54 protein-coding genes and 4 pseudogenes (1 of these 58 running past the window's edge) are annotated in these 57,671 nt (G+C 59.8%); 37 read left to right on the forward strand and 21 right to left on the reverse strand.

Annotated elements, in window-relative coordinates; translation table 11 throughout:
* The 9 genes and pseudogenes from K289_RS45410 to K289_RS0128575 form a co-directional block, all read left to right on the forward strand.
* Positions 1-245, forward strand: a pseudogene (locus K289_RS45410) (IS256 family transposase); the annotation flags it as partial.
* A gap of 56 nt (positions 246-301) precedes the next feature.
* A pseudogene (locus K289_RS45415) lies at positions 302-3,805 on the forward strand (strawberry notch family protein); the annotation flags it as partial.
* Positions 3,805-4,866, forward strand: coding sequence for a toprim domain-containing protein (locus tag K289_RS0128550; RefSeq protein WP_027554633.1), 1,062 nt, complete (start codon positions 3,805-3,807; stop codon positions 4,864-4,866). The pseudogene K289_RS45415 and the gene K289_RS0128550, both read left to right, overlap by 1 nt.
* Before the next feature lie 335 nt (positions 4,867-5,201).
* The gene (locus K289_RS0128555; protein WP_027554634.1) at positions 5,202-6,125 is read left to right on the forward strand and encodes a DUF2493 domain-containing protein; all 924 of its coding nucleotides are present in this window, start codon (positions 5,202-5,204) and stop codon (positions 6,123-6,125) included.
* 139 nt (positions 6,126-6,264) lie between these two features.
* On the forward strand, positions 6,265-6,741 hold the full coding sequence (locus K289_RS45420) for a hypothetical protein (RefSeq protein WP_063614209.1): 477 nt from the start codon (positions 6,265-6,267) through the stop codon (positions 6,739-6,741).
* 545 nt (positions 6,742-7,286) lie between these two features.
* Positions 7,287-7,607, forward strand: coding sequence for a DUF736 domain-containing protein (locus tag K289_RS0128565; protein WP_027554635.1), 321 nt, complete (start codon positions 7,287-7,289; stop codon positions 7,605-7,607).
* 121 nt (positions 7,608-7,728) lie between these two features.
* A pseudogene (locus K289_RS52860) lies at positions 7,729-8,010 on the forward strand (amidase family protein); the annotation flags it as partial.
* Between the two features lie 64 nt (positions 8,011-8,074).
* Positions 8,075-9,007, forward strand: a complete 933-nt coding sequence (locus K289_RS45425; RefSeq protein ID WP_256380019.1) for an amidase family protein — start codon at positions 8,075-8,077, stop codon at positions 9,005-9,007.
* A 602-nt stretch (positions 9,008-9,609) separates the two neighbouring features.
* The gene (locus tag K289_RS0128575; RefSeq protein WP_027554636.1) at positions 9,610-11,850 is read left to right on the forward strand and encodes a hypothetical protein; all 2,241 of its coding nucleotides are present in this window, start codon (positions 9,610-9,612) and stop codon (positions 11,848-11,850) included.
* Positions 11,851-12,247: 397 nt separating this feature from the next.
* Here K289_RS0128575 and K289_RS45430 read toward each other — a convergent pair.
* Positions 12,248-12,809, reverse strand: a pseudogene (locus K289_RS45430) (integrase core domain-containing protein); the annotation flags it as partial.
* A gap of 407 nt (positions 12,810-13,216) precedes the next feature.
* Here K289_RS45430 and K289_RS52460 point away from each other — a divergent pair.
* Positions 13,217-14,014: an effector protein NopP gene (locus K289_RS52460; RefSeq protein ID WP_305728252.1), complete on the forward strand. Its 798-nt coding sequence runs from the start codon at positions 13,217-13,219 to the stop codon at positions 14,012-14,014.
* A 1,226-nt stretch (positions 14,015-15,240) separates the two neighbouring features.
* Here the strand turns inward: K289_RS52460 and K289_RS0128590 are convergent.
* From K289_RS0128590 to K289_RS0128640, 8 genes are all read right to left on the reverse strand, one after another.
* Positions 15,241-15,750 carry a hypothetical protein gene (locus K289_RS0128590; RefSeq protein ID WP_245284023.1) on the reverse strand — a complete coding sequence of 170 codons (510 nt, stop codon included), beginning with the start codon at positions 15,748-15,750 and terminating at the stop codon, positions 15,241-15,243.
* A gap of 62 nt (positions 15,751-15,812) precedes the next feature.
* Positions 15,813-17,975: a type III secretion system export apparatus subunit SctV gene (gene sctV, locus K289_RS45435; RefSeq protein WP_051310895.1), complete on the reverse strand. Its 2,163-nt coding sequence runs from the start codon at positions 17,973-17,975 to the stop codon at positions 15,813-15,815.
* A 7-nt stretch (positions 17,976-17,982) separates the two neighbouring features.
* A complete protein-coding gene (locus tag K289_RS49075) occupies positions 17,983-18,411 on the reverse strand; it encodes a tetratricopeptide repeat protein (RefSeq protein ID WP_084788745.1) in 429 nt (142 codons plus the stop codon).
* Between the two features lie 2 nt (positions 18,412-18,413).
* Complete coding sequence (locus tag K289_RS0128605; protein WP_027554639.1) at positions 18,414-18,950, reverse strand: hypothetical protein; 537 nt, start codon at positions 18,948-18,950, stop codon at positions 18,414-18,416.
* Positions 18,951-18,982: 32 nt separating this feature from the next.
* The gene (locus tag K289_RS0128610; protein ID WP_027554640.1) at positions 18,983-19,876 is read right to left on the reverse strand and encodes a hypothetical protein; all 894 of its coding nucleotides are present in this window, start codon (positions 19,874-19,876) and stop codon (positions 18,983-18,985) included.
* 419 nt (positions 19,877-20,295) lie between these two features.
* Positions 20,296-20,580 carry a hypothetical protein gene (locus tag K289_RS50745; protein ID WP_156918233.1) on the reverse strand — a complete coding sequence of 95 codons (285 nt, stop codon included), beginning with the start codon at positions 20,578-20,580 and terminating at the stop codon, positions 20,296-20,298.
* Positions 20,581-21,318: 738 nt separating this feature from the next.
* A complete protein-coding gene (locus tag K289_RS0128635; RefSeq protein ID WP_027554641.1) occupies positions 21,319-23,097 on the reverse strand; it encodes an HrpF/NolX family T3SS translocon protein in 1,779 nt (592 codons plus the stop codon).
* A gap of 627 nt (positions 23,098-23,724) precedes the next feature.
* Positions 23,725-24,408: a secretin N-terminal domain-containing protein gene (locus K289_RS0128640; protein WP_156918234.1), complete on the reverse strand. Its 684-nt coding sequence runs from the start codon at positions 24,406-24,408 to the stop codon at positions 23,725-23,727.
* Between the two features lie 209 nt (positions 24,409-24,617).
* On the opposite strand from K289_RS0128640, the gene K289_RS50750 reads away from it, so the two are divergent.
* The 11 genes from K289_RS50750 to K289_RS0128695 all read left to right on the forward strand — a co-directional run bounded on the left by K289_RS50750 (position 24,618) and on the right by K289_RS0128695 (position 33,235).
* On the forward strand, positions 24,618-25,091 hold the full coding sequence (locus K289_RS50750; protein ID WP_156918235.1) for a nodulation protein NolB: 474 nt from the start codon (positions 24,618-24,620) through the stop codon (positions 25,089-25,091).
* Between the two features lie 10 nt (positions 25,092-25,101).
* On the forward strand, positions 25,102-25,971 hold the full coding sequence (gene sctJ / locus K289_RS0128650; RefSeq protein ID WP_035686113.1) for a type III secretion system inner membrane ring lipoprotein SctJ: 870 nt from the start codon (positions 25,102-25,104) through the stop codon (positions 25,969-25,971).
* Positions 25,971-26,603, forward strand: a complete 633-nt coding sequence (locus K289_RS0128655) for a hypothetical protein (protein WP_027554645.1) — start codon at positions 25,971-25,973, stop codon at positions 26,601-26,603. Before sctJ ends, K289_RS0128655 begins: the two co-directional genes overlap by 1 nt.
* Entirely contained in the window at positions 26,600-27,223 is a 624-nt protein-coding gene (gene sctL / locus K289_RS0128660; RefSeq protein ID WP_027554646.1) for a type III secretion system stator protein SctL, read from the forward strand. The genes K289_RS0128655 and sctL overlap by 4 nt, the downstream gene beginning before the upstream one ends.
* Positions 27,220-28,575 carry a type III secretion system ATPase SctN gene (sctN, locus tag K289_RS0128665; protein WP_027554647.1) on the forward strand — a complete coding sequence of 452 codons (1,356 nt, stop codon included), beginning with the start codon at positions 27,220-27,222 and terminating at the stop codon, positions 28,573-28,575. The genes sctL and sctN overlap by 4 nt, the downstream gene beginning before the upstream one ends.
* Before the next feature lie 74 nt (positions 28,576-28,649).
* Complete coding sequence (locus K289_RS0128670; RefSeq protein ID WP_371260862.1) at positions 28,650-29,087, forward strand: hypothetical protein; 438 nt, start codon at positions 28,650-28,652, stop codon at positions 29,085-29,087.
* 28 nt (positions 29,088-29,115) lie between these two features.
* Positions 29,116-30,189, forward strand: coding sequence for a type III secretion system cytoplasmic ring protein SctQ (gene sctQ / locus K289_RS0128675; protein ID WP_035686118.1), 1,074 nt, complete (start codon positions 29,116-29,118; stop codon positions 30,187-30,189).
* Complete coding sequence (gene sctR / locus K289_RS0128680; protein WP_027554650.1) at positions 30,182-30,847, forward strand: type III secretion system export apparatus subunit SctR; 666 nt, start codon at positions 30,182-30,184, stop codon at positions 30,845-30,847. Before sctQ ends, sctR begins: the two co-directional genes overlap by 8 nt.
* A gap of 1 nt (position 30,848) precedes the next feature.
* On the forward strand, positions 30,849-31,121 hold the full coding sequence (locus K289_RS0128685; protein WP_027554651.1) for an EscS/YscS/HrcS family type III secretion system export apparatus protein: 273 nt from the start codon (positions 30,849-30,851) through the stop codon (positions 31,119-31,121).
* 264 nt (positions 31,122-31,385) lie between these two features.
* Positions 31,386-32,201 carry a type III secretion system export apparatus subunit SctT gene (gene sctT / locus K289_RS0128690; RefSeq protein WP_027554652.1) on the forward strand — a complete coding sequence of 272 codons (816 nt, stop codon included), beginning with the start codon at positions 31,386-31,388 and terminating at the stop codon, positions 32,199-32,201.
* A complete protein-coding gene (locus K289_RS0128695) occupies positions 32,198-33,235 on the forward strand; it encodes an EscU/YscU/HrcU family type III secretion system export apparatus switch protein (protein ID WP_027554653.1) in 1,038 nt (345 codons plus the stop codon). Before sctT ends, K289_RS0128695 begins: the two co-directional genes overlap by 4 nt.
* Positions 33,236-33,421: 186 nt before the next feature.
* Here the strand turns inward: K289_RS0128695 and K289_RS49085 are convergent, their stop codons facing one another.
* The 3 genes from K289_RS49085 to K289_RS0128710 are packed head-to-tail and all read right to left on the reverse strand — an operon-like array spanning position 33,422 to position 36,226.
* Entirely contained in the window at positions 33,422-34,045 is a 624-nt protein-coding gene (locus K289_RS49085) for a CpaD family pilus assembly lipoprotein (RefSeq protein ID WP_084788747.1), read from the reverse strand.
* 9 nt (positions 34,046-34,054) lie between these two features.
* Positions 34,055-35,482: a type II and III secretion system protein family protein gene (locus tag K289_RS0128705; RefSeq protein ID WP_245284030.1), complete on the reverse strand. Its 1,428-nt coding sequence runs from the start codon at positions 35,480-35,482 to the stop codon at positions 34,055-34,057.
* Positions 35,483-35,536: 54 nt separating this feature from the next.
* Positions 35,537-36,226, reverse strand: coding sequence for a response regulator transcription factor (locus K289_RS0128710; protein WP_027554656.1), 690 nt, complete (start codon positions 36,224-36,226; stop codon positions 35,537-35,539).
* 807 nt (positions 36,227-37,033) lie between these two features.
* Between K289_RS0128710 and K289_RS0128715 the strand changes: the two genes are divergently transcribed.
* On the forward strand, positions 37,034-37,354 hold the full coding sequence (locus K289_RS0128715) for a DUF736 domain-containing protein (RefSeq protein WP_027554635.1): 321 nt from the start codon (positions 37,034-37,036) through the stop codon (positions 37,352-37,354).
* A gap of 274 nt (positions 37,355-37,628) precedes the next feature.
* Here the strand turns inward: K289_RS0128715 and K289_RS45440 are convergent, their stop codons facing one another.
* Entirely contained in the window at positions 37,629-38,924 is a 1,296-nt protein-coding gene (locus K289_RS45440) for a LysR family transcriptional regulator (protein WP_245284024.1), read from the reverse strand.
* Here K289_RS45440 and K289_RS0128725 point away from each other — a divergent pair.
* Together K289_RS0128725 and K289_RS45445 are read left to right on the forward strand one after the other, a co-directional pair.
* Positions 38,823-39,836, forward strand: a complete 1,014-nt coding sequence (locus K289_RS0128725; protein WP_245284031.1) for an aromatic ring-hydroxylating dioxygenase subunit alpha — start codon at positions 38,823-38,825, stop codon at positions 39,834-39,836. The two genes, K289_RS45440 and K289_RS0128725, sit on opposite strands and share 102 nt — an antisense overlap.
* A 9-nt stretch (positions 39,837-39,845) precedes the next feature.
* Positions 39,846-40,853: a PDR/VanB family oxidoreductase gene (locus K289_RS45445; protein ID WP_051310903.1), complete on the forward strand. Its 1,008-nt coding sequence runs from the start codon at positions 39,846-39,848 to the stop codon at positions 40,851-40,853.
* Between the two features lie 87 nt (positions 40,854-40,940).
* Here K289_RS45445 and K289_RS49095 read toward each other — a convergent pair whose 3' ends face one another.
* Entirely contained in the window at positions 40,941-41,222 is a 282-nt protein-coding gene (locus K289_RS49095; RefSeq protein WP_084788749.1) for a helix-turn-helix domain-containing protein, read from the reverse strand.
* 104 nt (positions 41,223-41,326) lie between these two features.
* Between K289_RS49095 and K289_RS49100 the strand changes: the two genes are divergently transcribed.
* The 10 genes from K289_RS49100 to K289_RS53130 all read left to right on the forward strand — a co-directional run bounded on the left by K289_RS49100 (position 41,327) and on the right by K289_RS53130 (position 46,517).
* Positions 41,327-41,605: a DNA -binding domain-containing protein gene (locus K289_RS49100; RefSeq protein ID WP_084788750.1), complete on the forward strand. Its 279-nt coding sequence runs from the start codon at positions 41,327-41,329 to the stop codon at positions 41,603-41,605.
* Between the two features lie 162 nt (positions 41,606-41,767).
* Positions 41,768-41,956 carry a transcriptional regulator domain-containing protein gene (locus K289_RS52465; protein ID WP_084788762.1) on the forward strand — a complete coding sequence of 63 codons (189 nt, stop codon included), beginning with the start codon at positions 41,768-41,770 and terminating at the stop codon, positions 41,954-41,956.
* Positions 41,886-42,533 carry a DUF2285 domain-containing protein gene (locus K289_RS0128740; RefSeq protein WP_084788751.1) on the forward strand — a complete coding sequence of 216 codons (648 nt, stop codon included), beginning with the start codon at positions 41,886-41,888 and terminating at the stop codon, positions 42,531-42,533. The genes K289_RS52465 and K289_RS0128740 overlap by 71 nt, the downstream gene beginning before the upstream one ends.
* A 124-nt stretch (positions 42,534-42,657) precedes the next feature.
* Complete coding sequence (locus K289_RS0128745; protein WP_027554660.1) at positions 42,658-42,936, forward strand: AlpA family transcriptional regulator; 279 nt, start codon at positions 42,658-42,660, stop codon at positions 42,934-42,936.
* A gap of 137 nt (positions 42,937-43,073) precedes the next feature.
* Positions 43,074-43,538 carry a DUF2840 domain-containing protein gene (locus K289_RS0128750; protein ID WP_027554661.1) on the forward strand — a complete coding sequence of 155 codons (465 nt, stop codon included), beginning with the start codon at positions 43,074-43,076 and terminating at the stop codon, positions 43,536-43,538.
* Positions 43,538-44,044, forward strand: a complete 507-nt coding sequence (locus K289_RS0128755) for a S26 family signal peptidase (RefSeq protein ID WP_035686121.1) — start codon at positions 43,538-43,540, stop codon at positions 44,042-44,044. Before K289_RS0128750 ends, K289_RS0128755 begins: the two co-directional genes overlap by 1 nt.
* A 450-nt stretch (positions 44,045-44,494) precedes the next feature.
* A complete protein-coding gene (locus K289_RS0128760) occupies positions 44,495-45,154 on the forward strand; it encodes a hypothetical protein (RefSeq protein WP_027554663.1) in 660 nt (219 codons plus the stop codon).
* An 84-nt stretch (positions 45,155-45,238) separates the two neighbouring features.
* Positions 45,239-45,754 carry a hypothetical protein gene (locus K289_RS0128765; RefSeq protein WP_027554664.1) on the forward strand — a complete coding sequence of 172 codons (516 nt, stop codon included), beginning with the start codon at positions 45,239-45,241 and terminating at the stop codon, positions 45,752-45,754.
* Between the two features lie 194 nt (positions 45,755-45,948).
* Entirely contained in the window at positions 45,949-46,245 is a 297-nt protein-coding gene (locus tag K289_RS45450; RefSeq protein WP_245284025.1) for a hypothetical protein, read from the forward strand.
* Positions 46,246-46,361: 116 nt separating this feature from the next.
* Positions 46,362-46,517, forward strand: coding sequence for a S26 family signal peptidase (locus tag K289_RS53130; protein WP_371260864.1), 156 nt, complete (start codon positions 46,362-46,364; stop codon positions 46,515-46,517).
* Between the two features lie 288 nt (positions 46,518-46,805).
* Here the strand turns inward: K289_RS53130 and K289_RS47875 are convergent, their stop codons facing one another.
* Positions 46,806-47,207, reverse strand: a complete 402-nt coding sequence (locus K289_RS47875; RefSeq protein WP_051310905.1) for a hypothetical protein — start codon at positions 47,205-47,207, stop codon at positions 46,806-46,808.
* A gap of 149 nt (positions 47,208-47,356) precedes the next feature.
* On the reverse strand, positions 47,357-48,142 hold the full coding sequence (locus K289_RS47880) for an outer membrane protein (protein ID WP_051310907.1): 786 nt from the start codon (positions 48,140-48,142) through the stop codon (positions 47,357-47,359).
* 1,232 nt (positions 48,143-49,374) lie between these two features.
* On the opposite strand from K289_RS47880, the gene K289_RS0128780 reads away from it, so the two are divergent.
* The 3 genes from K289_RS0128780 to K289_RS0128790 all read left to right on the forward strand — a co-directional run bounded on the left by K289_RS0128780 (position 49,375) and on the right by K289_RS0128790 (position 53,629).
* Positions 49,375-51,102 carry a DUF3363 domain-containing protein gene (locus K289_RS0128780; protein ID WP_027554665.1) on the forward strand — a complete coding sequence of 576 codons (1,728 nt, stop codon included), beginning with the start codon at positions 49,375-49,377 and terminating at the stop codon, positions 51,100-51,102.
* Between the two features lie 90 nt (positions 51,103-51,192).
* On the forward strand, positions 51,193-53,169 hold the full coding sequence (locus K289_RS0128785; RefSeq protein WP_027554666.1) for a conjugal transfer protein TraG: 1,977 nt from the start codon (positions 51,193-51,195) through the stop codon (positions 53,167-53,169).
* A 10-nt stretch (positions 53,170-53,179) separates the two neighbouring features.
* A complete protein-coding gene (locus K289_RS0128790) occupies positions 53,180-53,629 on the forward strand; it encodes a hypothetical protein (protein ID WP_027554667.1) in 450 nt (149 codons plus the stop codon).
* A 190-nt stretch (positions 53,630-53,819) separates the two neighbouring features.
* On the opposite strand, the gene K289_RS47885 is transcribed toward K289_RS0128790, so the two are convergent.
* From K289_RS47885 to K289_RS0128810, 5 genes are all read right to left on the reverse strand, one after another.
* Positions 53,820-54,434, reverse strand: a complete 615-nt coding sequence (locus K289_RS47885; RefSeq protein ID WP_051310909.1) for an SGNH/GDSL hydrolase family protein — start codon at positions 54,432-54,434, stop codon at positions 53,820-53,822.
* A gap of 24 nt (positions 54,435-54,458) precedes the next feature.
* On the reverse strand, positions 54,459-55,487 hold the full coding sequence (locus tag K289_RS0128800; RefSeq protein WP_027554668.1) for a TauD/TfdA family dioxygenase: 1,029 nt from the start codon (positions 55,485-55,487) through the stop codon (positions 54,459-54,461).
* A gap of 16 nt (positions 55,488-55,503) precedes the next feature.
* Positions 55,504-56,280 carry a class II aldolase/adducin family protein gene (locus K289_RS0128805; protein ID WP_245284026.1) on the reverse strand — a complete coding sequence of 259 codons (777 nt, stop codon included), beginning with the start codon at positions 56,278-56,280 and terminating at the stop codon, positions 55,504-55,506.
* 503 nt (positions 56,281-56,783) lie between these two features.
* Positions 56,784-56,993, reverse strand: coding sequence for a hypothetical protein (locus K289_RS50755; protein ID WP_156918237.1), 210 nt, complete (start codon positions 56,991-56,993; stop codon positions 56,784-56,786).
* A 629-nt stretch (positions 56,994-57,622) separates the two neighbouring features.
* On the reverse strand, positions 57,623-57,671 hold the 3' portion of the coding sequence (locus K289_RS0128810; protein ID WP_198024788.1) for a phytanoyl-CoA dioxygenase family protein. 725 nt of this gene lie beyond the right edge of the window; 49 of the gene's 774 nt are visible here — the last part of the coding sequence; the start codon falls outside the window, past its right edge — the gene reads right to left on this strand; it ends in the stop codon at positions 57,623-57,625.

Genomic DNA, 57,671 nt, shown 5'->3' on the forward strand with positions numbered 1-57,671 from the left:
CGCTCGCCTGTACCAACATCGCCGAGAACATGATGGGCACCATTCGCCGCGTCACGCGCAACGTCAAACGCTGGCGGGATGCCGGTATGGCCTTGCGATGGGTCGCGGCCGGCATGATCGAGGCCAACAAGGGCTTCCGACGATTGAAGGCGCATAAGCAATTGTCGGTTCTGCGTGCGGCTCTTCAAGCTCGCCACAATCGCATGACGATCAACCCCGTTGCCCACGTCACGAGGGCCGCGTAACATTCATTCCGGCAACGTCGGCCCGACCTAGTTCAACAGCGATCGGGACATCCCCGCGCGGGCGGGTGGTGTTTTCTGCCGCCATCGACGGCGCGGTCTACGCGAAGCACGGAACGCAAATCGACACAAGGCTGCTTGTGATCGACAAGCTGCCCGCCGCAGATCCGAAAGTCTTTGCCGCTTCGCCGGGCATGGCGGGCGATGTCGTCACCTTGCTTGACTGGGTGAGCCAGCATGTGCCTCCGAGGTTGCCCATTACGGCCCAGGCCGTGGTCGACGTCGTCAGGCGCCCTGCGATGTCACGATCGCTCGGCACCTTTGCACCACGCCTATCGTCCACTTTAGGAACCGCAGCACCAGAAGGTGCAGCACTTACGTATGAGACGGTCGAATGGTCGCCGCCGGAAGGCGCCCGACTCTCCGATGCGCTTTACGAGGAATACGGATTGCAGTCGATCCGTATTCCTGGATCGTGCGCACATCCGACCAAGCTCGTGCAGTCCGCGGCGATGGCCTCCGTTGCGCCACCGAAGCCGTCCTATCAGCCGCAGCTTCCTTCCAGTCTGGTGGCAGATGGAGTTCTATCGGACGCCCAGCTCGAGAGCATCATCTACGCCGGCGAGGCGCATGCGGAATTCCTCGCAGGCTCATGGAGGGTCGATGCGACCTTTGATGTCGTGGCGGCCGCGCGCGAGGAAGCAGAAAACGCCGTCCGCTTTCGCCGCGGCTGGTTCTTGGGTGATGGCACCGGCGCGGGCAAGGGACGGCAGGTCGCAGGCATCCTGCTCGACAACTGGCAGAAAGGCCGCCGTCGTGCGGTTTGGATCAGCAAGTCCGACAAGCTGATCGAGGATGCGCAGCGCGACTGGTCCGCGCTCGGCATGGAGCGGCTGCTTGTAACGCCGCTGTCTCGGTTTCGCCAGGGCACGCCGATCCGGCTTTCGGAAGGCGTCCTATTTACCACCTACGCCACGCTGCGCACCGATGAGCGCGGCGAAAAGCTTTCGCGCGTTCGGCAGATCGCCGAATGGTTGGGCTCGGATTTCGACGGAGTGATCGTCTTCGACGAGAGCCACGCCATGCAGAACGCGGTCGGGGCTAAGGGCGAGCGCGGCGACCAGGCCGCGTCCCAGCAGGGGCGTGCGGGGCTACGGCTCCAGCACGCCTTGCCGAATGCCCGCGTCGTCTATGTGTCGGCGACTGGTGCCACGACGGTGCACAATCTCGCTTATGCACAACGGCTGGGATTGTGGGGCGGTGACGATTTCCCGTTCGCCACCCGGGCCGAGTTCGTCGAGGCGATCGAGGAGGGCGGCGTCGCCGCGATGGAGGTGCTGGCGCGCGACCTCAAGGCGCTCGGCCTCTACGCGGCCCGCTCGCTCTCTTACGAGGGCGTTGCCTACGAGCTCGTTGAGCACCAGCTCACGCCGGAGCAGGTTCGCATCTATGACGCCTATGCCGACGCGTTCAGCATCATTCACAACAACCTCGACGCCGCGATGCGGGCCGCCAACATCACCGGCGAGACCGGAACGCTGAACGGACAGGCAAAATCTGCGGCGCGATCGGCTTTCGAAAGCGCCAAGCAGCGCTTCTTCGGCCATCTGCTGACTTCGATGAAGACCCCGTCGCTGATCGGATCGATCGAGCGCGATCTTAAGGCCGGCCACGCCGCCGTCATCCAGATCGTTTCGACAGGCGAGGCGCTGATGGAGCGCCGGCTCGCCGAAATCCCGACCGAGGAGTGGGGCGACGTCCGGGTCGATATCACCCCTCGCGAGTACGTGCTCGACTATCTCGCCCATTCCTTCCCGGTCCAGCTCTACGAGCCCTTCACCGATCAGGAAGGCAACCTCTGCTCCCGGCCTGTCCATCGCGACGGCCAGCCGGTCGAGAGCCGGGAGGCCGTCGCGCGCCGCTACCGCCTCATCGAGAAACTCGCGTCGCTCCCGCCGGTCCCCGGCGCGCTGGACCAGGTTGTCCAGCGCTTCGGCACGGACATGGTCGCCGAGGTGACCGGCCGCTCGCGGCGCATCGTTCGCAAGGCCGACCGGTTGGTGGTCGAAAACCGGGCCGGTTCGGCCAACCTTGCCGAGACCTCGGCTTTCATGGATGACGTCAAGCGAATCCTCGTGTTCTCCGACGCGGGCGGCACGGGCAGGAGCTACCATGCCGAACTGTCGGCGCGGAATCGCCGGCTGCGCGTCCATTATCTGTTCGAGCCCGGCTGGAAGGCGGACGCCGCGATCCAGGGCCTCGGCCGGACCAACCGCACCAACCAGGCGCAGCCGCCGCTCTTTCGTCCCATTGCGACTGATGTGAAGGCCGAAAAGCGGTTCTTAAGCACCATTGCCCGCCGCCTCGACACCTTGGGAGCGATTACGCGCGGCCAGCGCCAGACCGGAGGGCAGGGCCTGTTCCGGCCCGAAGACAATCTCGAAAGCCACTACGGCCGTGATGCGCTGCGTCAGCTCTATACGTTGCTGGCGCGCGGCAAGGTCGAGGGTTGTTCGCTCGAGCGGTTCGAGGAGGCGACCGGCCTAAAGCTCACCGACGCCAACGGGCTCGGGGATGACCTGCCGCCGATCACGACCTTTCTGAACCGGCTGTTGGCACTCACGATCGAGCTTCAGAACATCCTGTTCACTGTCTTCGAGCAGCTCTTGACCGTCCGGATCGAGGGAGCGGTTGCGTCCGGCACCTACGATCTCGGACTGGAGACGCTCCGCGCCGAGAGCTTTGTCGTCACCGACCGGCGGACGATTTACGTCCATCCGGGCACGGGCGCCGAGACCCGGCTGCTCACGATTACCCAGCGCGAGCGCAATCATCCCGTGAGGCTGGATGAGGTTCGCGCTCGTCTGTCCGATCCTTGTGCGGTGATGCTGATCAATGAGCGCTCGGGACGAGCCGCCGTGCAGGTTCCAGCTCCGAGCTTCATGCTTGATGATGGCGAGATTGAGCGCCGCGTCCGCCTGATCCGGCCGATGGAGCAGCACAGCGTTCCCTCAAAAATGATGGCGGAGAGCCATTGGATCGAAGCGGACCGCGAACGCTTTGGCGCCGCCTGGTTGGCGGAGCTTGCCGAGATCCCCGCATTCACGGAAAGCACGATCCAAATTGTGGCAGGCCTACTCCTGCCGATCTGGAAGCGGCTGCCGAACGAGTCGACCCGGGTCTACCGGCTTCAGACCGATGCGGGCGAGCGGATCGTCGGCCGCAAGGTCTCGGCGAGCTGGGTCGCGAATATCCTTTCGGAGGACGCGCCGGCGCTGACGGCGGATGCTGCCTTCGCCGCACTGGTGGAGGGACGGACCGTCCTTGAGCTTGCGGAAGGGCTCCAGCTCCGCCGTGCCCGGGTCATGGGCGCATACCGCATCGAACTGGCGGGCTTTAGCGACACGATGCGCGACCGGCTGCGCACCTACGGCCTCTTTGCGGAGATCATCTCCTGGAAGCTGCGCATGTTCGTGCCCACGGACGCAAGCGGCGTTGCGATCCTGTCGAAGGTGCTCGACTGTTATCCGATCGAGCGCATCAGCGGGCGAGAGGCCGCCTGATGCGCCGCGATGCTTTCGAACTGGCATGCCGTCTCGCGCGCGAGGCCGAGGCGGTGTGCCGCCACTATCTCTCCAATGGCAAGCGGGAGGGGCGGTATTGGCTGGTCGGCGACGTCCATAACACACCGGGGCGTTCGCTGTTCGTGCGGCTCGAGGAATCGCCGCAGAGGCCCGCGGGCAAGTGGACTGATGCGGCGACCGGCCAGCATGGCGATCTCCTCGACATCATCCGGGAATGTCGGGGTTTGCGCGACTTTCGCGAGGTTGCCGAGGAGGCGAGGCGTTTTCTGAAGCTACCTCATGTCGAGCCGGACTTCGTCTCGAAACCCGAGCGTCGAGCCGTGCCAGCCAGATCGCAAGAGGCCGCCCGTCGGCTCTTTGCGATATCCAGCCCAATCGAGGGGACGGTGGTCGAGAACTATCTGCAGCGTCGCGGGATAGCCCTTGTGCACCATGGTGGCAGCCTGCGCTTCCATCCACGCTGCTACTATCGGCCGGACGAGCACCTGCCGACCGAGACCTGGCCCGCGATGATCGCTGGCGTCACGGATCTCGATGGCAGGATCACCGGCGTGCACCGTACCTGGCTCGACCCGAACGGCTTTGATCGCCTTCGTCGCGGCAAGGCACCGATTGATACGCCAAGACGGGCCATGGGCGACCTCCTCGGCAACGCGGTTCGTTTCGGCATGGTGGACGACGTGCTTGCGGCCGGCGAGGGCATCGAGACCATGCTGTCGCTGCGCTACGTGCTGCCGATGATGCCGATGGCCGCTGCACTTTCGGCCAATCACCTTTCGGCGATGCTGCTGCCGTCGGGCCTTCGTCGGCTCTACATCGCCCGCGACGCCGACGCCGCCGGAGATGCGGTCCAGGCCATTCTCACCCAGCGCGCAGAAGACTCCGGCATTGAAGCGATCGCACTGTCGCCTCGGCTCGGCGATTTCAACGAGGATCTGCACATTTTCGGTGGCGATGCCCTGCGGGCAGCCTTGCGGTTTCAGCTCGCACCCGAGGATATCGCCCGTTTCCTGCATGCGTCGACCTCGGCCACGGAGTAAGTCGCAGTCGTTCGATTGCGGCGACAGGTCGATCATAGAAAAGGCGCCAATACCGGACGAGGCCACGACCACGGCCTTCTAAAGGGCGATCGGACGGCAAGCGGAGCGGGCCGGCAATGGCTGCGTCCGGCTATTTTCCGCCGCGCGCCGGTCATGCGAGACACATTGTCGATGTCCGAATGGCGCGCTTTGCATCGCGAAACAAAATAGCCGGCCTTCGCCATCCTCCGCTGCCGCTTCGGCCCGTTCGGGTTCTGGCCCGCTCCGCCCGCCGCCTGAGTGATCGCCACGAAGGCCGCGATGGGCGCGGCCGATCCGGCAAAGGACCTCTTCCCATGACCGACCATGACGACATCGAGCCGCCGCACGCCTCATCTCCGACCGAGCACATCCTCACCGAACTGCAACTCTTCGGCTACCGTCCGTTCGACGACCAGCCCGATGCCAGGCCCCTTCCCGAGAGCAAAATGATCACCGGCGCCGTGGCCGACATCTTCGACGCCCTCGTTGCGACGTTGGGCGACACCCGGCTAGAACCGGATCTTAACGATCTGCTTTGGTCGACCGTCAACCTGTTCCATCGTGCTGTCGGCCGCATTGAACGCCAGCTCGACGATAACGAACAGGCACAGCAGAAGAGCCAGCGTGAGCAGAACGGCTCGGAGGTGCGAACGGTTGAACTGGAGCGCCTGACCGCCGAGGGCATCACGCTCCTCGAGCGTCGCAACTGCCTGGAGCTCTTCCGAGATCTGGCCATCGAGCGCTTTGAGGTCCACAGTAACGCGCCCTGGCGACCCCGGTCGGGATCATTGGTCAATCACCGCACACTGACCGCAGCGATGATCGACTCCCGCGACTTCATCGCCGCCAAGCGCCGCGCCGAGACCGAGGTCATGTTGCCGAAAGGACCGAAGGTCGCGCTCACCGGTGGGCTCGACTTCAACGACCATCAGCTCATCTGGGATCGTCTCGACAAGGTTCATGCCAAGCACCCCGACATGGTCCTGCTCCATGGCGGCTCGCCAAAGGGCGCCGAATTGATCGCCTCCAAATGGGCAAACAATCGCAAGGTGCCACAGATCGCCTTTAAGCCCGATTGGGCGAAACACGTCAAGGCAGCGCCCTTCAAGCGCAACGACGCCATGCTCGAACTTCTGCCGATCGGCGTCATGCACTTCCCCGGCACGGGAATCCAGGACAACCTCGCCGACAAGGCGAAACGGCTCGGCATTCCCGTCTGGAAGTTCGGCGGCGCGTGAGCGCCGTCCTCTCGCTTCAAACGAACGAGGCGGAGTTGCAGGTGCCGCAACTCCGCCCCGTTTCGATATTACGTCAAAGCTGCGCCGCGGTGGTGGTGGAAGGCGCGACCCGTACACCTTTGCACCGGGAGCCACCACCATGCTCACCCTTGGGCTTGTCCTCAACACCGTTGGCATCGGCTTGCTCTGCTGGCTGATCGTTGCGCTGGCGATCTACGCTTTGCCGTTTTTTGTCGCGCTGAACATCGGAGTCTTGGCGCTTCATGGCGGTGCAGGCATCGCCGGCGCCGTTCTTGCCGCAGTGGCCTCTGGCGCGCTGACGCTTGCCGCCGCTCAGTTTGCGCTCGCCTTCAGTCGGTCCCCGACCCTGCGCATCGCGATCGCAACAGCATTCGCCGTTCCGGCCACCGTTGCTGGTTATCATGTGGCGCTCGCCCTGTCGCAGATCGGGGGGCCTTCGCCGGTTTGGCGCGAGGTTTTCGCTTGCCTGGGCGCGGTTTGCATTGGCGGATCGGCTTGGACGCGATTGACGGTTTTCGCAGAGACACGCCGATTGGAGCCGGTCGGGGGTGGCGGAGACTATGTCTCGACGGGTTCTGACCGCCGCATCGCATGAGAGCGAGGCTTCGTCGTCACCATCTGCCGAACAAGCTCGTATTGAGCGCCACCTTGAACCGGGGATCGCCACGATCAGAAGGGGGCGGGACGCGGCCCCTCATCGTGCTTTGACCAAGCCGCGTCACCCACATAGCTGCATGGTAACGCGCGATGCTCTGGATCGTGCTTTTGCCGACGATACCGCCCCTTGCCGCCGATTGTTTCTGTTTCTGCGCCGTACCATTTCAGCCTCTTGTGCAGACCATTCGAGAGACGCCAACTTCTCCCAGAGATTGCGGTTCAGCACGCGGACGCACGTGGCCTCTTTGATGGCTCGATCTGGCCGAAGACCGGCTGCGCCTCGATCGTCTGAGCCGCAACGCCGTTGATGCGACTTTCTTCCCCTGGGCTTACGCCCATTCCTCGCGAGGCAAGAAAGTCGCTTCAACGGCGTCCTCCGCTGCGCTCCGGCCCGAGCCGGGTGCGTCGCCGATCGTCCTCGGCCTTCAGGTCGCCATCGAGGCCGCGGTGGTCGCGGGCTCGAAACACAACAGGAGAAGTGACATGGCTAACATCGGTTCTTTCAAGAAGGTCGGAAGCGATTTCCAGGGCGAGATCATCACCCTGAGCCTGCAAGCCAGGGGCGTCCGCATCGTCGCCGAGACCAACCGCACCAGCGACAACGCTCCGAGCTACCGCGTCTATGTGGGCCGGGCCGAGATCGGTGCGGCCTGGTCGAAGCGCTCGGAAGAGGGCCGCGATTACCTCTCGCTCAAGCTCGACGATCCCTCCTTCACCGCGCCGATCTACGCCAACCTGTTCGACGATGAAGGCGGCGAGGGCTACACCTTGCTCTGGTCGCGGCCGCGCAGGAACGGCGAGTAAGATCGCTCTACCATTACCCCGCTCGCAGAAGCGGGCGGGGTAATGGCATCATATCGAGGAGCTCGCCGCGCTCGGAATCCCGCGCCCGTCGACGACGCCCGACCAATCTCAACTCACCGCCGTGGCACGATTGGAAGCCGCGCTGACGCGCGCGCGATCATCTGACGCAGCGAATACTTTCACCGCCCTGTTCGAGGAGAGCGCCCGATGCGAGGCCGAAGCCGCCGATCGGCGAGCCGCCGCCGGGACGACGCGCGGCCCGCTCGACGGTCGCATTGTCTCGGTCAAGGCTCTCTTCGATGTTGCCGGCACCGTGACGAGCTCGGGTTCCGCCGTCCTGCGCGCTTTGTCTCCCGCCGCTGAAGACTCGCTGGCTGTGAAGCGTTTGCGCGCGGCAGGAGCCGTGATCATCGGCAAGACGCAGATGACCGAATTTGCCTTTTCGGCGCTCGGCACCAACCCGAACGATGGGTGCCAGGCAACCCAGGGACCGCCGGCGCGCTCCGGGAGGATCCTCGTCAGGGGCCGTCGTCTCGGTCGTCGACGGTATGGCCGACATCGCCATCGGCAGCGACACCGGAGGATCGATCCGAATTCCGGCGGCGCTGTCGGGTGCAACTGGCTTCAAGCCGAAAAGCGGCTTCGTGCCGACTGCCGGCGTGTTCTCGCTGTCGTCGAGCCTCGATACCATCGGTCCGATTGCCTCGAGCGTCGCGGACTGCTTCGTGGCTGATCAGGTGCTTTCGGGCGGAGACGTGGCGTCGCGGCCGCAGCTCGCCTCTCCCTACACCTTTCGTCTCACGGTCGCTCGCGGTCGCCTGTTTCACGGTTGCGAGCCGGAGGTGCTTAGCGCGTTTGAGAGTGCCGGCGAGCGGCTTCGATCATGTGGCTTGCAGATCGCGGATGGATCGATCGAGGGGGCCATCGACCATGTCGCTGAGATCGACAAGATCGGCACGTTTCCGTCAATCGAGGTCGGCGCAACGTTGCGCAGTCTCGGCCTATCGAACCTGGACGGGGTCGATCCGAAAACTCGCATTCGTATCGAGGCGGGGGCCGGCATCCTCGGTATCGACTATGTGCGCATGGCGCGGCTCCGGCAAGCCGCCATCCGGTCCTTCGAGCAGTCGTTCGGCAATGATGAGGTCTTCATCCTGCCGACGACGCCGATCCGTGCGCCGCTGCTGTCGTCGGTTGAGGAGGACGCTGCGTTCCATCGGGCCAATGGTCTCGTGCTTCGCAATCCACGGGTCGCCAATTTGCTCGATTGTCCGTCGATCTCGTTGCCGATACCGCTCGACGGTCTTCCCGTCGGCCTGATGCTGATCGGCCGCAGGAATGCCGACCGGCGCTTGCTGGAGATAGCGTCCAGCGTGGAAACGTTGCTGCGAGGGTCTTAGCACGCTACTTAGCTTTCGCCCTGAGGGGCGCCCCGACCTGCGCTCGGGAAATCCGCTCGACATCACTGCCTCGACCCGGTTATCCACGTGCTGGTACTATCGGGCCAACTCACGTTAAGCAGTCACCTTCGAGCAGCCCAATATGATGAAGGATAGACCCAGCCGGTATCGTCGCAAAGGATGCATGCTCGCTCAGTCATCGCATCAACTCAAACAGCTCATTCACCTCGCTCAGCCGCAGCTTGGTGCCGCCTGGCAAGTGCTGCGACAATATGTGTCGCGTGCCGACCGCGATCCGATCACGCTGGTTATCGTCCCGCTCAGCGTGAACGCGCGTACGTCCCGCGCAAACTGGCGGGCGAGGATAGCGGTCCGCGTACGCCGGGCTCCGGCGTGAGCCGGTCGATCGTGGCGATCAGTTCATTACGCCCGAACTGATCGCCTGCTCGCGGAAGGCGCGTCTCTGCAGAGGAAAAACTTACTTGAAGAAACCCCAATGATACGGGTTCTTTGTGCATCCGGGCGAATGCCCCTCGTCAGTTAGTTGTCAGCTGGGCGGTCTATCTCGAAATGCTGCGCCATTGTCGTATCGGAGGTGGATTATGACGGCCATTGGCCGACCTGGTAGATCGCACGGGGCTGCTGGAGCCGAGAGCCCGTGCGGATCGAGCAGTTCAAGTCTTTTCTCTGACGAAGGCAGGCTATCGTTCGATTCCGCCGTGGAACGGATCCGCTCTGGGCGTCAAGATAGAACGGCGACGGTCGCCAGCCAGTCGCCAACTTCGAGTATGGTAGTCACCATTCCCTCGACAGGCGACGAGATCAACGCGGCAAAGCGGCAAATCGACAGCCTGCTTGAGGAGCTTGACGGCTGCCGTAATGCGGCCATGCGAGCGCAGAGCCCGTCGGAGGCGCAAGAGCTGATCGATAAGCTCATCAACGCAGGTTCAAAAGTTCTGAACTACCGCGCTAGCCTGCCTCCGCATCTGGCGCACAGCATTCTGTCCGACGATCACGCTCGCCGACTCCGCGACGAGATGCTCCATGCAGGGGACCAATGCAACACACTGGCCACCCGGACAATCTACGACATGGAGGAGGGCAAGAGGAGTGCGGCCGCCGTGCTCGAACGGATGATCGAATCCAAGGCTCTGCACGACCAGCTGAGCCGAGCGGTTTCCAGTGTGACAAAACGCTATGCGGCCTGTATGGATTGGTGGGGAAAGAAGGCATTGCGCTCGGAAAGGATGCAGTCCGTCTGCGCTGCCAGTTCGAACTTGCCCAGTACAACGGCCGAGATGCGGCAGGCCGAACTGGCCGTACTCCGGCTGCACACCGGCTGGGCACTCAACACGAAGTGCATGCATCTCCAATCGCGGATCGCTCTCGCGCAGGTCATGATTGAACCGCTGGCGAGCACGTTCGAACCAGCTACGAGGGAAATCCTGATGGATGAGAACGGGCGGGTGCGTCTGCTGGGAACCTTCATCCAGGACGTTTTCCCGGCATTCGTCTCGACGGCCGACGCTGTTCTACACAGCAAAGGATGCGCACTCGACCCGGAGCACTGCGCCGTTCTCGAAGGAGTTATGGAGCGCCTTTCGGAATTTGGTTTGGCGTGGCACAACCTCGTTGCCAAGCTAAGCGATGGTGGAATAGATGCGGACCTCCCATTGGAACTGTCGGGCCAGATAGTCGAAGGCGCGTGGGTCACTGCACACGAAATCATGCGCCTCTTGGAACTGCAGCCAAAAACGCCGGCCATCATTGTGCCGCCGTACGACGCTTTGGCGGCGATACCCGCCAATACTATCGGCGAGGGTGTAGTTGCCGAAGGCGCTACAGCGCGTAGGAAAAGGACGCCCAAGCGCATGTGGGCCGTTGGCGGCGGGAGCTCGGCGGCCGGGCGGACCCAGCCACACGAGCCTACGACCGACAAGGTCACGGCTCCAGCAGCCAAGGTTCTCGTGCTCTCGGATCTAGGTACGAAGAAGCTTGTGAGCGCGGAGGAGGCGCAAGCGAGGGCGTCATCGTCGGGGACAGCACACCTGACGATCTGGCAAGCTCCGCGGTCGATCGAGGCAGTGACCCGACTGCTGAAGCGATTGGACGAACTTTTGCAATTCGATCTGCGTAGTCAACAAAGGGTCGTCTCGGAAGCGTCTCACATGAAACCCGAGGACGCCGACCACGTCGTGTACACGGTGGTCGAGCGCCTTCAGAGGCAGGCCGCTGAGATGCAGGCCTGTGTGGGCGCGTTGGAAGAGCCTCGTCGACGCGGCCTACTCACGCCTGCGCAGGTGCCCGAAGTGCACGACAAGATAGTCCGGCTCAAGGTGAGGTGCTCCGAGGCGCAGGGCTTGGCCAAGGCTTTGAACGAGCGAAAGGGCGCGATTAGGATCGATTGCATGAAGACCTACGCCTTTCCGTCGCAGAAGTACCTTGAGCACTTGCGGGCGGCCGAGGAGTTGGCGCCTGCGCATCTACCGCGCGCGTTAAAAGGTGAGCCAGGGGCGCTGTTTGAGATCAAGCTGCAACCCAAGGCGCTGCGCAATGGTGCAATGCCGAGTCCTATGTGGGTGCACATGCATACGACGCGGCCGGTACATGCGTGGCAGTTGGCGACGCTGGATGATGCCGAATTCACCGCTTGCCACGTGAAGTCAAACGTACAGCGCGGCTACAACCGGCAGTGGCAGAACGCTCGGGCTGCGGCCGGCCACGAGAACGTGGTGGTCCACCGTGGCAAGCTCTCGGCTACCTTCTGCAAGTCCTTGTTGACTATAGTGCCTACGCGCCACCCTCGTTATTCGCATGCCGAGGCGGAGCACCGATCGACATAGGCCGCTGGCCTTGGGATGTAGTTAAGGGCGTCTCGCGGTAGCGTGCCGGTCATCGTGACACCGTCAGTCACAACGCCGAAATCCGGAGCCGGCGGCCCCGTGATCACGTCATCCACCTTCAGCAGCCGGTAGGCTGAAACCGTCCGAGACGGAGCACTTTGTCATCAGCGCACGGCCGGTTCTCGCAGCCGCGCAGCCGGCAATGTCATGTGTAAGCGACCGGCATGATGCGAAAGGCTTTGGTCTGAGCCCCTTTCTTCATCCAGCAATGGGGGGAGTCCCGGTGACATTTGAGCCCATCCGACTCGGTGGAGCAACGGGGCGGGGCGCGGAGCCCTCGGCATAGCGCAGCGTCCCGCCCCGTTGCGGCCCAGGATCGCTATGATTGGCGTACGATCGGTGTGAGATTGCCGAGCACACTGTGCGGCCGGGTGTTGTTGTCGTCGTCTTTCCAAGCGGCCAGCATGGCGCGCGCTTGCCCGAGCGAAGTGAACAGCGGCTCATTGGGCAGTTCGTCGCGCAGGCGGGCGTTGAAACTCTCGGCGAAGGCGCTCTGAGGCGGCTTGCCGGGCGCGACGTAGTGCCACTTGATCTTCCCTTCCTGGCTGAAGCGGAGCACCGCCATGCCGGTCAGTTCAGTGCCGTTGTCGGACAGGCACATCGCCGGCGGCCCGCACAGGGCAATGATTACATCGAACCCACGTACGATCCGCAGGCCTGGCAGCGAGATATCAGCGACGAGCGCCAGGCATTCGCGAGTGATGTCGTCGACCACGGCCAGGATGAGGAAACGTCGGCCGTCGGCGAACGCATCCGACAGGAATCGAGGCACCAGCGTTGGTTGGCCCCTTGCGGGATCGAAAGGGGCGCCTAGTCCCGAGCTCCTGTTTGCGTCCGCCACGCCGGCGGACTTGCAGCCGTTCCTCCTGATAGAGACGTCGGAACCTCTCGTGGTTCATGATCAGCACGTCTGTGAAACGACTTGGCTTCATGGTCCATCACCTTCCCAGGTGACGGACTCTATCCCATTTTGGACGAGTTTGCGGGGCTCGGACCAGTGGCGCCATAAGGAGCGGCGTACGGCAAGCCGCACTCGGAGCGCTTCCGTAGGCCGGCTTTAAGTGGCTCCGGGCGGAGTTATTGATGGGCCTTGAAGTCCACCTAGGTCACGAGCCGCGACGCGCTCGATTCTGGCGGAGTTGACCGACGCGCTCCGGAGAGGTCCCACTTCATCGCACCGATCTTCGTCTTCCATTTATATGCGGGAGTCAGCTTGCGGACAGCTAAGCTGTCTATCAAGCGAGGGTAAGGTCTAACGGCCTTACAACGCAATGCAAGACTTATGATCTATAGGAGGGTGCTAGTCGTGTACGGTCGAATCAACGGTTGGACTGATGTTCCATCGGATGACGAGTATCATCATGCTAACCAAAGGGATGCCGCCAGCGAAGACTTCGCGGACGCGTTCGCTAGAATGCGATTGAACGATTCCGCTGGCAGCTCATCCTCGCAGCCGAGTTATTACCTCACTTCAAGGCCTCCTGTGGTCGAGATCGACCGAGAAACATTCAGGAGAGAGGTGAGGACCTTTCATGGCGACGCAATCAATCACATCGCCAACAATCCACAGGAATACTCGGACTTTGTATCCGAAAGAGCTAGGCGCACGGCGCACGTCGCTAGGGATTATGGCATCCGAAGAGATTCGGCCGACGCCAGATATTACAGCTACCAACTCGGAGACACGAGCGTCGGTCTGCAAAGAACGGAAGCCGGATTTCCTATGACTGACTTCAGAAGCCAACAGTGGCAAGAACAGTTCCCCGGACGAACTGACGTCACCTCAATCGTGGATTTCCAGGTTGCTCATCCGCTCGTCGCGAATGCCGGCGATGTTCTGCTCGAGCATCAACTTCGGCAAGACGGCGAACGGCCTCTGGTAAACTGGCGTCCTGCTAATGACGAAGCGAGAACCCGTGCAGAACAAATGGGCTTCGTCCATGTGGACGAAGACGATATGGTACTTGACCCGACCCGGTCCGGACCGTGGAGATACAGCGATGGTGAATGGCAGCGTGAAACCAATTCTCGGATGTATCTCTCCAAAGTTGCCAGCGATCCTGAATCTTCATCAGATACCGACTCCGATGGAGACTTTATGTGACGTGAGATCTGCAGCAATCCATGAAGGAGGTGGAGCAAGGAGCGCAGACAAACCGATACCTGCGGCTTCCGATCGAGCCTGGGACTGAACGAAGCCGACACCAATTCGGCTGCATCCGCGAGGTGCACTGTACTGGTCGCACCGCGACGGTTGCGAGAGTTGCGTGCCTATGAATAGCGCAACAGAAAACCCCGGCTTCCAGCCGGGGTTTTCGATTGCACCCCGGACGGGGTCGACCGCCTTGATGCCGGCGGCGATCGCCTTCGCCGTCATGTCGTCCTCTAAGGGGCTGATTGGCCATGGCGGGTGCGAGGGTCATTGTGTCCGGTTCCGGCCAGTTGACGTGCGCGCTACACCATCAGTACGGCTCGGGGTCGTTTCCCGGATTGATCCGCTGTCTGAGGAGGGCTTCTTCGGTCGTTTTCCTCGTAGACGATTAACCTGGAGAGGTGTCTAGCGACCTCGTGCGAGGGAGCAACGGGACCATCCACCCGGTTGTTCGCCGGCGGCGGACGCGTGGCAGAGATCGAAAAAGGAGTAGATGCCAACCGGCCCATCGCACTTTGCAATTAGGATAAGATTGATCATGCGGTTGTGACTTTCGATCCGTTTATATCGGTGACCCTTCAAGACGGGCCATGAGCCGGGCCTGATGGTCTCGCCTTTGAGTACCGTTGAGCAGGCGCAGCTCGAAATCGACGGAGTGCAACGTTCTCGATTGCAGTCATAAAACAACCTCGATCTAAGCTCATCGCCAATGCCTGGCCGTTGCGGCATATAACGCAATTTGTTGGCCCCACGTGCGCATCATCGGATGGTGCTCGGACATTCCAAGCCGACCGGGTGGGCTATCACCCAATTGGCTACAAAGACCATCAGCAATATGCTAAGTTCGGTTACCCGGGTTGGCTCGAGAACGCGCCGCTTGGCTGATAGACCAAGCTGTTCTTCCTGCCAAAATAGTCGCTCGCCTGAGTCCGATCAAACAGATCATCCTCAAGGTCAAACGTCTGCTTCGAAAGGCCCCTGTCCGACTCGTAGATACCGTCTGGGCCGCAGTGAAGGTTTGGAAGCGTTCAGCTAAGAAACGTATGAACTACCTCCAATATTCGGCGAACCCAATTCCATCACGCTTTAGGCAGCATCTGACCTAAGCAGATGACGGTGAGCGGCGCTGAACCTGACGGCGCGGTGAGTGTGCCCGAGCCTGCTAAAAGGCGCTATGGCTATTGTACCGACTCGTTGGGCGAGTCCGACAGCGGTTGTAGACTGGCGCTTCCGGCTTTGTCCTTCTCATCAAGGGCAAGCGAGAGCTTGAGGTTGTTGGTCAGCATCGGATTGCCAGGGGCCATTGCGAGAGCTTGCCGATATAGCGCTTGTGCTTCGTGGTGGCGGCCCTCGTGGTCGAGGACAACCCCCTTCGCATTCAATATACGCAAGTCGCTAGGGGCCGCGAGTAAGACGTTGTCAAGGACCTCAAGCGCCCGATCCGGGCACTTGCGCGCGAGCAGGGCACGCGCTAGGGGAATGGCAGCATTGACATTGTCGGGCTGCTTGTTCAACGCATCAGGCAAAGCCTCCTCGTCAACGTCCCCACGTAGTGCGTATGCAAAGCGTTCGCGCGTAGCAGCATCGATCTCCTTGGTGTTCAGTAGCTCTGGCGGTGTGATCTGCTGTGCTGAAAGTGCTGGCTTATCCCGGCTCGTGCAACCGCCAAGCAGCAGAATAGCGAGCACGGCTAAGCACAAGTGCGGACTACGGGAGCACAACCTCCGACAGGCATTCATCTGATATGGCTTCATATGATGGCCTTACGACCGACTGCTGTGCTCTTTACTTGATCGGTCGTCGCGCCAAGACGCTCTCCTGAGGGGACCTTATCCTTGGCGGCACCGAGCTTGACGGATCCAATCGGCTGGACCGTGAAATCCGAGGCGAGATCCTGATAAGACAGAACCGGCACATCGATCCCGTTACGCGTGAGAAATCCCCGGAGGAACCGTCGGATATCCATTGGCCCGAGAATGACGGGCGGGCTTTGACTGCGTGCGATCGTTGATTGGATCAGACGGAATTGTGAAAGCAGCATCTCGCTCTCGTGGTCCTCCAAAACGAGGTAGGGACCGACAGCGGTGTCGCGCACCGCAGCGCGAACGATATCCTCGGTCTCACGCTCGACAATAAAGGCAGCCACAACCCCGTGGGCATTGGCATAGCGATGACAGATCTGACGTCTAAGGCCGGAGCGAACATATTCGGTGAGCAGGACGACATTTTGCTCACGTTCGCTCCATTCTGCCAGCGCCTCGAGGACTAGGCGAGTGTTGCGAATAGGGATGCCCTCGTCCAGTAATCGACGCAGAACATCGGCTATCCGGGGAACCGGTGTCGTGCGCAGCACCTCCTTAACCAGATCAGCATATTCCTGCTCCATCCGCCCGAGCAGTTGTCGCGTCTCTTGAATACCCACCAGCCGCTGTGCATAGCGAACCAATGCTGACTTTACCCGCAAGGCGATGACTTCACTTGGACGGCGATGCCCTATTCCGGCGGCTTTGAGAGCTGGCGCATGAGTTTGTTCGATCCAGATCCGATTCATATCTTGGTCTTGCCGAAAGGGGATCCCGCTCAGTTCAATGTTAGCCACGTCGTCGTCGAGCACGAGTTGCGTCGGGTCAACGAAATCCCCGCCAACAGGAACTCCCTCAACATCGACCCTGAATTGCGATTCGCTTAAGTGCTGGTCGACTTGAGCGGGAATACGTGGGATTGTGATGCCAAGATCAGATGAGACCAGCCCGGAAACCTGTCGGATGGAGTGCTCGAGTTCCTCTTTGTCGATTGCAAGTGTCAGATTTGGTGCGAGGAATAGCGTGATCGGAAGTGCCTCCGCAGGCGCCGTTTGCGTCTGAGTCTGTGAGGGAGCTGGAGCCGAACCGGTGATACCCGCACCTGTCTTTGCGCCCGTCTTGGCTGCGGTGTTTGCGCCCATCGCACCCGTCTTCACAAGACTCGCGCCGCCAAAGAGTGCGGCCAGCATCATGAACGGAGGCAAAGGGAAGCCAGGGACGAGCCCCATCACAACCAGGACGCAGGCGGCTAACCGTAGCGCTTGTGTACTGGCCGTAAGTTGGCCGACGATATCGGCACCAAGATTCAACTTGGAAGGACCGCTGACACGAGTGACAATGGTTGCGGCTGTAATCGACAGTAGCAAAGCCGGAATCTGCGAAATTAGCGCATCACCTATGGTCAGGATTGTATATTGATGGAGTGCCTCTTCAAGCGACATGCCCTTGGAGAGCAAGCCGATTGTGATGCCGCCCAGCATGTTGATGCAGATGACTACGAGCCCAGCAATGGCGTCGCCCTTCACGAATTTCATAGCGCCGTCCATGGCGCCATGAAGCTGGCTCTCTTGTTCCAGTGTGGCGCGGCGACGGCGAGCTTCGTGCTGATCGATGTGTCCGTTGCGCAGCTCCGCGTCGATCGCCATCTGCTTCCCAGGCAGTGCGTCAAGCGTGAAGCGCGCCGATACCTCTGCGACCCGTTCGGCGCCCTTGGCGAGAACCATGAATTGCACCATGGTCACGATCAGGAATATGACAATTCCGACGGCGATATTGCCTGATATGACGAAATCGCCGAACGTATGAATGATGCTGCCAGCATCACCCTCAGCGAGAATCAACCGTGTCGTTGCGACCGTAAGAGCCAGACGAAAAACGGTGGAGATGAGGATGACGCCCGGCAAGGACGAAAAGTCAACTGGTGTGTTGAGATGGAGGGCGACCATCAGCAGCAGTACGGCAAAACCGAGGTTGAAGCCGACCAGCATGTCGATCACTATGATCGGGATCGGCATGATCATCATTCCAACCGCCAGAAGGAGCATCAACGCGACCATTAAGTCCGGGTTAGCCGGCGCGCGTACGATGAGACTACGCAGGAGGTTGGGCATGAAGGGTCTATTGTTCTTCGATTGGAGCGGTGCTGCCCCGTAGTGAAGCATAGCTTTTGAACGTAGCCCGGGCTTCAGCCATGCGGCCGGCCCGACGCAAGGCGTGACTGCGCAAGAGCATCAAAGGCAGACGAGAAGACGGCTGGTGATCAAGTTTCTCCAGCCGATCCAACGTTGCCAATGCATCGTCACCGCGGCCCTCCAAGATGAGAGCGTAAGCCAGGATGCGAAGCAGGTCGACGTTTTGAGAATGCTCGTGAGCTGCGATTCGCAACAAAGCGATACACTGTGCGCTCTGCCCGCAGGCAAGATGGACATACGAAAGCGCGCAAAGTAAATCGCGTTCGTTCGTCGAGATCACCAAGGCATCACCGGCTTTTGAAACGTGTGGCGCCGGGGTATGCGTGAGATGTTTGCGCTCCTCTCGCTCGGCCATTGCTAGCCTTTGATCAAGCCGTTCTTATTCTGCCGAAGCAGGATTAGCTGGCGCAGCTCTCGCTGCAAGATGGCGATGCCTTCACGTGATGCCGGTGCTTCTGGCATGGTAGATAGTGCATCGGCCAAACGCTCCAGAAGTAAGCCGTGTTTTTCTGGGCGTAGAATACCCGAATCGCGTAAGCGCGGCGTAACGAAGGAGAGCAGGTTCTCCGCCAGAGTCGGGCCGTTGAGCCAAGCAAGTTCTGAGCCCGCCCTGACCTCACCGAACTGAGCTTGAGCCTCGTTGACGTTGATGCGCGAGACACCATCAATCGAATTGAGCGCCAGTTCGGTCTCGACCGTGGCGCCCACAGGCCGATCTTGCGGGGCGCTATCCCGAAAAATCGTGTAGCTCTGGCCGCCATTTGCATGCTTTCCCTCGATTTCGGGGCCATTCGCTTGAGGAATCGTAGGCGAAGCGGCAGGTAGATGATCGTCGACCGTAAGTCCCTGAAACGAGGCGCCGGGCGCTACGGAATGCTGTGGCAACCTAGTCATCGCACTTTCCTTCTGAGCTGCGGGCCGAAACTCTAATAGGGGAGAGCAACAAGCCGGCCGTTCCGGGTCAGGAGCACACGTCCCTCCTCAATTCCGTTCACGGTCCATCCATTATTCAGCAGCGCACCGACGAAATATTTTTGGCCAGCAATGACCACATAAGGGGCACTTCCGCGCCAGACAGCCTCGACAGCTATTGAGGATGGCGTCTTCTCCACCTTGGTGGCTACTGTGTTGATGAGCACGTAAGCGCCACTAACATGATCATCGAACCGTTGCTGGAGTTCTTGCCATTTAGGCAGCAAGGCTGGCGCAACCGTGCCGTCAGCTGCGACAACACCCGGCTCAGATCTGACTTTGATATCGAAAAGGCCCGCGCGATCGACCTCCTGTTGCAGCCGTTCGGCAGCTGCATCGATGGTCAGAGCATCAGGAGCATTGGGCGCCGGCTTCTTTACGACTTCCTGGGCACGCGGCAAGTCGGCGTTGAAGGCAACAGCGTCGTCCGTCTGGGAGAAACCCGTTGAGACTGCGCCGACCGCGATAGAACTGATCAGGACTGAGGCGAGTGCGGCGATTGATACGAGCCAACGGCCCATAGACCCGGCTTGTTTAGAATCCTCAATGGACCAGCGAATGGACATCTTGCCCAAATGGATGACGGTAGGAAGAGAGACAACAACGCGCTCGTTCGGAGAAATATTCTCGCGTCCCTCGATCCTAACTTCCCTCGCAAAAGCCTCGATTTCGATCGAATTGGAATGTGGGGTGACACGAATGTGATGGGGTTCGAGCCCTTGTTCGATGAACACGAGGTCAGCATCCAGGCCGCTACCAATCAAACTCGATCCCACACCAGTTTTGCCGGTAAGCCCGGCGTAAAGCCCCGACAGCACCTCGAATTGCGGGGAATGTGATTCATTCATGGTCGACCTCCTGAACAGCGAATGGAGCCGTACGCCAAAGCGTACGGCTCCCTATGACTTGGCAGATTACGCAGCTCGGAAAGGTGAGAATAGGATGTGGTCCCACCTCGTCGATTACTGCACCCGCTCGTCGGCCGCTTTCTTGATTGTCGTGAGGTTTGTTGAGACCACGCGAAGTTCAACATCCCTCTCACTAGCCTGCGTGCTAGTGGCGGTCAGAGCGGCGAGTTGCTTTTGGAATGCGGCCTCTGTGGCAACATCAGAAGCTGCGGAACCAGCTGCAGCAGCAGAAGTGCCAGCTGTCTCAGCTGCAATCGAGGTGGTAGATGCACCGACGCGGGAAGGCATATCGTTTCTCCTGTTTGCTAGAATGTTCGCCGCTACGAGCGACTCCTATAACCTGGCCGCAACATGCGACATCAGGTATCTTCATCTGTCTCGGCCATGGCATCTTGGAAAGCTGCCATTTCGCTATTTCCAATTTGGAAAGCAACAGCTCCGAGAGCGACGTTGAACGCTTGGCGCAAAGCGGCGTCATGCGAGTTGCTGTCTGGACCGGACGCGCCATTTGCTGCGCTGCTTGCACTAGGTGATCTGGCATGCTCGTCATGCGCGCCGGCTGCGTGCGAACGTTCCTTCTGGCCATGAGCCGCATGCAGGTCAGTGTCAAATCGCGCTGCCTCGCTTGAGCTCGGAATGCGCATCGGGTTCTCCTATGCAATTTGGATCTTCCGGAGGGAGGCGATCTCCGCTGTCCCTATTCTGAGCGGGTTAGCTTTCGGCAAGCTGACGAGCCCCGAGAAATTGCGATTAGCCGAGATGCAATTGTCGCGGTCGGCTCCGTCGCATTAGCGTCCGGCCCAACGTGGCCGGTGTCGCTGCCACCTCTTCAGCAATTTGCTCTTCTGGCAGGAACCGGCGATTTGCTTCGATCCCATCAAAGATGAGCCTTAGGTTGCTCAGACGATTGGACCGCGACGAGCGATCCTTCAAGTTTGTCACGCCGTTACCGCTATGGGTCACTTTGCCGCTCCGCGCCAGACGTCTACTGCTCATGCAGGGCCTTCGACCTCTGACGCCCTGCATTGGTGTGTTCTCGATCTTACCGGTCTGGGCGCCTCGGCTTCCTCGCCGAATGCATTCGAGTTCTACAGGCGGTGCTTCTAAAGCGCCGATAAGTTCAGTGTCTGCCGATGGCGTCGGCATCTATCGAATGTTGGCGACGATGAACTGCGTTTGAGCATGACCGAGAAATGGGCGATCTATGCAGCTGAACAAGAAGCGCGCCGCGAACCGACGAAACAAGGGCCTCCGGTGCGGGCGCAAAACACTCGAGTATACCGCCAAGCTTGCAGGACACGCGGTGGGCGAGGACCACCAACCGGAGCTCCGCAAGCTAGCTAGCTTGTCAGGCCTCACCTGAGACGAATACGTTGCTCTGACTAGCTGTAAGCGCCTACAGCTTGCCCGTGCTCGGACGCAACGCTTGCATTCAGATTCTGCAAGTAGATCTCCGCGTAGGACTGGGCCACCGAGACCGGCAAGTTGACGCCGGCCGTCGCGGCTTCTTGAATTGCGTGCTTCGCCAAGCCTTCGCGCATGGCTAGTTTGACCTCCGGTCCGGAGATACAGCCCACCGCCTGCGCGGCAATACTGAGGCCAGCTTCCTCTAGTGCTTGCTTCATATTTCCGCCTGCGATCGCGGTCTGCAGAAGATGTGCCACTTGCGCCTCGCTCTCGAGCGCCATTGACGCGAGATCGGCCAATTCGCCCAAGCCTGGAATGAAACCAAGTACACCAACACCCGTTGCAGCCCAGTCGAGTACGTTCGAGCCGACCTTGAGCACGTCGTCAAGTCCGTGCATGAAGACGCCTCCGTTCTTCTTGGGTGACTTGATGTCGGGCTGATCTGCCGCGCCCATGACCATGTCCGCGACAACCGACTGCTCGGCAGTCGTTTGGGCGGCATGCGTCTTCCGTTGGTGAGCGGTGCGGTTTGCAGCCGACATATTGTTGAAGAAATGCGTGAAGTCGCTATTGCTGATGTTGCCGGAATCGACAGTATGGCCCCCGCCAAAGTCGAAGAACTTGTGGTGGGACTTGTAGCCTGTAATCGAATTGTTGATCAAACCGAACAAGAGAGGATCTGAGAGCAGCTGTGAAGCGACCCTTCGCACGTCCGGGGCGAGACGCTTGTCATCGGCCATGCTCGCCAGCTTGTCCCGGGTCAGATCACCCGTTCCAAAGAAAGCGCCTTGATTCCTGTTCATCGTGTCTAGCGTATCCAGCTCGGCTTGCGTGAGAGTCATCGCCGATGAAGCAACCTGCAAGAAGTCCTCTTTGTGGACCTTATCTACCGAGCCGCCACACAACTGCTTCCATTCATCGGGATGGCTGACGAAGTATTGAGCGGCCGCGAGAACCTGAGGGGGGCATTTGCCGGTCTTGCCATCGCCATCGACGATATGCTTGAAATCGGCGAGGCTAAGATTTTTGGGCAGGTTATCGGAATACCGATATAGCTCACGCAATGCATCGGCCTCGGTCATGACCGATGGCTGGCCATTTCCGGCGCCGTCCGAGGGAATGTAGTTGTCCTGGTAGCTCTGCGCCCGCTGCTCCTGGAACGCCGCAACTTGTGAGTGATGACCGGAGAAGGCGGAGAGGTCACCCGCCTTGATCTTTCCGCCGCAGTGGCCGTCGCCTTGCGACCCTATGGCATAGAAGAGCTGCGGGTCCTGCTGCAGTCCCTCGACCGCCGCCTTCAGATCCGACGGCGTACTGGGATCATTGGCCAAATCTCCAAGGGAGTTCCAATCGAGCGGGCATTTGTCTTTATGCCGGTTCAGCACCGACACAATCTGCAACTCGGTATCAGTCAGGGTACCGCCGCTCCATGTAAGCGTTGAGCTGGGCACTGGCGCGGCTGCAATCGCAGGCGGGCTCGCGGCAAAGGATGGCTGAGGGGCCTGCGCAGATGCCTCCAGTCCAGCCCTGAGGTCTGGTGGTAGGATATTCCACGCCTCCTGCGTGAGACCCTCCGTTAGTTGTTTGATCGAGTCTGCCGCCCCAAAGTCGGGTGGTGGGGAATGATCGGCGGTCGTGTCTTTCAAGGAGTAACCCGCCAGCATCGCCTCGAAGCTCGAAACCTCCTGCGCCGCGGGAGCAAGCCCGGAGAAAGCCGTGGTGGAGTTGGCTAGGGATAAGTTGGTGACTGACATCAATACGTCCTCTGGTAGGGGTTGCACCCCAGGTCGTCATGTGGTGCGAGCCCGAGCTCGCGATGAAAAGAATAGTATTGACGGGCAGAGTCCAAGAGCTCAGATCACTTGCTTCCAGTTACTCAGGGCGTCCCAGCCCTCAGTCCCGCTGCAATCTATCGGCACATTGTCCATTGGCCATGGTAGGACCCGTTAGCTTTCGAGAAGCTGACGGCGCTCAGAAGAATTCGTAATGAGACATAAAGTCATCTTTCTCCAAAGCTGCGGAGTGTTGGGGGACCCGAGCGCGTTGCAACGCCTGCGCGTTGCAGCAAGACTATTGCTGTATGTGCTCAATCAGCGCCATGCGGTATCGTTAGATGAGAGGCAGCTTTGCAGCCTCACAAATTGCCACCGTCGGCGGTGTGGAGTGGACGAAGGATCGCTCTTAAGACATCGATGCTGAAATCGGCTCAGCATTGTTGCCTGTCATGTATGCTCAGCGACTCGGCGCGGTTACGGTTGAGCCATCTGTGGCCCGTTGCGCGCTCGCCGGGATCATCTCTACCTGATGAGGCAGCATTTGCTTTCGAAAAGCAACAAGGATACGGCGAGCGCATTAAGCTCTCGACAGTCCTTGGTCTCAACTCATCGCTCGCTAGCACGAGGCGCGTGACCCACGCCGTCTTGACGCGCCCCCTCGGGCGGGAGAAGGGTCTCCGGTCGTCCTTCGCGAACGACCATACTCGAGGACCCTCGAAACAACATCAGAGCCGACTCGCGCGGCTTTTCGACCGTCGCAGGATGTTGCCGCGCCTGCGCCTCCGCGATCAGGCCTTTCAGCGTTTGCTCCACAAGCGCGACAAACCGAGGCGGACCGGAAGCGAAGACGACGCCATCTCCTGGTGCAGCGTTCACGACATAACGCTCATCGGAGATGTTAAGTGAATCTAGTGCCGACCTAAATGCATCGAAGGTGATTGGAGTTAAGACGAGTACACGGCTCTGCGCCTCGTGCGCATCGGATACGTAAAGCACCAGCCCATCGTAGTACCACTGCAGATTGTAGAGATTGGTCAAATGTTCGAGGAACTCGCGCGGTGCAAGATCCGGCATTCGCCCGCGAATACGTCCCTTCACCTCGAGGCTGACATTGACTCGGATATTTAGGTTGTTGCCGAATTCCCGCAGTGCGGCCGCGAGGTCCTGATCAAGAACCGTATAGCTATAAGGACTCGTTGGTAGCGCCAGCTCGGCGCCGGACGCCCTGGCGACACCCACGAGAAGGAAAGCTCCAACATATAGGATGTTCTTCAAGATGTGCAGCCTCATGGCTCGATGAGGATTCCTGGCTGTTTGCGCGTGAGAACACGCACCGAAATTCGTCCAAAATTGGGAGCCGAGAATTCGTCGCAATCTGGAACCGGCGCGCGAGTTTTTGGATCGTGACTCTCGTCAGCTTTTTGTCAGCTGACCCCTCTAGGGTCCGCGTTCACGGCAACGAACAGGTAATCTCATCACGTGCGAGCATGATCTCTTCCATGATGTTCGGCGTTACGCCGATCTCTACCAACGCCGCCGAATGTCTCTCCAACGCCTGTTCGTCAGCGCAGGTCAAGTTTCAGGAGAGTCTGGCCTCGGTGACCCAAAGCGCGGCTCCGACAGTATCGGAAGTTGAGCGTGCCGTTGCGCACACAGGCCCGCTTGGCGATCGCGTTCTTCAGAACCTTTCCGCAGTGCACAAAGGCAAGCCATTTGCTGCCGGTGCAGTTCCTTCGCAGGTCGGTCGCGAGCCGGGTTCTCCGAACCTTCTGCCTGGGCCGGCCGCGCAGCCCATCTTGCGCTTGCCCGAAGTCGAGGTGCATCCGATCGGCGGGCCGGACGGTCTGGATCATTTCGAAACGGCGCTGGCGAATCTGCAAAATGTTTATGAGGGCGTCATTCTGGTTTCGCTCATCTCCAAGAGCGCCAGCGCCGTCGGCTCTTCTATGAACAAACTGATGTCAGCGGGCTGAGCGGCGGGTGATGATCGTATTGGCGCAAAGAAAGATCGGTCGCGGCGTCCCGACGAGAAGGCGGCTTTACGGCTTGGTCGTATTGCCGCTTCTGCTCTCGTTAGCCGGTTGCAAGACCGATCTTTACACCAAGGTCCAGGAGCGTGAAGCCAACGAGATGCTCGCTGTTCTGCTCAGTAAGGGTGTCGATGCCGTCCGGGTTGTCGACAAAGTTGGTACCAGCACGATACAGGTCGAAGCAAAGCAACTGGCCTTTTCCATCGACCTGCTGAATGACCAGGGCCTGCCCCGTCAATCTTTCAAGAGCCTTGGCGAGGTGTTCAAGGGATCGGGCCTGGTTGCATCCCCGGTTGAGGAGCGCGCCCGCTACGTTTATGCCCTAAGCGAAGAATTGTCGCGAACGATCAGCGATATCGATGGAGTTATCTCCGCACGTGTTCATGTTGTTCTGCCGAAGAATGACCTTTTGCGACAAGATGCGACCCCGTCCTCGGCCTCGGTCTTCATCCGACATGATTCCAATACGAAGCTCTCAGCCTTGCTACCTCAGATCAAGATGCTCGTCGCCAACAGCATCGAAGGGCTGTCATACGACAAGGTGGCGGTTGTTTTCGTGCCGGTTGAGCGGGCTCAGCGTGAGCTGCCGTCTACGCCGGCAGCTGCTTCGATTCAACCAACCAAGTTCATCTCAACTCCCGTTGTTGCGGTCGGCGTCGGAGGCGCGGGCGCCGCGTTCGGCATTCTGTCTTACGTGCTGCTGAGCACACGTGCGCGCCAGCTCGGTCAATCCTGGCGCAAAGTGGCAAATCTCGGCACAGCGACGAGTATGCCCGCGGACCAAGCCGCCGGCAAAAAGCCAAGCTCCATAGGCGGAGTGTAGTGTCGGTATCGATGATGTCCACGGAACCAAACCATTCACTCGACCCGCACTCCGATCTGCTGCGTGAGCTTATTGCTTTGAGTCATCCGAGCCGTATTGCCGCCCATCTTGATGCGCAGTTGGCGCCTTCCACAGTGTTGCAGTTGCAGAAGGCGCCCAGGCTGCAGGAAAGACTAGCCGAATTGCTTCTCGGCCGTGAACTGGTCTCGAACAGAAATAGCTGGGGAGGGGATGTTCTGCTCGGGCATGATCCGCGTCGGGCGGCACTCCTCGCCGGCAGTATTTGGCATGCTCGTTCGGTGGTGAAGCTGGTGTCAAAGCGTGATCTCGCCGTTCTAATCGAAAATGTCGGTACGGAAGCACATGCATTCGCAATCAGACACTTATCCAGCGCCGTGGCAACCCAATCGATTGTCGATCCGGAGCAACTTTCGCGGCAGATCGAACATGACGGATATGCCTGTCTTGGCGCTCGGCTCGCAGAAGCGTCCGAGCTTGACCGTAGGCGCGTGCTTCTCCGCTTATCTGTAGGAACCGCTGCGGACGCGCCGGCAGCCGAGCATCACAAGGCCGCAGGTCAGCTGTTGTCTTTGGTGATCGCCCATTTGGCCAGGGAGACACGGACGGCATGACCCCCAATGAGCCGGGATTGCCGGAAAGCCCGCAGATACGTCCGTTGGGTCCACTCATACCAGCCGCGGATCAGGGGATCTGGTACGATGCGGTACAGACGCGCGCGCTAGCGGAGCGGTATATACGGCAGGTTCGGAGCTGGGCAGCGAAAGCTTATGAGCGGGAGCGAGCGCGCGGCCATCGCGAGGGCCTCAAGACAGGCTCGGACGAAATGGCGCGGCTGGTTGCCCGAGCCGCTTGCGAGGTGGCGTATCGAAAAGCCTCTCTGGAACAGGCGTTGCCCCAGCTCGTCCTTGAAATCCTGAACGACTTGATAGGCTCGTTCGATCCGGGCGAGATGCTACTGAAGGCCGTTCGTCACGCCATTGAGCAAAAATATGGCAGCGGCGAAGTGTGTCTTCGTGTGTCTCCTGTACAAACCGATGCACTGATCCGCGAGTTCGCAGCGTTCGATGGAAGGGATGGTCGGCCGAAAGTTAAAATTGACCCGGACCCGGCTCTCTCGACGGACCAGTGCGTCTTGTGGAGTGACTTTGGCAATGTCGATCTAGGACTTTCGGCCCAGCTCCGCGAATTGCGTCTCGGCCTTGGTAAGTCTTCTCAGGAGGGCGCACCGTGACAAGGCATCGAGAAAGCTATGACGATGCGGCCGGCGAAGGAGCTGTGCATGCGGCGTTATCATCCCTGAGGTGCACAGCAAAGCATATTAATACGCGTGCGATACGCGGACGGATCACGCGGGCGATTGGCACGTTGGTTCATGCCGTCTTGCCAGGGGCCCGTGTTGGAGAGCTTTGCCTGCTGCAGGATCACGGTAGCGGTCGGTCGCTCGAAGCCGAGGTTATCGGTCTGCTGCCGGATGGGGTATTACTCACGCCAATCGGCGATATGGCAGGGTTGTCTAGCCGCGCGGAGGTGGTCCCCACCGGGCGAATGCAGGAAGTTTCAGTCGGCCCCGATTTGCTCGGGCGCGTCATCGATAGCTTCGGCCGTCCACTCGACGGCAAGGGTCCAATCAAGACGGCCCACACTCGCCCCCTCCGCGGCAGAGCGCCTAATCCAATGACGCGGCGTGGTATCGAGCGGCCCTTTCCGCTAGGCGTCCGTGTGCTGGATGGACTTCTGACGTGCGGCGAAGGCCAGCGGATAGGGATCTATGGGGACGCCGGTTGCGGCAAGTCGACGCTGATGTCGCAAATTGTAAAAGGCGCGGCCGCCGACGTGACTATAGTTGCGCTTATAGGAGAGCGCGGCCGTGAGGTGCGCGAGTTCATCGAGCGCCATATTGGAGATGCCATTGATCGTACGATCACGGTCGTTGAGACGTCCGATCGCTCGGCGATGGAGCGCGTGCAATGTGCTCATATGGCGACGGCACTCGCCGAGTACTTTCGTGATCAGGGGCTGCGCGTCGTTCTTGTGATGGATTCGTTGACGCGCTTTAGTCGCGCGATGCGCGAAATCGGCCTTGCCGCAGGAGAACCTCCCACGCGGCGCGGCTTTCCTCCGTCCGTCTTCGCGATGCTGCCTGGTCTATTAGAGCGCGCCGGGATGGGCGAGACCGGCTCGATCACGGCCTTCTATACCGTGCTTGTCGAAGGTGATGGCACGGGTGATCCGATCGCCGAAGAATCGCGGGGTATTCTCGACGGCCACATCATTCTCTCACGCGCGCTCGCCTCGCGTGAGCATTTTCCCGCGATCGACGTGCTATCGAGCCGAAGTCGCGTAATGGATGCGGTCGTCTCTGTGCCACATCGCAAGGCGGCCTCCTTCTTCCGTGATCTGCTCTCGCGGTACAGTGAGGCCGAGTTCTTGGTCAAGGTCGGTGAATACAACCCGGGTTCCGATCCGCTGACTGACCGGGCAATCGCCTCAATCGAGGAATTGCGCAATTTCTTGCGCCAGGAGCAGGACGAGCCGTCCACTTTTGAGGAGACCGTCACGTGGATGTCGCGTCTGACCGCCTGAGTCCCATTCAAGCGTCGAAACTGCGCCTTGTGAGGGACATGAGGGAGCGCAGCGCGCTCCGTGAGTTGTCCAACATGGAAGCGAAGCGCCGCATCGCGATCGAAGCCATGGACCGCGTTTCAAGAAATCTTGCAAGCGTCCAGGAGCGCCGCGCAAGCATCGAAGCTGAACTTTATCGAGAGCTGGCTTCGACTGATACGATGTCTGTCACGGAACTCGATTGTCGTTGCCACCGCGTCATTGAGAGGCTCACAGCCAAGGTCACATTGGCGCGCCAGGCGCTTGAGCAGGCGCGCATCGCTCAAGAGCAGTCCACGGCGGCGCTTTTTGGGGCGCGGGCCATTTGGGCCAAGCGTACAGCGGCGAGTCAGAAATGGCGGCACATTGAGTGCGATGTTCAGCGCACGACTATTGCGCGTTCGGAATTCGTGGCTGAAATCGAAACAGAGGATGAGGTCTTGCTCCGCTATCAGAGTTGCTCGCGCAGCCAAGTGCTCGGCGAGTCCATCTAATGACTGCTCCTCTTATACTGGCGCCAGCATGACGCGGGCAAATATGCTGGGTGAGCCTGCTCCATTCGAACCAGCGCTAAGATTGTCCCGTGCGGTGGTCTCGTGGCTCAACGATATCGCGCCTCGGCGGATGGTTATGCATAGCCGCCTTGCCGAGAAGCAGCTATCGGTGCGGATGAACCGGGTGGTCTGGCAACCGCAGCCATCGGCCATGTCGATGCTTGACTGCGTATTTCGCGTCGGCGCCGAAACGGTTGTGTTGTCGTTGTCTCGGCCTCTGGTCGAGGCACTGATTTCGACCGTGCAGAATGATCTTGTTTTGCCTTCCGATCCAGCCCGTTCTCTCATTGTCGAACTTGCGCTCCACGCGTGGCTCACTCGTCTAGAGAACCTGCTAGCCCGGGATTTGCAACTTCTCCGTATTGACCAAGCAACGACCCATGGTCCTTATCTGGAGTTCGAGATCGTCTATGGACCGCTTACGGGCAAGGCGCGCCTGTTCCTATTCTCGTCTTTCAACGGTTCGGTTCCGGATGTCTTCTGTATGTTGGGCAAGTTGCTTGGCCAATTGCCGCAAGAGACGCGCAATCTTTCTCCGGAATTGCCTGTTATGCTTGCCGGAGAGATTGGCTCGTTGCGCGTTTCCGTCGCGCTAGTTCGCCAAGCACAAACTGGCGACGCGCTGTTGCCGGACGCCATGCCATTTGCACGCGGCCAGCTCATTCTCACTGCCGGAACGTTGTGGGCCCCGGCGCAGGCCGCCGGTGACAGAGTGATACTGCGGGGCCCGTTCCGCCAGCAATTCCACCCACTAAGGTGCGCACCTATGACGAACCGACCGCAAGCACAGCCAGCGATCCTCCCCTCGGAAGCCGATATCGACAGCATCGAGATCACGCTTGTCTTCGAATGCGGCCGTTGGCCTATCCCGCTGGGTACGTTGAGAAGCGTCAACGAAGGCCACGTGTTCGAACTTGGCCGCCGCATCGACGGCCCGGTCGATATTGTTGCGAATGGCAGGCTGATCGGCCACGGCGACATCGTCCGTGTCGCTGAGGGACTGGCCATCAGGCTACGCGGCGAGTTGGCAGTCAATGACTGACATTCAACCAAGCATCCTCGCGCTTATTTCGGTAACCGTCGGCTTAGGTCTACTGGCGTTCGCGGTTGTCACCACGACCGCGTTCATAAAGGTTTCCGTTGTTCTCTTCCTAGTGCGTAACGCGCTGGGGACACAGTCCATACCCCCGAACATCGTTCTGTATGGCGCTGCACTGATTCTTACCGTCTTCATTAGTGCTCCACTGTTAGAGGGGATCTATAACCGCGTTACCGATCCACAACTTCACTACCAAACTCTAGACGACTGGGTGACAGCAGCCAAGGAGGCGAGCGAGCCGCTGCGCGCCCATCTGAAAAAATTCACCAATGAGGAGCAGCGCACGTTTTTCCTGTCATCCGCTGAACGTGTCTGGTCGGAGGACATGCGCGCAAAAGCAACCGCTGATGACGTTGCGATCCTTGTACCGTCCTTTGTGATCTCTGAGCTTAAGCGTGGCTTCGAAATCGGCTTTCTGCTTTATCTTCCATTCATCACGATCGATCTGATTGTGACGACGATCTTGATGGCCATGGGCATGTCAATGGTGTCGCCAACACTGATATCTGTTCCTTTCAAGCTCTTTCTGTTCGTCACCATCGACGGCTGGTCGCGACTCATGCACGGGTTGGTCCTAAGCTACGCAACGCCAGGAGGTTAACATGGATGAAGCCAGTATCCTCACTCACTTGAGCCGATCGCTCGTTATCTTCATGATCTGGGTTCTGCCGCCGCTCGTCGCCACTCTCGTGGCCGGACTGGGAATTGGCATCATCCAGGCCGCAACGCAGCTCCAGGACCAAACGTTGCCCCTTACCGTGAAGCTTCTTGTCGTTGTCGGCGTGCTCGTTGTGTTTTCTCCGGTCCTGAGCGCCCCGCTTATCGAACAAGCCCAGCGTATCTTCGCCGAGTTCCCCACCCTCGCTGCGAATTAATAGTGTCTGGAAGGCGACCGCTGAGTGTCTGGCCGGATCGATCGATTGCAACAGATAATTCGCAGAGTGTTCCGAGTGCGGCTCAGTAGCATGTGAGTATAGAGAGCGTCGGTCCCCGCCGCAGGGGCGCAGTTTGGTCGATGCTCGTGTTGACCAGTCATGGCAATGAACCTACCGATTGTCCTCAGCCCGTTCGACGTCAAACATCACCGGACGGCCAGCGCAGCCGGCTGAATTGACCTAAGCGAGCAAGTAGCACCTCAAATGGATGGCTTGTCACCCACCGACACGCAAACTCTGATCGAGGCTGCTATCGAGTTCGTCGTTGCAGCAGGCCTTGGTTCGGCCCGGGCCCTAGGCATTATGTTGGTGCTCCCCGTATTTAAGTGGCCGCGCATTAGCGGGATGATTCGCGCAAGCTTAGCGATCGTGATCGGGCTGCCATGCCTGGCGCATATCAAGGACGGCCTGCAGACGCTACATCCGGGTACCCGTATGGTCGCCCTCCCGCTCCTTGGCCTCAAGGAGATGTTCATCGGCCTGCTGTTCGGCTTCCTACTGAGTACGCCCCTATGGAGCATCCAGGCAATTGGTGACATCATCGACACCCAGCGGGGTGTTTCAACCCAGGTAGACGATCCTGCGACACGCAGCCAAGTCTCGGCCACAGGCCTTTTTCTCGGGACGGCTGCAGTTACGATCTTCGTCGTATCTGGCGGCCTGCAGACAATGGTCACATGCCTCTATGACAGCTACCTGATCTGGCCTGTCTATCGGGTACTGCCTAAGGTGAGCCCGCAAGGGGCATTGCAATTATTAGCCCTTCTCGATCATATCATGCATACGACTTTGCTGGTCTCTGGGCCCGTGCTGGCTCTACTGGTCCTGATTGACGTATGCCTTATCTTGCTCGGGCGCTTTGCGCCGCAAATCAAGCTGAACGATCTCTCGCCGACCATCAAGAATGTCGCCTTTGGAATCATCATGGTCAGCTACACCGTCTTCCTCATTGAGTACATGGGAGCGGAGATCATCCAGTTCCGTGCCGTGCTGGAGTGGCTCGAGAAGTTCTTGAGATGAACGATTCGAGCGAAGAGAAAAAGCTTCTGCCAACTCCCAAGAAGCTACGGGATGCGCGTAAGAAAGGGCAGATTCCTCGCAGCGCCGATTTTGTGAGCGCGCTCTGCATATGCGCCGGTCTTGGCTGTCTGTGCCTCCGAGCGAGCTCGATCCAAGACGCGTGGCATGAAGCTGTACGGCTCATCGACAACCTGCAGGGGCAGCCATTCAACGGTGCAGTCCAGCAGGCGGTGGTCGGATTGATCGAACTTTCGATGGCAACCCTGATGCCAATCATCGGAGCGGCCGTGGCTGCAGCCATTCTGGCCAGTTTCTTGGCTACCGGTGGGCTGACGTTTTCCCTGGAGCCGCTGAAGCCAAGTTTTGACAAATTGAATCCCACCAAAGGGCTGAAGCGAATTCTCTCGCAGAGATCGCTTCTCGAGCTTGGTAAGTCGCTGATCAAAGTGTTCGTGCTCGGCGCGACCCTTCTTTCCACGGCAGTCGCAAGTTGGAGGGCACTGGTATACTTGCCCCTCTGCGGTTTGGGTTGTTTTGGGTTCATCTTCAAGGAGATAAAAGTTCTGGTCGAGATTGCCGCTGGCGCGTTTCTGATCGGCGGCTTCATCGATCTGCTAATCCAGCGGTGGCTATTCTTGCGTGACATGCGCATGACACAGAGCGAGGCGAAGCGCGAGTCTAAGGAACAGCAAGGAAATCCGCAGATAAAGCGTGAACACCGTCGTCTCCGCCGGGAGTCGGCGCAAGAGTCGCCGGTCGGCATACACCGTGCCACATTGGTCGTAACGGGACCTGCACTGTTGGCTGGGCTGCGTTACGTTCGTGGCGAAGCTGGAGTGCCTGTATTAGTGTGTCGCGGCGAGGGCGAGCGTGCTTCACGGTTGCTTGACCGAGCGCGCGGGCTGCATCTGAGCATTGTCGAAGATCCCATTTTGGCGCGGCAACTGATCCGAAAGGCTACGATGGGGAAGGCCGTTCCGATCGAGTATTTCGAGAGGGTTGCAAAGGCAGTCTTCGCCGCGGGCTTGGCCTAGCTCCGCGCGCAAAAGTGGCTTCGTTCAGGCCATTTAGTCAACAGACCAAACTCGCGGAACTCGGATATGCAAGCGCCGGGCTCTGAAAAGGGGGACGAAACGTAGCTCCTATTGCGGCTCGTTCGCTCCGCGGCATCGTCATTGGGCAGTTTTATGGGCTAGCACTGCTCGGGCTTCATGTCCCCCTCATTGGGTTTCTGGCTTGTGAGCATCATCTTGCAAGTTGCTTTTGCCGGCCGGCGGGAGGCTGCCGCGTGCGCTAAGGGGAAGCACCGCACGATCACCGCTGGTTGGCATGACAGCGTTATTGCCCACCAAGTCGAGGGGATCGTTGACCATCGCTGCGAGATTATTTCGGATCGAGCAGCCAAGCGTTGGATTGAAGGAATTGTCGTCTACTGAAGGGCCAACGATCGGAACGGATGGACAGAGGGGAGGACGTGCTTCGTAGACAATCGCCTCGATGCGAACCCCGAAATGCGCAGGTAGACCGGCTGAGAAAGCGAACAGACGTATATTGTAGGGGGCAACGCCCATCGCACGGGCCTCATGGGCCACCTGCGCCATGAGCCGGGGTGAGCCGGAGACTTTCAGATGGAGTGCATCCCGCCGACCGTGACTTGCATACGCGATGAAATCCCGAAGACGATACGTCTCGGTCCGACGAAGGCTCTGTAGTAGCAACACACTGGTCTTCTGCTCCACTTTGACCACTTGTTCAGCTGGCCCAGAATAGATCGGAGCACTATTTGTGCATCCTACTACACTTGCCGCAATAGCGATCAAGGGGCACAGATGTCGAAAGGTCATTCGTGGTCCTCATTCGATGATAAAGCCGGTTCCCTCTGTCCCGCCTGGGTCAGGCTTGCGCGGAGAGCTGCGGCTTTGCGGCGAACTTGCCAGCGTGTTCGTCAAAGTGCGCCCCGCGTCTGAGGGCGGTCGGATTCTGTCAGTGGGCGCGCTCATCTTGCCGGCGGTCGATGCCGGTCGCACGATGTATGGAGTGACAACAATGACCAACTCCGTCTCCTGCTTCTGAAATGAGGAGGAGCGAAACAGCGCACCTAGGATCGGCACATCGGCCAACCCAGGAAACGTGCTAATGTCAGTGTTGAAATTGCGCCCGATGAGCCCTCCAATTGCAAAGCTTTGACCGCTGGCAAGCTCGACGACAGTACTGGCACGACGCGTGGAAAGACCAGGTAGAGACATTCCGTTGACGTTGACTTGACCTTCTTTCGATAGCTCGCTGACCTCGGGCTTCACGCGGATATTGATCTGATTGTTACTGAGAACGGTCGGGACGAACTCCAAGCTGATTCCGAATTGACGGAATTGGACAGAGACTTGCCGATTGTCCTGCATAACCGGAATTGGAAATTCGCCGCCTGCCAGAAAACTTGCTGATTCGCCTGACATGGCGGTAAGATTTGGTTCAGCCAGTACTGACGCGAGGTGCTCGTTGGCGAGTGCGTCAAGAACAGCACTGACGTTCGCCGCGTTAACGCCAAATCCAATACTTGCCGTCCCGCCGCCGCCACTCGCGCCGGAACCACCAGCTTTGCCACTGTTAAACCCAAAAACGACAGCACCGTTTTGACCCGAGGCAGAGAGGCTGATACCAAGCTCCTTCATGGCGGTCCGCGAGACCTCGGCCACCCGCACGCTCAGATTAACCTGTAATGAGCCGGCCACCTGGATCTTGTTGACGACCAGCGCGCCCGCGCCGAGAAATTGCTCGGTGATCGTCTTGGCGTGATCGACGACTTCGGCGTTGGGCGCTGTCCCGCTAAGAATGGCGCCGCGTGGCGTATAGGTGACTTGGATCGGATAGTCCCCGATCTCGGCCTTCAGCGCGGCACGTAGATCCTCGACAGGTTGGGTAACGACAACACGAAGCTCGGCTAACGCCTCGCCATTGTCGTTCAAAGCGAACAAGCTGGTCCGTCCCGACTTTTTTCCGAAGACGAAGATGGTCGTATTCGACGGCGCCTGATAGTCGGCGATCGTCGGGTCGGCAACAAAGATGCTGGCCGCCGCCGCCGGGAGATGAACGGTCTTGCCCTGAGAGGAGGTAAGATTCAAAGTTCCGTTAAGGCTGCCAGGAGTCGCGCGCGGCGCCCCCTGACTGGCGTCACGCTTTATCTGAGCTGCGGCAGTGAGAGGAAATACAAGAGCGACGGTGCACAGGGCATATAGAATGCGGAGCAGAATGTCGGACGTGACGGCGCCCGAGCGTCTGTCAATGCTACGGCTACGGGTGAATTTCAAGTTAGCTGCTTCGTTTTGAAGTGTGACCGGTTAAGCAGCGGATGCTGCGCTCGTTAGTTCAAGCGCGTAGCCTACGCCGCGAGCGGTTTTGATCCGTAGTGTCGCACCCGACTGGCTCAAATGTGCGCGTAAGCGATAGATCCCGACCTCTAAGGCGTTAGTCGAGACTTCGGCGTCAAACGCATAGAGGCCTTCCTCGAGTGACACTCGCGGCACGGTGCGGCCTGCTCGGCTGAGCAGATGTTCAAGAATGCAGACTTCGCGGCGCGCAATCCTTAATGGTCGGCCGCCAACTGAGACTTGCCGGCCGATAGGATCGAAATGTAGATTGCCGAAGGTAACGACCGGTGCCGTCATTTGCGTCGATCGCCGCAAAATGGCGCGCATGCGAGCGATCAGCTCATCCATAGACACCGGCTTAGGCAGGAAGTCGTCCGCACCACCGTTGAAGATCGCAATCCGCGTGGCGACATCGTTCAGGCTGCTCATCATCATGGCCGGCATCGAACATCCCTCGCGCCTCAACTGCTTCAGGCAGTCCAAGCCATTTCCATCCGGCAAAATTAATTCCAGCAAGAGTATGTGATAGCTCGCGCAACCTAGAGCAGTCTCCGCTTCGTCAAGAGTTTGGATCAGATCAACGGCAAAGCCGCGAACCAGTAGGGCTTCCTTTACAGCGCGCGCAAAAGCCGCATCACGATCAACCACGAGGACTCGCATTTCATCGCCTATCGTACATCTAGGTCAAGACCCGAGCGCATTAGGGTCGACGAAGAGGTCTGGCGATCCAGCACGCGCTAGAGCTGGTCAAACTGGCCAGTAACTGACTGAAGAGAGAATCGATTCGCACGACATTCCTGGATACTCCTCCTACGAACGGGAATGACTTATGGACCTTCAGACAAAATCGGCAAAATCGATTCTTTTTAAGTAATCCATTCACGTGACGAATAGATCGTAGGCGATCCGTCCTCGCCTTCCTCGTCAAACAGGTTCGGGAAAGTTCGGCAGGTTGAACAAGTTGAACACGGCCTCACGGTGACTGCGAGAAGTAGCCGCCGCCTCTTCGGAGTGCTTCGAGCCAGCGGCGCCCATTCCAGTCTGGTCCACATGGCTTGGTGGTGCGGTCCGCCGCTCTTGATCGTTCTTTCGTGGACGATACCGCCCTTTGCGGCAGATCGTTTCGCTTTCTGCGCCCAAGCATTCCGACCTCTTGTGCAGCTCAACCGAGATTCGCCAAGTCTTCTCCCGAGATTGCGGTTCAGCACGCGGACGCACGTGGCCTCTTTGATGGCTTGATCTGGCCGAAGACCGGCTTCGCCTCGATCGTCTGAGCCGCAACGCCGTTGATGCGACTTTCTTCCCCTGGGCTTACGCCCATTCCTCGCGAGGCAAGAAAGTCGCCACAACGGCGTCCTCCGCTGCGCTCCGGCCCTTGAAGCGGGTGCGTCGCCGATCGTCCTCGGCCTGTCCATCGCCATCGAGGCCGCGGTGGTCGCGGGCTCGAAACACAACAGGAGAAGTGACATGGCTAACATCGGTTCTTTCAAGAAGGTCGGAAGCGATTTTCAGGGCGAGATCATCACCCTGAGCCTGCAAGCAAGGGGCGTCCGCATCGTCGCCGAGACCAACCGCACCAGCGACAACGCTCCGAGCTACCGCGTCTATGTGGGCCGGGCCGAGATCGGGGCGGCCTGGTCGAAGCGCTCGGAAGAGGGCCGCGATTACCTCTCGCTCAAGCTCGACGATCCCTCCTTCACCGCGCCGATCTACGCCAACCTGTTCGACGATGAAGGCGGCGAGGGCTACACCCTGCTCTGGTCGCGGCCGCGCAGGAATGGCGAGTAAGCGTCGCTCCGCAGCGCCCCGCCCGATCACTCGGGCGGGGCGCTTCTGCTCCAGTCGCGAGCAAAGTGAGCCACTGGGGTCCGCTCCTTCCCATCGGCACAGCCCGACGACCTGAACTCGTCCGACCGCAACCGGCGAAGCGGCCTCGTCCCAGCGGCTTGCCCGAGGCTGACCCATGGTGAGGGGCTGTCGGCAAGCCGCCGGATAGATAAAGCTCACGAGATCAAGGAAGTCCGGGAAGGATCCGACCCCCCCTGTGCCGCCGGCGGGAGAGTCACGCTCTGGCCTTGGCGCTGCCCCGCTTGCGCCCGGGCGCTGCGGCGGGAGCCGCCTTGTACGGCAGCGTGACGGCAAGGGCGGCCATAAGTTGCCGCAGCCAGCGATGAGCGGCGGAATGATGCGTCCGAGACGTCCAGGTCATGCCGATTTGAAACGGCTCCGGAAACGGACACGCTCTGGCCACGACGGATTTGGCGATGTTTGGTGCGATGCGGCTTGGCACCGTCGACACCAGATCCGTGCCGGGGAGAATGTGCGCAAGATCGGAGATGCTCGGTATTGCGACCACCTGGTTGAGCGAGAGGCCGCGTTCATCGAGCCCTCTGAGATAGCCTGACCGCCAGATGCCGCCATAGGTGACGACCGCGTGACTTGCTTTGACATAGTCATCGACGCGCAGCCGCCTGCCGGCAAGTAAATGGCTTTTGTGCATCACGCACACATAGTGATCGTCCAAGAGATGACGATGATAGAAGCTCTCCTCCCGCACATCATAGGGGCCAAGGAGCAGATCGGCTTCGCCCCGTTTGAGGTGCGCGACGCCCTCGGCGCCCGCCGTCCTGATATCTAGGACCAGTCGTGGCGCCCGCCGCCTGACCTCGGCAATGGCGCGCGGCAGAATGATCGATCGTTCGTAATAGTTGCAGGCGATCGTAACCCGCCCCGATGCGCTTGCCGGATCGAAATCCACAGGCTGCACGAGACCTTCGAAGGCTTCGAGCAGACGGCCGGCACAGGCGACGATCTCGGCGCAACGTGGCGTCGGCGCGATGCCGCCGCGCTGGCGCACGAACAGCTTGTCATGGAACGCGGCGCGCAGCCGGTCCATCGCGTAGCTGATCGTCGATTGATTGGTGCCGAGCGCCTCGGCAGCCTTCGAAAACGAGCCAAGTTCCGACACAAGGCGCAGAATCCGGATCGCGGCAAAATCAATCGCGAACGGATCCCAATCCTTTGCCATCTCTTCAGATCCCCCGCGTAAAAGCTGCAACACCAGATCGAAAATGTAGATAGCGAATATCAGCTCTGTCCAATTGTCCGATAAGCATTGCCAATGCAATCTGCTCGAAAATGGGAGGCAAGACGGCAAGTCTGCGACGATCGACCAGGCGATGGAGATAAGCTCCCCATGAACGCACCAACTTCTTTTCCGCTTAACGCCTGGTACGCAGCCGCATGGTGCCACGAGATCGGGCGCGAGCTTTCGGCGCGTACCATCTGCGGCAAGAACGTTGTGCTGTACCGCCGCACTGATGACGTCGTTTCCGCGCTGGAGGATGCCTGCTGGCACCGGCTGTTGCCGTTGTCGCTCGGGCATCTCAGGGGTGACGAGGTCATGTGCGGCTATCACGGGCTGGTCTTCAATTCGGCCGGACGCTGCTCCTACATGCCGGCGCAGAAGACCATCAATCCGTCGGCCTGCGTCCGCGCCTATCCCGTCGCCGAGCGGCATCGCCTGGTCTGGCTGTGGCCGGGCGATCCAGCACTGGCAGACCCTGCCAAGATTCCGGATTTTCACTGGAACGACGGTACGCAATGGGTCGGCGAGGGCGGGACGTTCTATCAGCTGAAATGCAACTATCGCCTGGTGATCGACAATCTCATGGACCTCACGCACGAGACCTACGTGCACGCCGGCAGCATCGGCGACGAGGCGATCACGGCCGCGCCTTTCGAGGTGACCCATACCGGCGACACGGCGACGATGACGCGCTGGATGATCGACATCGAGCCGCCGCCCTTCTGGGCGCGCCAGCTCGGCCAGCCAGGCCGTGTCGATCGCTGGCAGATCGTGACGTTCCGAGCGCCATCGGTCGTCGTCGGCGATGTCGGCGTGGCGTTGACAAATACAGGCGCGCCGCAAGGCGATCGCTCGCATGGCGTCAACGGGGCGTTCCTGGCGGCGATTACCCCCGAGACCGAGGCGACCTGCCACTATTTCTGGAACTTCGTCCGAAACTATCGCACAAACGATGCGCAGCTCACGAGAGAGCTCCAACTCGCTCACGTCAATGGCGGGGCAGGCGTCTACGATCAGGATCATCGGGTCCTGGAAGCGCAGCAGGCCGCCATCGACAAGTACCCGCGTTCGCCCTTCTACGATCTCAACATCGACGCGGGCGCGCTCTGGGCACGACGGTTGATCGACCGGATGCTGACCGACGAACATGCCCGTGTGATGGCAAACCTTGCCGCCGAGTGAGCTGAAGTCATGGCCAAGCCGATCGAATGGTTTAGCGCACGCCTTCACGCCACGCGCGAGCTTACGCCTGACGTCCGTCTCTTCGAGATCGCGCCGGAGCGCCCGCTCGCCAAGGCAACGCCGGGCAGCCACATCGACGTTCTCGCTCCCATCGACGGCCGGTTGCGGTTTCGCAGCTATTCGTTGGTCGGATCTTGCGCGGACGGGCTCTATCGCATCGCGGTCAAGCGCCTCGCATCTAGCCGAGGCGGATCTTTGGGCATGTGGCGCCTCAAGACGAGTGAACAGCTCACGATCTCGCAGCCGCGCAACAACTTCGAACTAAGCTACGGCCGGCCAGAATATTTGCTGATCGCCGGTGGTATTGGAATCACGCCGATCTACACGATGGCCCTGGCGCTGAAGCAGGCAGACGCGAATTTTCGTCTGCTCTACGCCGCGCGCAGCCGACGCGACCTGGCGTTCGCGGACGAGCTTGCCAGCCACATCGGTGAACGGCTTCAGCTCTTCGTTAGTGAAGAGGGACAGCGCATCGATCTTGCCGGCGAGATCGCCCAACTCGACCGGCGTGGCGAGCTCTATGTGTGCGGCCCTTTCGGCATGTTAGACACAGCCAAGCGCCTCTGGCGCGAAGGGGGCAGGCCCGCGGCGCTCCTGCGCTACGAGACGTTTGGCAATGCCGGCAGCTTTGCAGATGCGCCCTTCACGATCAGGATTCCCCGACTAGGCCTGGAAATCGACGTCCCCGCCAACCGGTCGATGCTGGAGGCACTTGAAGATGCCGGCGTCGACATGATCTTCGGTTGCCGGCGCGGAGAATGTGGCCTGTGCGTCCTGCCTATCCTGGAGACGTCGGCCCGGGTCGATCATCGGGACGTGTTCTTCAGCAGTGAGGAGCGGGCGACCAATGGCAAGCTTTGCACCTGCGTGTCGCGAGCGGCGAGTGGCTGCCTCGTTGTTGATACGCCCGATCGAATGCCATCTCCGGCTCATTCTTCCGCCGGTGCTGGGATTTGAGCAACGCTACCGTCGTCCGTGCTCATTTGAAGGATCGAGCTGAAGTGTTTTCCCGTGCCATTCCTTCCCAAGTGCCAAAGCAGCTCGCTACTTCTTCTGACGGCGTGGATGCACCGGCTTACGACCTTTCGGCAAAGGTTTGGGCGTCGTCGCTCCTTTCGGCGGCTGAACAAAAAATTCTGATAAATGGACGCCCAGTGTCTCCGCCAGTCGGTCGAGGAGATCGATTGTCGGATTCTCTGCTTGCCGCTCAAGGCCACTCATATATGAGCGGTCAATCCCGGCGTCGTAAGCCAGTTGCTCTTGTGGAACACCATGATCGACGCGGATCCGCCGCACATTCCAAGCCACAAGCGCACGAGCCTTCATGCGCTAAAGCAGCCATTCGGCGGGCCATCAAACCACTGGCTATAACCGAACTATTGCGGTAACTTCCTTCATCTGCAGATTAGCGAAATCCACGCGTAGCCTACATGAAAAAGCCGGCGTCAGATCCAGACGTAGCTGATGTCGCGCCGAGTGAATCGGTGCTGACGACTTATGACGAGCAGCATCTGGTGACCTATTGGCGTCTCCTCGACGCTGAAGCTGACGGCGCCTTCTGGGAAGAGGTTGCTCGGATCGTGTTGCATATCGATCCGGATCGCGAACCTGAACGCGCCCGGGCTGCATTTGACAGTCATTTGGCGCGGGCGAAGTGGATGGCAGACCATGGGTATCGCCACCTGCTCCGTGGCGCCCCTCCCAAGTAGGGAGAATGTGTCGCCTACGCCTTTTAATTGAGAATAGATTTCTATCGGAAGCAACGTGATCGGATATCTGGATCACGTGATGCACAATTGCTGACTACCCTCACAACCGGCGGCTTTATAGACATTGAGCCGCAATCGTTGTTAACGGAGGGAATCACAGCAGTGTCTGATTTCGACTGGCGCTCACCGGAGACCTACCAGCGGGCGAAGGCTGGAGACATCACCGATTTCGCTTGGGAATGCCTCCGTCGCAGTCCCGCCTATCAAGCAGACTACCGGGATGCTTTGTCGAAAGACGGACAAGCGACGCCTGAATTTCGGAGGAGATGGGGCGTCTGCTTTCGCTCATGACCCGCAAGGGTCCTTTCATCAGCAGACGATCTTCTGGGCACCCGAGGCCTTGCCATCGGTGCTACCTGTCGCTCGAGCTTCCGGCTCGGACAGCGCTGCTTTAACTCTGGTTCTTGCCGATCTTGCGTCAGGCGATATCAGACAGGCGAGCGACGGCTGGCATGCCGTATTGCGCATTGACGGAGTGCAACATCATCTGTGGTTCAGAGAGGAACCGCAGTGCGCTACGTGCTATGCAATCGAACTGCCGCTTGATGCGGATTTTGAGGCCCGAGTCCACGCCTCGTATCGATTATGGCACGCAATCAACGGCCGGCCGCCAGGCCCGCCGTTCCAACCGTTCTCGCCACAGCGGCGCGAGCGGCTGAGGCTTGTCCTGCGGGCGCTCGATGGCCATAGGAGCGGAGCATCCTACCGGGTCATCGCGGAAGTGCTGTTCGGCCGAATACGCATTTCTGAGCGCGCCTGGAAGACTCACGAGTTGCGCAGCCGGACGATCCGCCTCGTCCAGGCTGGCTTGGCCTTGATCCGCGGCGGCTATCAAGCGTTGCTCCGCCCGCCATCCCGCAAGGACTAGAGTAGGGGGGCCGAAAATCACCTCCGCATCTTCGGCATCCCCCCAAGCGCTCCTACTCCGCCATCGTGTCCGTCGACTCGCGACAATACTCGGTCGCGCTCGAGACGACGACGGAGCTTCTCACATGTCCGATCCGAAGGCGGATTCGCCGCCGCGATACCTGCGTACATCCGAAGCGGCACGCTTCTTGAGTTTGTCTGGTCGTACATTGGAGAAACATCGAACATACGGCACCGGTCCGGAATATCACAAGATCGGCGGACGCGTCGTCTATTCAGTCGCGGACCTGATCGCGTGGGCCAAACTTGGCAAAAAGAAATCGACGTCCGACCCTGGTGTCGGCACCGTCCTGCCTGCCAAGCGCCACGCGCCCATTCCGTATGCGGGCAAGGAGCGACGCTGATCCATGTCGGACGGAAAAACCTCTCGTCATGGCGGGTGTCAGTTCGCGCGCGGTCAGCGGCCTCTACTTTCTCCTCTTTCCGGGCGATCTTGCCTCGCCCGATCGGCAAGATCTTTCAGCGTTTGCGGAGCCTCCAGGTGAGCGATCTCACAACGGTGGAGCTCTTGTGGCTCGAAGGGCGTATTGAGAACCGGATTCGGTTCGGCCAGCCCGTCTCCGAGAAGATCATCGATGGCCAGCGTCGCGTTCTTTCCTTCGCGAGCGGCAGCATTTTTGCGTTCGTGCGCTGGACATCCAATGACTTCGGAACCGTCCTGTCTCGCGTCGATATTTTGCGCGCCGTCGCCGCAGGCCAGCGATACTCAACCGTCCCTTGCGTCAGTCCGGGCGGTGAGAGCCTGCTGCGATTGTCCGGGTGGCAGAAGGTCGAGCGCGTTCTGCAATTCGTCGATGCCGTGGAAGCCCTTGATATCAATCCTGCCGATGCAGCGCCCGATTACTGGCATCACGTTCACAACCGTCTCTCTGTCAACGAAACCCCGCGACCCTACACCCGCGCGCGCCATCAGGCATGGCTCCTCCGCAGAAGACGAGGTCTTTGATGGGACGGCTGACGATCATCCTTGCTATGTGCGGATCGACAGCTCTCGCGCTCTCCCCGGTCGGAGACACGCCGCCGTCATACATCTGGAACGCCTCGGCGAGCGTTCCGATCGGCCTCTATCGCCTGCAACCGGCGCGGCGATTGACGGTCACTGAGCTCGTCGCCGTTCGGCCGCCCGAGCCGCTTGCGAGCTTCCTGGACCTGAATGGCTATCTGCCAATCGGTGTTCCCATGCTCAAGCGCGTCCTGGCACTGCCTGGGCAAACCGTCTGCAGAAATGGTCGCGTCATATCCGTCGACGGCATAGAGATGGGGCAGGCGCAGGAGCGCGATGGGCGCGGTCGACCATTGCCGGTCTGGATTGGGTGCCGTGTGGTAGGGGCGGACGAAGTCTTTCTCATGAACTGGAATTCGGCCGACTCGTTCGATGGCCGTTACTTTGGGCCAATTCCGGCATCTGCCGTCATTGGACAAGCGCTACCCGTTTGGACAGAGGAAGAATGACTTTGCTCTGCCAGCCTCCTGGACATTCATCCGCCGTCCTATCGATGTCAGTACCATTCCTCCGTTCCGGCCGGATTTATGAACGCGGCTGCTTGGGCAGCTTGATGAGGCAGAACAAATTCGGTCTCGTCTCCTCGTCGTGTCCCGCAACCGTCAGCGGAGCGCGCCTTGAATTGCGGTCAATCTGCTTCGTGCGTCCGGTTCGCTATGCCACCGCCGCGGGACCTTCCTTCCGATGGGAACATGGTTTATCGATAAGCTTGCAGCAAGCATTTGAGTTTTGGCGGGGCGGTTCTGGTTCATAGCCTGTGGATGCCTTGGAATGATAGACATGACCGCGCAGCCTCCTGAAGCGCGCATCACTCCCTACGACGATGTTGTTAATGCCTACAACCTGACATCCTGAAGGAGATAGGTGATTGGTCGCTGCACAGTACTGGTGACCTCGTTATGACCAGGGATGGCGATATTCAACATGGGGACATCGCCTACAACGGTTTATTCCGGCTCGTGCAGATGTGGCGTTACAGCGAGCCCCACCTTCGCTACCTGTTTGCGACCATGGGCGGTATGCTGTCCCAGCGCAACGCGCTTGATGACGCCCTAAACGCCGTGGGGGATAACGTGCATGAGGAAATGATGCGTGGGCATGGGATGCCTTCTAGCGCGTTTGGCGAAGCCTTGCACGATGTGCTGGATCGACAGGCTGCAGCGGTCTTCGGCGCGGGTATCTATGCCGGTTCGCTGATGCTGATGCTAAGCACCGTACTTCTTCGCCTTAAGGACGATATCCAAGGGAAAGAGCAATGGACCACGGTGAGGCCGTTCTTCAACGGTCATTCCGTTGGGGCGATCATTGAAGCTGGCGCGAATGGCTTTCGGCACGCAGATGAGTGGGCCAAAACTCGACCGCCGACGACGCAACAGAAACGATCTCAGGACATTATAGAAGCAGCGCTATACGGGCGGCCTCCGCCCGACGACAGCAGTCCAGGAGCGTGTGTGGAACTTCTGGCCGTGCTTGGTGGCGGTACCTTTGAAGGCCTAGCCTCGAATGTATTTGCGTTCGCGCACAATCTAGCGACCGAGGCTCGCGCGAAGGTTCCATAGCCAAGCCCACAGATGGCTGGAGACGGAATCACTTTGCTTCGGCTAAACGAACCACGTTACCGAGAACCCGCATTGGAGGGGCGAATGGCGCTGAGCGAACGAATGAAGGTCTTGCAGGATGCGATGTCCCTGTACAGTGACATGACGGTCAAGAACTTCCAAACCATCCACGCGCTTGGCGATGCTGTTGTTCAACATCTGCCGATCTATCTAGGTGAAGGATCACAAGTATGGGGTGTTCCGCCTACGGGGGAGTATCGAACCGACGCAGGCGACTACAGGGATGCGGAGTTCAGCACCTACCATGAAGGCACGCTGACCTTGGCTCCCATCCAGATGGGTGTCGCTGTCGGAATCCCACATACGAAGGACGAAGGAAAGTTCTGGCCTCGCGTCGTTCTGGAGTTCGAGATGATCGGGAACGCCATAACGATCAGGATAGGCGATAGCCCGCGAGCAGTACGAAGCATCCCGCTCGAATTCGACAAGCAGGACATAGAGCAGATTTGCGAAGGGATGCACGAGTACATCCGGTCTGTGTTGGAGAACCCTGTCAAGGTCGCGACGGCGGTGGGCAAGGACAAGTTGGGCTTCATCTAGAGCCGATGCGCCCGTAGTTGAACTGCAATAGCATGCATACCACAGCTTCCTTGTGGGCCTCCGATGCGTGTACAGCCTCGGAGATGTGAACCCGAGCTGAACGTCGGACATCCGACTGCAGCTCAAATAGGACAAATTCCGGCGCATATTGGCCGATTAACGCCGATAATCGTCATGACTGCAGTGCTACTATAGTGGCCGCCATTCAGGCGGGGGACTGGATGCTCAACTCTTTTCGCAACGTGGCTATGCTGCTCACGTTCTTGATGATCGCCGGCAGCAACCTTTTTTTCGACTTCATCAATAGCTATGTGGCGTGCGGACTTGCGCTGGTAGCCGCATTTCTTGCAAGACTCGCTATAGAGTGGGTTTTCATCGAGCGCGCCTACCGCGAGATGATGCGGCTCCACGGGGCCGACTGGCAGACAACCGCCGGCAAGCGCGTGCAATCTGCCGCCGCGGCAGCAAAGGCAAGCGACTCGCGGAAGTGAGCGAAATTCTTCTGTAGCTCAAGGAGTTCCTGGCGCTTCCTAGGCGGAGCGTCCGCAGAAATGGGCACACAATCTCGATCGATGACATCGAGACAGCGCGACGGACGGGGCAGCTTATTGTTAGATGGGAGTGCGGCCGCCTCATAAGCGAGGGCCAACTCTTTCGAATGAACCGGCAGTCTAGCGACTCCTTAGACCCTCGATACTTTGGAATTCTGCTCGCGTCGGCTGTCATTGGCCGCGCTTTCCCGGTGTGGAGTTGGGAGGATTGATTGTGCGCGTTTCAGGTATTGTTTGCCGCCGGGTAGTGCTTGTCCAACGAACACCGCTGTTCGATCGATGGCAATACCCTTCCTCCGTTCCGGCAAGATCTGTGTAATGATCGCGCGTGCCGACCAAACTGCCGCCAGATGCGGATCCTGAGGCGGCGCGCACGTGTCACATCGGCTGCGAGGTGCAATCTACAGCCTTCCAAGCTCCGGTTTGTCTACCGTCGCCGAGGCAGCGGGGTCGACTGAGTCGCAGGACTGCAGGGCAGGCGGGCTCGCGAACGAGCATCCTCACTCAAGCTTGTAGGAGGCCTGGAAGAAAGTGCCCCAGCGTTCCATGCTAAATTTGGCACGCATATCCCCGTTGGCAATGCTGTTCACGCTCTCCCGGCCAAATCTTGAAGTCCACATGCTCCAATAACGGCCGCCGACGCCGATGCTAAAGTTGTTGGTAAGGAAGTACGACAAGACGCCTTCTATTTGGACCCCGGCACCGCCACTCCCACGCTGATCGGTGAACATCGTCTCATCGCGCAGCAGATGATAGTCCCGACCCTGGAAATTCGTCCAAGCGACGTAGGCAACATCGGCGCTGGCGCGCCATCGATCGAGCAATATGGTCTCGGCGCTAACACCGATCCGCAGCGCATTCCAATCGGTGTCTTGGCTGCCGATGACCCTGTCGCTCGTCACCCGGCCCGGGAGATAGGCGGAGCGATCTGCACCAATCCCGTCGAGTCAGATGTCCGTCGGTAGTGGCTCCAGCCGATGAATCCTCCGATCTTATAGGTGCTGCTGCGCAGGAAGTCATACCCGGCATCGGCCGTATAGTACGTGAATCTTCAGTTCGCCTGACCTGATGGGAAGTTGGTATAAGCGATGCGATCGCCCATCCAGACGGGAGGGCCCAGGCCCCAATCTTCATTGTTGATAGCACCGCTGTTGAAGCGTCCGAATCCAATATTTCCCTTCAGGAAGATCCCCCAAGGACTGTCAACCCGTTCGAACAACTCACCGGAAATTCCATCCAGTCTGTGATAGATGAGTCTTGATACAAGCTCGGTTGGATCCTGGACATTCGGGGAATGGTCCCACTGAAATCTTGCTCGGCTCAGCCAGAGCCGTGTGCCGCTTTCCAGCGACCACCCTTCGGTGAAGGCAATCGGCGGCGCGCGGCGAGTAGGCTTTGTTGCATAGAACGAAGCCTCGGATCGTGGCGCATTTGGGTCGGCATCGAGATGGTAGTTCAGACCCAGCTTACCGATATGGTAGCTGCTGGACAGGCTGGTGCCGTTTGCCGGGATCGTGGCGAACGGCGGAAACTGCAAGGTCGGAGGCGTCCGCACACTCGGTCCGCCGAACCTCAGATAGTCGTACTCGAGCGTGATCGACCATGCCGGCGTGAGCGCTTGCTCAACGCCGGCGCCGATCGTGCCTCCGATACGACCATAGTCGAAATGGGTAGCCCCCTGTGGTGCCTGACCAACGCGAGTAAGTCGCGGAATCGTCCCTGCGTTGGAGATTCGACGCCCTAGTGTCATGCATCTCGTCGGGTTGACTTTGCTTCGCCCGGTTCGAGGCCGCAAGAACAGCCGCTCGGCCGCTTGGCAGCAGATCTGATCGTTCATGGTAGGTCGCACAACGACACGATCGCGGGCCTTGGCTAACAGAACTTCTGCGGCACGCAGGCGGTTCCTCCCTTGACGGGCGGCAATTATCTGGCATTGCCCCGCGCATCATCCGGCAACGATTAGCGCAGGGGGAGCGAAACTTATCTCCGCGCCTTCGGCATCCCCCCAGCCGATTTGACGCGCCATTCTGGCCCTCGGTGCGCAAACCAGCTCGTTGCGCTCCACACGATAACGGAGCCTCTCGAATGATCGATCCGAGCGCCAGCTTGCCCCCGATACCTGTGCACGCCCGACGCCGCGCGGTTTCTCAGGATGTCCCGCCGCACGATGGAAAAGCACCGAGTTCATGGCACGAGCGCTAACCTATCGCAAGCTCGGTGACCGCGCCGCTTATACACGCGGAGATCTCGCTGCAATAAGACGTCGATCAGCGATCTCGGCGTGGGCGAGGTCTTGCCGGCGAAGGGCCACACGCTCACTACGTATGTGGGCGCGGAGCGACGCCGACCCACGGACACCAATCGTCGGCCAGGTGGCGCTGCTACTGGGATCGCGATCCAACTGCATCCATCCAGCTCTTCTCGGCAGCGTCACCCTACGTGGCAGGCACGGTCAAATTGCCTAGGGAAAGTCGAATCGTGACGGTCCAATCAATTTCCACTCGGCAACTTTCACAGCCAATGTTGAATCCGCGCCGGAACATGGCACGTGGACACCGAGGATCCGCCGCGCTCCTCATGAGACGCAGACCTGCGTCGTTAGGCTTGCACCTTGATCGGCATTGAACCGCACGTAGGCGGTACGTCGCTCGCCGTTCACTGGGAGCACGCAACAGCATTCGTTGAGCGCTTCAATGACTCATCGACCGCTGGGATGAGGACATTGCAATTTCGTTGGATCAATAGAGTGAAAGGCCCCGCTGGGCAGGGCGCGTGCACTGGTGGCCCGTACGGCCGGATTGTTGGTGCAGCGATCACGCGAGCTGCAGTGCCGGCGATCGCGATCGCATTTCGTCGCACGTTGTCGGAGAGTATCGGAGTTTCGAGAGTGCAGGGACTCGCCAAGCGCGGATGGCAGGATAAAAGCCGCAAGGTGCGGCCGGTCGGTCGGGGTAGGCAACACTAGGAAATTTCAGCGACGCTGCGAACATTGCGAATACACGGCAAAACCTTGCGTCTTCCGGCAACACATCAGTCTTGCTCGGTTTTCGGCACATTATGGAGCATATGATGGCTGGTAACGACGATTTCCGCGTCCGTCCAGGTCGGATCCGCTCGACACGCGCGCCACGAACAAAACCGTTCCTGGCGCAGGCGCTTCAGGCCGCACAGAAGGCGGGCGGGCTCTCCCGTGGCGCGGGTCGCCTCGGCAGCAGGTTCGGGCGCGGGCGCGCGGCAAGCGTTGCCGCAGGCCGTCTTCTGCAAGACCGCGGCCGCAGCGCCATGGTCAAGGCACGCGTCGTGCGGCGGCCGCGTTCGCCAGGTAGCCTGCGAGCCCATGTCGGATATTTGAAGCGTGACGGCGTCACTCGCGACGGATCATCTGGCAAGCTGTTCGATGCTGCCGGCGATGAGGCTGATGGACGCGCCTTCGTCGAACGCTGTGAGGACGACAGGCATCATTTCCGGTTCATCGTCTCGCCGGACGACGCCACGGAGCTCGCAAACTTGCGGAGCTTTACCCGTGAGCTCATGGATCAGGCAGCGCGCGATCTCGGCACGCGGCTCGACTGGGTTGCCATCGACCATTGGAACACCGAGCACCCCCATATCCACATTCTCGTGCGCGGCCGAGCCGACGATGGCTCCGACCTGGTCATCAGCCGCGACTATATCGGCAAAGGCCTGCGCGCCCGGGCCGGCGATCTCGTCACGCGTGAACTTGGTCCTCGATCGGAGCTGGAGGTTAGGCGTGGCCTTGAGGCGGAGGTGACGGCCGAACGCTGGACACGGCTCGACAGGGCGCTGGCCCGGGAAGCGGGAAGGGCGGATGGAGTGATTGATCTGCGGCCGGAGCGGGCGGGTGGGACCGAACCGTTGCGGCAGATCCGGATTGGCCGAATGCGGGCGCTCGAGCGGCTGGGACTCGCTGAGCCCGCGGGGGCCGCCCGCTGGGTTCTGGCTGCCGACACGGAGCAGCGCTTGCGTGCTCTTGGGGAACGCGGCGATATCATCAAGCGGCTGCATAAGACCCTCGCGAAGGATGGCGCTTCTCGTGCGCCATCGTCCTGGGCGCTCGAGGGTGAACGTCATGGCGAAGCCGTCATCGGTCGCCTCATTGCCCGTGGGCTTGATGATGAGCTCAAGGGAACCGGGTTCGCAGTCGTCGATGGGATCGACGGGCGCGTGCATCACCTCAAACTCCACGATCTCGAGGCCGCGGGCGACGGTCCGATCGGCGGCATTGTGGAGCTAAGGCGCTTCGAGGATGTGAGGGGCCGCCAGCGCGTCGCGCTCGCTGTCCGCTCGGACCTCAACCTCGATCAGCAGGTAGCGTCGGAAGGGGCCACCTGGCTCGACCGGCGACTGGTGGCTCGTGAACCGGCAGACCTCTCGCGCGCAGGATTCGGAGCCGAGGTCCGCGCGGCACTCGATCGCCGGATTGATGTGCTTGCGCAGCAGGGGTTGGCCCGCCGCGACGGCGGCAAAGTCACACTCGGTCGCAGCCTCATCGGAACGTTACGCCAGCGCGAACTCGGCAGCGTCGGAAAACGGATCGCGGAAGAAACAGGGCTGGCGCATCTGCCCGCCGAGGCAGGCGCGTCCGTTGCGGGGGTCTACCGCCGAAGACTTTCACTTGGCTCCGGCCGCTTCGCCATGATTGACAACGGGCTAGGCTTCCAGCTTGTGCCCTGGACCCCGTCGCTCGAGCGTGAGCGAGGACGGCATGTCAGCGGTATCGCTGGTCCGGGCGGGATCGACTGGAGTTTCGGACGAAAGCGCGACCTGTCCCTCTGACCCGCCCATCTCTGCGCCATGCTGCGCATCACCACGATATGGTGAGTGTTGCCGTTGCACCACGGCCCGGGACGCGCGCATCTACGGCTTATGTCCGCTACCCGTATTCTCTGGGGGCAGCTGCTCTCCGTCTCGGCCCTCGTGCTCGCCTTCCTCTGGGTGGCCACCGAGTGGACGGCATGGCGTTTGGGTTTCCAGTCGCAGCTTGGGCCGGCCTGGTTCACGATCGGAGGCTGGCCCATTTACCAGCCGTTTGCTTTCTTCATCTGGTGGTTCGAGTTCGACGCCTACGCGCCGATGATCTTCCTCCAGGGCGCATGCATCGCCGTAAGCGGCGGGATAGCAGCCTTCGCCGTCTCCATCGCGATCTCGGTCTGGCGGGCAAAGGAAGCCCAGGAAGTCACGACGTACGGCTCGGCTCGCTGGGCGGATCTGCGGGAGGTTCGGCGTGCTGGACTTCTGGGAGCCGACGGGGTCGTGCTCGGCCGCTTCGCAGACCGCTACCTCCGGCATGATGGGCCGGAGCATGTCCTCTGCTTTGCTCCGACCCGGTCCGGTAAGGGCGTTGGCCTTGTCATTCCGACGCTGCTGACCTGGCCGAGCTCTGCCATCGTCCATGACATCAAGGGCGAGAACTTCCAGTTGACCTCGGGTTGGCGCGCCCGGCTCGGCCCGGTGCTGCTGTTTGACCCGACCAACCCCGCGAGTGCGGCCTACAATCCCTTGCTCGAGATTCGCAAGGGCGATTGCGAGGTGCGCGACGCCCAAAATGTGGCAGACATCCTTGTTGACCCCGAAGGCGCGCTGGAGCGCCGCAATCACTGGGAGAAGACAAGCCACTCCTTGCTTGTCGGAGCAATTCTCCACGTCCTCTATGCGGAAGCCCACAAGACGCTCGCTGGCGTTGCGAACTTCCTGTCGGATCCCTCGCGCCCGATCGAGGCGACGCTGAATGCGATGCTGGCGACACCCCATTTGGGCGAGCGAGTCCATCCCGTCGTGGCATCGGCGGCGCGGGAACTCCTCAACAAGAGCGAGAATGAACGTTCCGGCGTGTTGTCGACAACGATGAGCTTCCTGGGACTCTACCGCGATCCTGTTGTCGCCAAAGTCACGGGGCGGAGCGACTGGCGTATTCGTGATCTGGTCGATGGACCTCGGCCCATCTCGCTCTACCTTGTGGTGCCCCCATCCGACATCGCCCGGACAAAGCCGCTGATGCGGCTCGTGCTCAACCAGATCGGACGGAGGCTGACGGAGAGCCTGGATACCGATCGGCAGCGTCAGAAGCTTCTTTTGATGCTCGACGAATTCGCAGCACTCGGCCGGCTCGACTTCTTCGAGAGCCAGCTCGCCTTCATGGCAGGTTACGGCATTCGCAGCTTCTTGATCACCCAGAGCCTGAACCAGCTCGAACGCGCCTATGGGCCGAACCACGCGATCCTCGACAATTGCCACGTCCGGATTGCGTTCTCCACCAACGACGAGCGCACCGCCAAACGTGTCTCGGATGCACTTGGGACGGCGACTGAGATGCGGGCGATGAAGAACTATGCCGGACATCGGCTGGCGCCATGGCTCGGCCACCTGATGGTCAGCCGCCAGGAGACATCCCGTCCGCTGCTGACCCCCGGAGAGGTCATGCAGCTCTCGCCGAGCGAGGCAATTGTGATGGTCTCAGGCGTGCACCCGGTGCGCGCTCGCAAGGCGCGGTACTACGAAGACCAGCAGTTTCAGCGTCGGATATTGAAGCCGTCTCCTCCCACCTCAGTCACCTTGGCCGCGCAGGGCGACGATTGGTCGAGCCGAAGGCCGATTTCACCCTCGATCGAGACGCGTGCGGGGGTAAAGCGCGCGGTCCACGACCCGAATGGCGGCATTCGCCGCGAGCCGGATCTGCCGGAGCAGGAGGAGGTTGTCATCACGGCGCCACTGGCTGAGAACGAATTTGACGCTCTGGCCGACGAGGGCGATTCTGATCCCCTCCTGGTGGCGTCCGTGAACCGTTCGGTGCAAGGGCTTGCGCGTTCCGTCAGCCTCGACCCGGACGACAAGATGGGCTTGTGAGCTGGGTGAGATGAAGAAAGCCCAGCTCAGCATCTATCTCGACCAGGAGATATGCTGTCAGCTCGAGGCATTCGCAAAGCGTCAGGGTAAGCCAAAGTCGCTGGTGGCCGAGGCTGCGATTGCATCCTTCCTTTCCCCTGATGATTCCGATCGGCGGGAAGCCGCGATCGCCAAGCGTCTCGACCGGATCGTGCGTGTGCTCGAGCGGCTTGAACGCAATGACGGTATCACGCTGGAAACGGTTGCCCTGTTCATTCGCTTCTGGTTGACGGCGACGCCGGCGTTACCGGAACAATCGAGCCCTGCAGCGCGGGCCAAGGGCGCGGAGCGCTACGATCGTTTCGTCGAAGCTCTCGGGCGGCGGCTTTCCAGCGGATCGACCATTATGAAGGAGGTGAGCCTCGAATCGAACGATGCAGAAAGTCTTGAGCCGATCAAAGACAACGCCAGTTCTACGTGATGGTGGCCCATTTCGATCGAAACTCCGTCGCATGGAGCTACAGGAGCAGGCTGTTAGCCATACGCCTGACGAGACCGCTAACATGGCAGACGGGCAGGCGTGAATATAGTCGGTTTAGCCGGTTCGGCCGGATCTCTGCTTTTCGCTAATCTGCGGAGTGAAAGCGGGGGAAGCGCACGCAGAGGCGCAGCTACATCATTCGCAAGATCTGATCCACGAGCGACGTAATCCACGTCTCGTAGCCCCGTTTGTTGAAATGGATGGCATCCGGCAACTTACCATCATCGCGAATTTCGGGCGCAATGAATGGAACGCCCGCCTGATGGAAGCGCTCCCGCATCATCACAAGAGTTGCCGGATCATTTGTCGTCGATACTCCGACCAGATTGGGCGTGTAGGTCCTAAGAGTAGTCAAGAGGTTTGAAAAGTCTGACCCCGAGGAGCTAGCATCATTGGCGCCCAGGGCGACAACCAGCATCTTCGGTTTGAAACCATCCAGGAGCCGGGGAGCGATAACGGCCAGTTCGCTAGCTCGGATCCCGCCTATACCTGCATTGACAACCTCGACACCTAAGAGGGTTAGAGGTAAGGGGGCCATCTCGACAATGCTATCCCCGAGTACAACAATGGGTTCTTGCGTCCGCGCTAAGGCGGCGCTGATGATGAATTGTCGCACGTTTCTATGGTTGTGAACGCTTTGCTGGGGGACCTCACTAATGCGCTTGGCTTTCTGAAGCTCGGAAAGCGAGACCGCGAATGCAATCAACAATGTGACGGACAGAAGCCAGGGTAGGACACGATACATTCAACCAGACCTACTGTCTCCGGATCACAAGTTTGCTCCTCCCTGCCCTTGGTGTTCCTGCACAGCTCGGTGTTCGCTGGAGCATTCAGAAAAGCAGGAATCCGGGATCAGATGACCAGTTGAGCAAAGATAGTTTGCGTTCAGACGATGCGAAATCATCAGCCGTTGCAGCCAACGATCTCGACCGTCGTAATTTGGTCGAAAGGCGCTTCGGCCATGGACGATGTGAGAGTTGTCCATGATTAATAAATCCCCGGCGTTCAAATGCAGCCCTGTTGTATTCGCGCCGATGGCAGTCCGCAGGTTATCGAGCACCTCTTTGGCCTCGTCGTTAAGAGCCGAAAGGTCATCGACATACTGATAAATGCCGCTATTCTGGTGCTCCTGCACAATCGCATGCGGCGCCGTATAGCCAATGCCATCCATCACGAGGCGCGGGCTATCAGTCCGAAATGCGTATAGAGGCGTCCGAAGCAGCCGTTGCGCATCGGATGGGAACTGTTCGATGACGCGACGGAGATCGCAAAAATGAGTTACGGCAGCATGGGCCGGATCGCCTCGCAAGCATAGTAGAGCGACGTAGTCAGGAGAAACGTCGCGAAAAGCCTTTTCCGTGTGCATTTGGAGCAGCACATTGTTTGTCCCCACTTGCGAGGTGGCGTGTTGCCGAATTGGATACTTGTTGTGAAGTAGATGCCCTCCCTCCCACTCACGATAGCTGTACGGGTTTCCGAACGCGGAGGCGATTGAGAAGAGGAGGCCTTCGTTGCCGACGCGTCCCAAGCCGGCCTCCCTGACCGGCTTGGTGGGGGTCGGCGGAAGATCGGCGCAGATCGGTAGACCGGTAACCAAGAGTACGCCGGAATATGGCGTGTTCGAGAATTCATTCAGCGCATTTTGGAATCCAAGGGGGAGATGGGCAAAACCCCTTCTGCCCTGATCAGCGGCAGCTATCGGGTCATTGTAGGGATCGGGAAAGCTCAAGGACCATTTGACAAAGCCGCCCAGGTCGAGCTGCGTAGCATCTAGGCGGCGGAGCAACTTATGCGTCATTTCAGCCTCCTCGAGGCTAGTTCATGAAATCCGGATCGGTTCGCTCCAGCAGACGTCTGAAGGCGGCCCATTCGACATCCGGCGTTTCTCCCGCTTCGATGCCGTCGTAGAAGCTTGCGTACTGTTGCGCAGCCCGGCGGGCAGTAGCCTCAGTGATCACCGTGAAATCCCCACCTGCAGCTTGAATTGCCAATTGCGCCTGACAAGATCGCTCAAGGTTGCGCATCAGCTTGAAGGATTCGGCAACGGAGCGTCCGCAGGTCAGCAAGCCGTGATTTCGCAGAATCATGACGGATCTGTCGCCGAGATCGGCAACAAGTCTGGCGCGCTCACCAATATCGAGCGCGATTTTTCCATAATCGTGATAGGCGAGGCTGTCTATGAACTGGAGCGACCATTGAGTGAGTGGCCGCAGACCAGCTTTCAGTGACGAAACCGCAACCCCGGCAATTGTGTGGGTGTGCAGCACGCACATTGCGTCTTTTCGTGCGGAATGAATCGTGGCGTGAATATTGAAGCCGGCCGGATTGATACCAAGTCCGAGGGGATCGTCGACGACCGTGCCGTCGATGTTGATCGTGACAAGGCTCGAGGCAGTCACTTCGTCAAAGCGCATCCCGAACGGATTGATCAGAAAGCGTTCGTGATCGCCGGGAAGGCGAGCCGAGATGTGGGTATAGATGCTGTCGTCGAGGCCGAGCCGATGAATCAGCCGGTAGGCTGCGGCAAGGTCAACCCGAATCTGCCGCATTGTATCTGTGGCGATCGCCTGATTCGGATGCGCTGTCATCATCGGCCTTTTCGTGATGCAAGACACCGGTCGTCGCCAGTGGCAGCAGCCGCTGGGTTGGCGGCTGCAAGCTCGACATCCTCAATCGAGCAATTGCTGTGCCAGCAAACACATCGCGCGATGGCTGTGTAAGGCAAAGCCCCGGTGCAGTCGGCGCCCTGCGCGTCGGCTTTCAGACGTAAGCGTCCGAAACCGTACACAACCGGCAAAAGACCAGGTTGTCGAACGGTGGCGGCCGCTGCCGGATATCCAATCCGTCAATGATTTCCCCAAGGCGAAGGGTGAACTGACGCGGTCGGCTGACTTCAGTTAGGTCTCTGGCCGACGGCAAGATCATTGAAGCCGTTCGCTCACGCTATCCTGCAGGAACAGGCTGAGGCTTAGTTATTCTGGTTTGGCAATAACTGGCGACTCCCAATTGCCGATCGCTCCATCCTTGTCGTTTAGACCGCGGCGAGTCTCACGCGCCAAAGATCTCATTGATGAGACTGGCAGCCTCATAGCAATCATCGCCAGCCATGTTGGGCAAACCAGCTCAACAGCGCTGAAAGGGCCGCAATAAGGAGACCACTGCACAAAGAGGCCCTTCCGCCGGCCACTTGCATCGACCGCAGGTAGAGAAAGGCTCCAAGCAGCGTTCCATAGTTCTTCCTGAAATCTCCGTTGAGTTTTGAAATCACGGCAAGATCCGAATGCGTGTCGCTTCGATCAGCCATCGTGGAACTTCCCCTTCTGAGTCCGTATGCACCACCTAGACCACTGTTTTGCCCGACGGTACAAGCGAAAATTCATAATTTCCGAACTCAAATTCGGGAGAAGCTGTTCGAAATGCAGGCGATGAAGAGCTGTGCGCGCGGCCACGATTGGGGAGGCAATTGTGAAGATCTCAGGCGTCCACGCGGTTCGCGCGTGCGAGGCGGACTCCGCTCCACAGCTTCAGTGTTGGATATTGAAGCCATCCGCGCGGGCTCAATCACTTTGGCCGCACCGACGCCGATTTCCCCTCGGTCGAGTCGCGCGCGGCGGAGCGAGCGGTCCATGATCCGAATGGCGGCACTCGTCGTGAGCCGACTGCCGGAGTAGAGGGGTCACTACTGCGCCGCAGGATGACAACGGACTTGACGCATTGGGACACGGGCCAATTCTGATCGGCTGCTGGCAGCATCCTTGAACCGCTCGATGGAAGGCTCGCGTTTTATCAGCCACAAATTATGGAAGCACTGTCCTTGCCGTTGTTTTCCTCGAGTCTACCCGAGGAAGCCGAAGTCATCCTGCTGTTGATCACGCTTAATCCATCATCGGTAACCTATCCGATCAACACAGGGAAAAATTCGTGGTGCGCGCGTCACACACGATAAGCGTAAGTCCTGTCCTTTCGTCGAGCAATATCCGGA

The organism is Bradyrhizobium sp. Cp5.3 (assembly GCF_000426265.1).
GTDB classification, from domain to species: domain Bacteria; phylum Pseudomonadota; class Alphaproteobacteria; order Rhizobiales; family Xanthobacteraceae; genus Bradyrhizobium; species Bradyrhizobium neotropicale.

Coding starts and splice junctions, on each gene's coding strand:
- K289_RS0128550 (WP_027554633.1), top strand. CDS start 3,805: ATGCGCCGCGATGCTTTCGAACTGGCATGCCGTCTCGCGCGCGAGGCC.
- K289_RS0128555 (WP_027554634.1), top strand. CDS start 5,202: ATGACCGACCATGACGACATCGAGCCGCCGCACGCCTCATCTCCGACC.
- K289_RS45420 (WP_063614209.1), top strand. CDS start 6,265: ATGCTCACCCTTGGGCTTGTCCTCAACACCGTTGGCATCGGCTTGCTC.
- K289_RS0128565 (WP_027554635.1), top strand. CDS start 7,287: ATGGCTAACATCGGTTCTTTCAAGAAGGTCGGAAGCGATTTCCAGGGC.
- K289_RS45425 (WP_256380019.1), top strand. CDS start 8,075: ATGGGTGCCAGGCAACCCAGGGACCGCCGGCGCGCTCCGGGAGGATCC.
- K289_RS0128575 (WP_027554636.1), top strand. CDS start 9,610: ATGACGGCCATTGGCCGACCTGGTAGATCGCACGGGGCTGCTGGAGCC.
- sctV (WP_051310895.1), bottom strand. CDS start 17,975: ATGCCCAACCTCCTGCGTAGTCTCATCGTACGCGCGCCGGCTAACCCG.
- K289_RS49075 (WP_084788745.1), bottom strand. CDS start 18,411: ATGGCCGAGCGAGAGGAGCGCAAACATCTCACGCATACCCCGGCGCCA.
- K289_RS0128605 (WP_027554639.1), bottom strand. CDS start 18,950: ATGACTAGGTTGCCACAGCATTCCGTAGCGCCCGGCGCCTCGTTTCAG.
- K289_RS0128610 (WP_027554640.1), bottom strand. CDS start 19,876: ATGAATGAATCACATTCCCCGCAATTCGAGGTGCTGTCGGGGCTTTAC.
- K289_RS50745 (WP_156918233.1), bottom strand. CDS start 20,580: ATGCGCATTCCGAGCTCAAGCGAGGCAGCGCGATTTGACACTGACCTG.
- K289_RS0128635 (WP_027554641.1), bottom strand. CDS start 23,097: ATGTCAGTCACCAACTTATCCCTAGCCAACTCCACCACGGCTTTCTCC.
- K289_RS0128640 (WP_156918234.1), bottom strand. CDS start 24,408: ATGAGGCTGCACATCTTGAAGAACATCCTATATGTTGGAGCTTTCCTT.
- K289_RS50750 (WP_156918235.1), top strand. CDS start 24,618: ATGATGTTCGGCGTTACGCCGATCTCTACCAACGCCGCCGAATGTCTC.
- sctJ (WP_035686113.1), top strand. CDS start 25,102: ATGATCGTATTGGCGCAAAGAAAGATCGGTCGCGGCGTCCCGACGAGA.
- sctL (WP_027554646.1), top strand. CDS start 26,600: ATGACCCCCAATGAGCCGGGATTGCCGGAAAGCCCGCAGATACGTCCG.
- K289_RS0128670 (WP_371260862.1), top strand. CDS start 28,650: ATGGAAGCGAAGCGCCGCATCGCGATCGAAGCCATGGACCGCGTTTCA.
- sctQ (WP_035686118.1), top strand. CDS start 29,116: ATGACGCGGGCAAATATGCTGGGTGAGCCTGCTCCATTCGAACCAGCG.
- sctR (WP_027554650.1), top strand. CDS start 30,182: ATGACTGACATTCAACCAAGCATCCTCGCGCTTATTTCGGTAACCGTC.
- K289_RS0128685 (WP_027554651.1), top strand. CDS start 30,849: ATGGATGAAGCCAGTATCCTCACTCACTTGAGCCGATCGCTCGTTATC.
- sctT (WP_027554652.1), top strand. CDS start 31,386: ATGGATGGCTTGTCACCCACCGACACGCAAACTCTGATCGAGGCTGCT.
- K289_RS0128695 (WP_027554653.1), top strand. CDS start 32,198: ATGAACGATTCGAGCGAAGAGAAAAAGCTTCTGCCAACTCCCAAGAAG.
- K289_RS49085 (WP_084788747.1), bottom strand. CDS start 34,045: ATGACCTTTCGACATCTGTGCCCCTTGATCGCTATTGCGGCAAGTGTA.
- K289_RS0128710 (WP_027554656.1), bottom strand. CDS start 36,226: ATGCGAGTCCTCGTGGTTGATCGTGATGCGGCTTTTGCGCGCGCTGTA.
- K289_RS0128715 (WP_027554635.1), top strand. CDS start 37,034: ATGGCTAACATCGGTTCTTTCAAGAAGGTCGGAAGCGATTTTCAGGGC.
- K289_RS45445 (WP_051310903.1), top strand. CDS start 39,846: ATGGCCAAGCCGATCGAATGGTTTAGCGCACGCCTTCACGCCACGCGC.
- K289_RS49095 (WP_084788749.1), bottom strand. CDS start 41,222: ATGAAGGCTCGTGCGCTTGTGGCTTGGAATGTGCGGCGGATCCGCGTC.
- K289_RS49100 (WP_084788750.1), top strand. CDS start 41,327: ATGAAAAAGCCGGCGTCAGATCCAGACGTAGCTGATGTCGCGCCGAGT.
- K289_RS0128740 (WP_084788751.1), top strand. CDS start 41,886: ATGCTTTGTCGAAAGACGGACAAGCGACGCCTGAATTTCGGAGGAGAT.
- K289_RS0128745 (WP_027554660.1), top strand. CDS start 42,658: ATGTCCGATCCGAAGGCGGATTCGCCGCCGCGATACCTGCGTACATCC.
- K289_RS0128755 (WP_035686121.1), top strand. CDS start 43,538: ATGGGACGGCTGACGATCATCCTTGCTATGTGCGGATCGACAGCTCTC.
- K289_RS0128760 (WP_027554663.1), top strand. CDS start 44,495: ATGACCAGGGATGGCGATATTCAACATGGGGACATCGCCTACAACGGT.
- K289_RS0128765 (WP_027554664.1), top strand. CDS start 45,239: ATGGCGCTGAGCGAACGAATGAAGGTCTTGCAGGATGCGATGTCCCTG.
- K289_RS47880 (WP_051310907.1), bottom strand. CDS start 48,142: ATGAACGATCAGATCTGCTGCCAAGCGGCCGAGCGGCTGTTCTTGCGG.
- K289_RS0128780 (WP_027554665.1), top strand. CDS start 49,375: ATGGCTGGTAACGACGATTTCCGCGTCCGTCCAGGTCGGATCCGCTCG.
- K289_RS0128785 (WP_027554666.1), top strand. CDS start 51,193: ATGTCCGCTACCCGTATTCTCTGGGGGCAGCTGCTCTCCGTCTCGGCC.
- K289_RS0128790 (WP_027554667.1), top strand. CDS start 53,180: ATGAAGAAAGCCCAGCTCAGCATCTATCTCGACCAGGAGATATGCTGT.
- K289_RS47885 (WP_051310909.1), bottom strand. CDS start 54,434: ATGTATCGTGTCCTACCCTGGCTTCTGTCCGTCACATTGTTGATTGCA.
- K289_RS0128800 (WP_027554668.1), bottom strand. CDS start 55,487: ATGACGCATAAGTTGCTCCGCCGCCTAGATGCTACGCAGCTCGACCTG.
- K289_RS0128805 (WP_245284026.1), bottom strand. CDS start 56,280: ATGATGACAGCGCATCCGAATCAGGCGATCGCCACAGATACAATGCGG.
- K289_RS50755 (WP_156918237.1), bottom strand. CDS start 56,993: ATGGCTGATCGAAGCGACACGCATTCGGATCTTGCCGTGATTTCAAAA.